The sequence below is a fragment of the Sphingopyxis sp. genome (assembly GCF_036675685.1).
Lineage (GTDB): Bacteria > Pseudomonadota > Alphaproteobacteria > Sphingomonadales > Sphingomonadaceae > Sphingopyxis.
The window spans coordinates 57,672-110,688 of sequence record NZ_JAKFEM010000016.1 but is presented as its reverse complement, the minus strand read 5'-3'; the positions used below and the strand labels follow the sequence as shown (position 1 = coordinate 110,688).

Below are 53,017 nucleotides of genomic sequence, written 5' to 3'. Positions count from 1 at the left end.
GGTGCCGAGCGCCATATAGGCGGCCGCAGGCGGATCGCCCGGTCCCTGTGGCGGCGTTTCGGCGGCGGGCACGCATCCGGCGAGCGCAAGCATCGAAACGAGGGCGGGCAGCGCGATCTTGATCATGCGGCGTCTCCTATCCCGATCGGACTGATCGCTTGATGAACGGCGCGGTGCGCTATCGGTTCCGCCGCTGGTTCAACACCTCATAGGCCATCACCGCTGCCGCGACCGCGGCGTTCAAACTGTCGGCCTTGCCCATCATCGGCATCTTCACGCGCACGTCGGCGGCGTCGGCATAGGCGGCGGGCAGCCCCTGCGATTCATTGCCGACGAGGATGAAGGTCGGCGCGTCGTAACGCACCGCCTGATAATCCTGCGTGTCGCCGCCGAGCCAGGTCGCGACGAGCTGGCCGGGGCCTTGTCGGAGCCAGGGCAGGAATTCTTCCCAACGCGCCTGGACGAGCTTCTGCGTGAAGATCGCACCCATGCTCGCGCGCACCGCTTCGACCGCATAGGGATCGGTGCTGTCGTCGAGCAGGATCAGCCCGCCCGCGCCGACCGCGTCGCCGGTACGCAGCATCGTGCCAAGATTACCCGGATCGCGGAGGCGTTCGGCAACGAGCCAGATCGGCGCGGCATCGCGGTCGAGATCGGCGAGCGTCGCCCGCGGCTCGGCATAGATGCCGACGACGGTCTGCGAATTGTCCTTGCCCGACAATTTGGAAAGGATCGCGCCCGTCGTGTCGATAACTTCACCGCCCGCAGCCAAGGTGTCGGCGGCGAGTGCTGCCGCGAGCGGATGCGCGTCGCCCTCGGGGCCGAGGAACAGCCATTGCGGCAGGACCCCGGCCTCGCGCGCCTCGGTCGCGATACGCAGCCCTTCGGCGAGGAACAGCCCTTCGGCGCGGCGATGGCGTTTTTCACGGAGCAAGCGCATCCGTTTGATCAGCGGATTCGACAGGCTCTCGATGGTGGAACGGCGCATGCCGTCAATCCTCGCCGAAGCTGTCCTTGACCAGCCCGACGAGTTTCAGGAGCGCGGCGTCGGCGCCGTCGCCTTTGGTGTGGATCGTGATCGAGTCGCCCTTCGCGGCGCCGAGCATCATCAGCCCCATGATCGATGTGCCGTTGACGCGCGATCCGTTCTTCTCGACCTCGACCGACACGGTTTCGGGCAGGCGGCTGACAAAGGTGACGAACTTGGCGCTCGCGCGCGCGTGCAGCCCACGCTGGTTGGTGATTTCGACGGTTTCGGACACTTCGCTCATGGGCCCACCCCCAGCATTTCGGATGCGACCGAGATATATTTCTGGCCGGCTTCTTTCGCGGCGATCACCGCGGCGCGAAGTTCCATCGTCTTGCGCGCGCTTTCGAGCCGGATCAGCATCGGCAAATTGACCCCGGCGATCACTTCGGTGCGGCCCGATTCGAGCAGGCTGATCGCAAGGTTCGACGGCGTGCCGCCGAACAGGTCGGTCAGCATGACGACGCCGCGCCCTTCGTCGACCTCGCGAATCGCGTCGGCGATTTCGCGGCGGCGCATTTCCATATTGTCGTTGGGGCCGATGCACACGGTCGCAATCGCGCGCTGCGGGCCGACCACATGCTCCATCGCCCGCACCATTTCCTCGGCAAGACGGCCGTGGGTGACGAGGACCATTCCCAGCAGCGGCAAGGCTTTATCGGTGGGCATCTAATGCAGGACCCTTATGGTTTTTCGCCGCCGGGCGCGGAAGGCGCGGACGGGGGCCTGCCCTCAAGCCCATCTTGCGGGGCAGAGTCAAGATTGCGGTGGGTGACCGTCGGTGCATGGCCCGCCGAGCGTAGCGTTCGGGCAACACGTTCGGCAACATGGACCGAGCGGTGACGCCCGCCGGTGCAACCAAAGGCAATGGTGACATAGCTTTTACCCTCGGCGCGGTAACGCGGCAGCAGCGCGAGCAGCAGCGCTTCGATCTGCGCCACCGTACTTTCATAGGCGGGGTCGGAGGCGACATAGGCGGCGACATCGGCGTCGAGACCCGTTCCCGGACGCAGCTTGGCGTCCCAATGCGGGTTCTGCAGATAGCGCATGTCGAACACCAGGTCAGCGTTGCGCGGCAGGCCGCGCGCGAAGCCGAAGCTCAATATATTGAGCACCGGTTCGTCGTGCCCGCGATCGCCGAAGCGCTGGCGCACTTCCTGTTGCAGGTCGTTGCTGCTGTAATTGGTCGTATCGACGACATGCTCGGCCCAGCGGCGGAGCGGCTCCATCATCTCGCGCTCGCGCGCGATGCCGTCGGCGGCGGGGCGGTCCTCGGCGAGCGGGTGGCGCCGCCGCGTTTCGGAGAAGCGGCGTTCGAGTTCGGCGCCCGCACAATCGAGGAACAATGTCTGGGCATCGCGGCCGCCGGTTTCGCGAAGCGCCTTGATCTGTTTCACCAATCGAGTGGGCTTGAAACCGCGGCTCCGGCTGTCGATGCCGACCGCAAGCGGGCGGCTCGCCTCGCTGCGCTTCGCCGGGGCGTCGATCAGGGCTTCGAGCAGCGCGAGCGGCAGATTGTCGACCACCTCCCAGCCCAGATCCTCGAGCACCTTCAGCACGGTCGACTTGCCCGCGCCCGACAGGCCCGTGACCAGCAACAGGCGCGGTTCGGCGGCCAAGGTCATCGCCGACACCTCATTCGGTGCGCGCCAGCCGGTCGAGCGCGAGCATGATCTTGATCGGGGCGGAGGCTTCGAACGCCGAAAGCGTCAGCGCGGGCAGGTCGTGGCCGGCGATCGTTTCGACCTGCCGTTCGGATGGCATGCGTTCATAGCGTTCGGCGAGGCGCACCCCGAGCGCGAGCGGCACCGGAGCGGTCCACGGCTGCTCGACGATGCCGAGGCCGCGCACTTCCATCTTGCCCGCCAGCTCTTCGGGCGGACGGCACCACAATCGCCCGCGTTCGAACCAGATGTTGCAGCGATCGTCGGCCACCAGCCGCGCGCCGCGATCGATCAGTCGCAGCGCAAGATCGGATTTACCCTGTCCCGAGAGGCCGAGCAGCAGGATGCCGCGACTGCCCGCCGCGACACAGCTGGCATGGATGTTGACGACATCGGGTCGGGTCCGGCTGGGAAGCATGGTCGCACGCTTACCGGCGACGATGCGGGGCTGCAAGGCGATAGGGTGGGGGCTTCAGCCCGTTTCCGTCCCGCCTTCGCGTGCGGGCAGGGTGATCAGCAGGCTGGCGCCCGGCTTGCCGTCATCGCGATCCTTGGCGCTGATCGTCCCGCTATGCCCCTCGACGATCGTTCGCGCGATCGCGAGGCCGAGCCCGCTGTGGCGGCCAAAGGCTTCGTCCACGGGTCGCTCGCTGTGAAAGCGGCGGAAAATAGCCTCGCGCTGCGCGGGCTCGATGCCGGGGCCGTCGTCGTCGACGCGCACATGCACCTCGTCGCCGAGCCGCGTCGCGGCGATGCAGACGAGGCCGGCGTCGGGGGAGAAGCTGATCGCATTGTCGATGATATTGTCGATCGCGCGTTCGAGCCGATGCCCGTCGCCCATCACCAGCGTCGTCCCCTTGCGCGGGCGGGCAAAGGCGATGCGCGGCCGCGGGATGCCCCCATCGGTTTCGGCCCCGGCGCGCGCGGCGCGCGCGGCGAGCATCGATTCGATCATCATCCCGACGTCGATCGGTTCGAACAAGGTGCGCGACAATTGGGCGTCGACGCGGCTCGCTTCGCTGATGTCGTTCACCAGACGGTCGAGCCGGCGCACATCCTCGTCGGCGATCGCAAGCAGTTGCGCACGCTGCTCGTCGCTCTTGACCCGTCCCAGTCCCTCGATCGCCGAGCGGACCGAGGCGATCGGATTCTTGAGCTCGTGGGTCACATCGGCGGCGAAATGCTCGCCGGCGTCGATTCGTTCGCGCAGCGCCTGCGTCATGTCGCTCAAAGCGCGCGCAAGCGTACCGATCTCGTCGCGGCGGCTTGGCAGGCGCGGGACGACAACCTCGCGCGCGCGGCCCAATCGGACGCGCACCGCGGCGCGCGCCAGCCGGCGGAGCGGGCGGACGATGGTGCGCGCGAGGAACAGCGACAGGAGGACCGAGGTGAGCAGGACCATCGCGACAACCACCGCGATGCGGAAGCGTTCGGCGCGCACCGTGCGCGTGATGTCGCGTGCGTTGAGCGTCATCAGCACCGTCTGCGGCGTTTCGAGATCGACGACGCGCGCCGCGCTCAGCAGCGGGGTGCGTTCGGGAGCATAGCGGAAGCGGCTCGCCGCCAGCCCGCTGCGCTGCGCCTCGACGACTTCGGGCCAGGCGCGGGCGGTGTCGACCTGGGGTTCGGCAAAGTCCGGGTAGCTTGGCGCGCCGACGACCCAGTCGATGCCGCGGTCCATCGCGCGCGCGGCGTCGCGCTGCCATGCCTGCAGGTTCGGGTCGCGCAGCGTATAGGTCGGCGGCCCGGTCTGGAAGCTGTCCGATATGCGCCTGCCGTCGGCGGCATAGAAACGCAGCCGCGATTCGGTCGCCGCCGCAAATTCGCCGATCAGCATCGCGCGCTGATCGGGCCGCGCCGCCTCGAGCGCGCTGTCGAGCATCGCGAGCTGGTCCTTCATCACATCGATGCGCGTGTCGACGAGGCGGCTGCGATAGGTATCGAGATAATAGAAGCCGCCCGCGAGCAGCGCGACAGCCAATATATTGACCGCCAGGATGCGCGTGGTCAGCGACCAGCGCGCCGACCAGACGAGCGGCGATTCTTCCTGTTCGGCGATGCTCCCGTCGGGCTTTCGGGCGTCAGGCATCGTCGGCAAAGCGGTAACCCGCGCCATAGAGGGTGGCGATCGCATCGAATTCGGGGTCGACCTCGCGGAACTTGCGGCGCAGCCGCTTGATGTGGCTGTCGATCGTGCGATCGTCGATATAGACATCGTCCTGATAGGCGGCGTCCATGAGTTGGTTGCGGCTGCGCACGATGCCGGGGCGCGCCGCGAGCGTTTCGAGAATCAGGAATTCGGTGACCGTCAGCGTGACGTCCTGGCCGTCCCAGCTGACCTTGTGGCGCGCGGGATCCATTTGCAGCCGCCCGCGCGTGATCGGTTCGGCGACGGGTTCGTCATCCTCGCTGAGCGCATTGCGGTTCAATTCGACGCGGCGCAGGATGGCGCGCACGCGTGCGATCACGAGGCGCTGCGAGAAAGGTTTGGCGATATAATCGTCGGCGCCCATCGCCAGCCCCAGCGCCTCGTCGATCTCGTCGTCCTTGCTGGTCAGGAAGATCACCGGAAGCTGGCTCTTCTCGCGCAGCCGGCGGAGCAGCTCGAGCCCGTCCATGCGCGGCATCTTGATGTCGAACACCGCAAGGTCGGGCGGATTGTCGATCAACGGCTTCAGCGCCGCCTCGCCATCCGAATAGACGCGCGTCACGAACCCCTCGGCCTGTAGCGCGATGGACAGGGATTGCAGGATGTTGCGGTCGTCGTCGACCAGCGCGATGGTTGCCGTCATGCTCTTTCCGTTGGCGAGGCTGAACGCAGAGCTAGCCGATCCGATCCCGACCGACAACCGCCACGGATGGTCGCTCAGAACCGCTGGAATCTTTTGACCTCACCCCGCATCCTCGCTAACGCGGCCGGGATTTACGGAATCGGCGTCGCGTCGGCACCCATGGAAATGCGGGCCTGCCCTTTTGGCCGGCAGCTTTCGCATACCTATGCAATGGATCGCGACGTCAAGGCGAAAGGCAAGGCTATGACCAATATTGTGATCGGCAACAGCAGCGTCGCAACGCAGGCGAATGTGGCGGAAAACTGGGGCACATCGGCGCTGATCGAAGATGCCATCCGTCACGGCGAAGGCCTGCTCGCCAAGGACGGCCCGCTCGTCGTCGAAACCGGCAAGCACACCGGCCGCAGCGCCAAGGACAAGTTCATCGTCCAGGACGATGAGACGGCGGGCACCATCTGGTGGGGCAAGATCAATGTGCCGATGACGCCCGCTCATTTCGCGGCGCTCAAGGCCGATTTCTTCGCGCACCTCGCCGCGCGCCCGCGGCTGTTTCGCCAGCAGCTGTTCGGCGGTTCGCAGCCCGAACATCGCGTCGCGGTGCAGGTCGTCACCGAATTTGCGTGGCACAGCCAGTTCATCCGCACGCTGCTCGTCCGCCCGACGGCTGCGGAGCTGGCGGCGTTCGCGGCCGAATATACGATCGTCGACCTGCCGAGCTTCCGCGCCGATCCCGCGAAGCATGGAACGCGCAGCGAAACCGTGGTCGCGGTGAATTTCACCGAAAAGCTCGTGCTGATCGGCGGCACCGCCTACGCCGGCGAGATGAAGAAGTCGGTGTTCGGTATCCTGAACTATCTGCTCCCCGTCGACGGCGTGATGCCGATGCACTGCTCGGCGAACATCGGTCCGGGGGGCGACACTGCGGTCTTTTTCGGTCTGTCGGGCACCGGCAAGACGACGCTGTCGGCCGATGCCTCGCGCACGCTGATCGGCGACGACGAGCATGGCTGGTCGGACACCGCGGTCTTCAATTTCGAGGGCGGCTGCTACGCTAAGATGATCCGCCTTTCGCCCGAGGCCGAGCCCGAGATTTTCGCGACGACGAAGCGCTTCGGCACCGTGCTCGAAAATGTCGTGATCGACCCGGTAACCCGCGAGCTCGATTTCGACGACGCGAGCCTCGCCGAGAACAGCCGTGGTTCGTATCCGATCGATTTCATTCCGAACGCCTCGACCGAGAATATGGGGCCGGTGCCCAAGACGGTGATCATGCTGACCGCCGACGCCTATGGCGTTTTGCCCCCGATCGCGAAGCTGACCCCCGAACAGGCGATGTATCACTTCCTCTCGGGCTATACCGCGCGCGTCGCGGGGACCGAGATCGGCGTGACCGAGCCCGAGGCAACCTTCTCGACCTGCTTCGGCGCGCCCTTCATGCCGCGCCACCCGTCGGTTTACGGCAATCTCCTGAAAGAACGCATCGCCAAGGGCGGCGTCCAGTGCTGGCTCGTCAACACCGGTTGGACCGGCGGCATGGCGACGATAGACGGCATCAAGCGCATGCCGATCAAGGCGACGCGAGCCCTTTTGAACGCAGCCCTCGACGGCAGCCTGAACGATGCCGAGTTCCGCAAGGACCCGAATTTCGGTTTCGAATATCCGGTCGCGGTGCCGGGGGTCGATAGCGCGATCCTCAATCCGCGGGGCGCCTGGGCCGACAAGGCCGCCTATGACCGCACCGCGCAAACATTGGTGCAGCAATTCATCGACAATTTCGCGCAATTTGCGGAGCATGTCGACGAAGGCGTCCGCCAGGCCGCGCCGCAGGCGGCCGTCGCAGCATAATCTCCCCCGGTTCCTCCGGGTGGCGAATCACCCGGAAGGACCGGAAAGATGACCACCGAATATAAACCGCGCCTGTTCGAGCGCGATTCCGAAATCCGCGCGCTTGGCGAAGGCTTGCTCGCCTGCGCTTTGTCGCGCGAGGCGTGGACGCACGAGGCGCATCTGGGCGCCTGCCTGTGGCTGCTCACCGAGCGTCCCGACATCGACATCGACGCCGAAATCGCGGGACTGATCTGCCGTTTCAACGAAAGCGTCGGCGGCGTAAACGACGACCATGGCGGCTATCACGACAGCATCACCCGCGCCTATGTCGCGGGCGTGCGCCTGTTTTTGCGCGAGACCGCCGGCACCGGACTTATGGAGCGCGTCAACGCGCTGCTGCTGTCCGACATGGGCCGCCGCGACTGGCCGCTGCGTTTCTACAGCCGCGATCTGCTCTTCTCGGTCGCGGCGCGGCGCGGGTTCGTCGAGCCCGATCTCGCGCCGCTGCCGGCCTAGAGCTTGATCCCCGGCGACCAGCCGCTTTCCGCGAGGAAGGCGGTGGGGTCGCGCATCTCGATGATCGCCTTGATCGCCGCCGCCTTGTCGGGCGCGCGATTGTAATGGGCTTTTGCGATGCGGTAGCCGACCCAATAGCCGAGGTCGCCCGGCCAGCCGTCCTTGCCCTGCTGGTTGTAGAGCCAGCGCGATCCGTTAGCCTTGCCATCCTTCTCGGCGACGAACGCGGTTTCGAGTTCCTTCTCGCGCCCCCTGGTCCATTGGTGGAGCAGCGGATAGGCGACCGACCCCGTCATCTGTTCGGTGACAAATTCGGCCGCGCCCTCGACGACCGCGGCATGGAGTACGGTGTCGTCCGCGCTCTCGACCTGCGCCAGCGGTTGCTGCACATGGACATATTCATGCGCGATGATGTGGACGAAGCGGTCTTCGTCATCGGCTTCGATGAACTTCGCCATGCACAATTGCTCGAGCCCGATATAGACTCCCTTGTTGTTTCCGACCCCCGCACTCGATGCGCGGCCGATGGCGATGGTGATCGGCGGGAATTGTGCGGCGGGATAAATCTCCGCGAGCCGGTCGGTTGCGGCGACGAGGCGGGTGCGGACATCGCCGAGCAGCCCTGCGCAGCGGCGCGCGTCGCGAAACACGTCGGGCTTGTCGCGCAGTGCTTTGGCGAGGCGCTCCGGCGTGATGCGGCGTAGCGCCATGAATTCGACGAGTCCCGGTGACGGCGCGGCGAGATAGCGCGCCGCCAGCGCATCGGGGGCGGCCGCGAGCGCCGGGTCGTCGGCGAGCGCGAAGAAGCGATCGACGTCCGAGGTGACGATTTCGACGCGCGGCTTGTCCGCAGGCGAAGTGTCGGAGGCGCGGCCCGGCGCGCCGGCGATGAGCGCGGCAGCCAGAATCGCAATTGCGGCCGCCCGGCGCATCAGCCCTTCTTCTCCGCGACATAAGCGTCGACATTCTTCGCCAGCACGTCGAGCGGGACGTTGCCGCCCTCGACGACGACATTGTCGAAATCGCGCAAATCATATTTTGCGCCGAGCGCGGCCTGTGCGAGCCCGCGCTGTCGGACGATCTCGCTGTGCCCGACCTTGTAGCCGCACGCCTGTCCGGCCCAGCTGCAATAGCGGTCGACTTCGCTCGCGACCTCGAGCGGGTTCGAGCCGTTTTCCTTGACGAAGAAATCGACCCCCTGCTCGCGCGTCCAGCGCTTGGCATGAAGGCCGGTGTCGACGACGAGGCGGCACGCGCGGAACGCCAGCGACTGGAGATAGCCGAGGCGCCCGACCTCGAAATCATCGTAGAGACCCAGCTCGTCGGCAAGCTGCTCGGCGTAGAGCGCCCAGCCTTCCGAATAGGCGTTGAATGCGAGCATCGTGCGGATGAGCGGCATCTGGTTCGCATATTCGCCCTGCCAGACATGCCCCGGGATCGCCTCATGCATCGCCAGATCGGGAAGCGAATATTTGCTGTGCAGCTCGGTGGTGCGCAGGTTGATCCAGAATTTGCCCGGAACGCTCCCGTCGATCGACCCCGCGCCGCCATAGGCCGCGGGCGCGCCGGGCTCTTCGGCGAGCGGCAGGCGCTTAACCTCGACATTGCCCTTCACCAGCGTGCGGAAGGCGCGCGGCAGCTGGGCGCGGATCTTGCCGAGCCACGTCTGGATATAGGAGGTGATCTCGGCGCGTCCGGCGTCATTGTCGGGGAATTTATAGCGCGGGTCCTTGGCGAGCGCGTTCATCCGGTCGCCAACCGAACCCTGCGTATAGCCCAGCTTCTTCAGGATCGGGTCCATCCGCCCGTGCAGTTCGGCGAGTTCTTCGCGGCCCATCTGGTGGACCTCGTCGGGGGTCATCCGCGTGGTCGTCGAGGCGCGGAGCGCCCAGGTGTAAAATTCGTCGCCACGCGGACGCGCCCACATGCCGGCGTCCATCGTCGCTTTCGGCCGCTGCGCCTTCAGCTCGGCGAGCTGGCGTTCGAGCGCGGGGACGACCGCGCCGCGTGTGATCGTCTCGGCGCGCGGCCCCCAATTGCCCGCGATCTTGCCCTCGCGTGTCCGCTTGGCGAGGCTTTCGACCAGCCCGCCGCCCTCGCGCGCGTCGGCGAGGCTCGCCTCCATCTGCTTCACCGCCTTGTCGATCAGGAAGGCAGGGGCGATCAGACCCTGCGCGCCCGCCGCCTTCAGCCGCTCGGTCTCGCCGTCGAGCGCGCCCGGAAAGGCGTTGAGGCGCGACAGATAGGCTTCGGCATCGGCGGCATTCTTCACCGGATGGTCGCTGTCGAGGAATTTCGGCACGTCGAGATAGGCGCCGACATTCTGGATCACCACATAAGGGGTGTTGCGCCAGCCGCCGACCGCGACGTCGCCATAGGGCAGGGCAAAGCCGTCGAGCGCGACGCCGTACGCGCTCTCGACGACCGCGAGGCTGGTGCGCGTCTTATGATCGAGGCCCGTCTTGTCGAAGGCGCGGACGCGCGCGAGATCGGCCTTCAGCGTGTCAGCGAGCGCCTTTTGCCCCGCCGCCGACCGGTCGCCGAGACGCCCACGCATCGCGGCGCGCTGGCCGGTGTCGATACCCAGCGAGGTCGCACCCTCGGGCGAATGGGCGAGGAGATTATCGGCGACCGATGAAAGCAGCGTTTCGCCGGGGGCGGGGCGTTTCCCTGTCATGACGGTTTCGGCGGCCGCAGGGCCAAACGGCAGCGCAAGGCCGGCGGCGCCCGCGCCCAGGCCGGCGAGCGTCTGGCGGCGATTCATCGGGGCGGAAAGACTGTCGTGCACGTGGGGCTCCCTTGCGACTTGTTTCTTCTGAAACCTGTCTAGGCAGACCCGCGCGGCGGTCAACGAAAAGGGGCCGGGAAAGCCTTCGCTCGCCCGGCCCCTGTCGAAATTTATCGGCTGTTTGTCAGTCGGTAAGGTCGGCGGGCACCGTGCCGCCGTTCGCGGCGAGTTCGCGCATCACCGCCTTGTGCAGCCAGATGTTCATGTCGGCGCTGCCGTTGAGCTCGCCGGTATAGCCGAGTTCCTGCGCCAGCTCCTTGCGGTTGTCGAGACTGGGGTCGATGCCCACCAGCTTCATCAGGTCGACGATCGACGTGCGCCAGTTGAGCGGCTGGCCGGCGTTGGCCGCCTGCGCGGTCAGGATCGCCTCGACATCGACGTCGCTGATCGCGGTCGGTGCCGCGGGCGCCGCCGCCATGGCGCTTGTCGCGGCATCGAGCGCGGAGCCAATGGGATTGACCGGCGCTGCCGCCGCGGGCTCCGCGGCCTGTGCCTTCTTGCCGAAAATGGCGTCCTTGATCTTGCCGAAAATGCTCATTGTGTAGCTCCCACTAGAAACGCGGCTCATCCCGGGAAGGGGTGAGTCGTATCGCCGCAGGCTAGGACTATGCTTTTGAGAATGACAGTCAAAAGACCGACTCGTCCTTCACCCGCGCGCTGCTATACTAATGCCTGTCAGCGCGGTTCGATCCGCGTGGAAGCGGGAGTATGAAAAAATGAATCTCACCGACATATTGGCGCAGGCCGGCGGCATCGAATCGATGGCAAAAGAGCTGGGCATTCCACCCGCGATGGCAAAGCAAGGCGCCGATGCGCTGCTTCCCGCGATCCTCGGCGGTTTCAAAAAACAGGCCCAATCGAGCGGCGGAGTCGAAGGCCTCGGCGGGCTGCTCGGGCAGCTCGGCGGCGGCGGCCTGCTCGATTCGGTGCTCGGATCGCAGCCGACGCCGGTCGAACAGGGCAATGACGTGCTCGGCCAGATTTTCGGATCGAAGGACGTCAGCCGCACCGTAGCCGGACAGGCAGCCGCGCAGACGGGGCTCGATTCGGGCATACTCAAGCAGATGCTGCCGATGCTCGCGATGATGGCCGCGGGCTATATGGCGAAGCAGGGCGGCCAGTCGGGCGGCGGCGGCGGACTCGGCGACCTGATCGGCGGCGCGCTCGGCGGCTCGGGCGGCGGTGGCGGCCTTGGCGGGATGCTCGGCAATGTGCTTGGCGGCGCGGTCGGCGGCGGCGGTGCCCCGGCGGCGGGCGGCGGCGGGCTGGGCGGCCTTGCCAACATGCTCGACCTCGATGGCGACGGCAATCCGCTCGACGACATCATGGGTATGGCGAACAAGATGCGCGGCTGATCCATGCTGCGAGCGCTTTCGCTGTTCGCTGCGCTGTTCGGCGCGGTCTGCATGGTGATTGCGCTCGCGCATATCGCGTTGGGACCGGTGGCGATCCCCGGATCGGTGCCGGTCAATGCGACGATGGACAGCGAGGACCGCTTCTACGCGACGCTGTTCCTGGGGTTCGGTGCCGCGATGATCTGGTGCAGCCGCGCGCTGGAGCAGCGGCGCGACCTCTTTGGCGCGCTGCTCCTTATCTTCTTTCTCGGCGGCATCGCGCGGATCGTCTCGGCGCTCGCGGTCGGCCCGCCGGACACGCTGTTCATCGTGCTGGGCGGAGTCGAGCTGCTGCTGCCCCCGATCCTGTGGATCCTGCTGCGCCGCGCCCGGGCTCAGGCCGCGAGCTGACGCAGTTCCTGACGGAAGTCTTCATCCAGTCCGATGCGGCTTCGCATGGGGGTGACGGCATCGCTGCCGTCACCTTCGCCCTCTTGGAACAGCACCGAAGCAGCCGAGGTGCCGCGCGCCGCGCTATAGCGCGGCGTGATCTTCCCCGTCGGGCGGAAGCCAAGCTTGCGCAGCACCGCGCCCGACGCCGGATTGTCGACAAAATGGCCAGCGGTCAGCTTGGGCAGGTTCATGGCGCGGGCGATGCGAATCAACTGGCGCCCGGCCTCGGTCGCGAAACCCAGGCCCCAATAGGGACGCGCGATCCAGTAACCGAGCTCGAGGTCGCCGTCGGGGCTCGGCGAAATACCGCAGCCGCCGACAAGGCGTGGCGCGCCGCCGGTGCGGCTGAAGATCAGGAAGCGGGGCTCCATCGGGTCGAGCGGCTTGCTCAGGAAGACCTGGGCGTCCTCCTCGCGATACGGCCACGGTGGCGTCGAGAGGTTGCGGACCACCGCTTCCTCGCCGATCGCATACGCGAGCGCCGGGGCATCTTCCTGCCAGCCGGGCCGCAGCAACAGTCTTTCGGTACGCGCAAACATCTTATCACTCCCAATTGCCTGTCGCCGTGGCGCCAGATGGTGACGCTTTGACGACAGTCGAGATGCGAGGGAGATGGATGGCCCGATTTTCACGCCTGCCCGCCAACGGGCGGATAACAGGCAAGAAAAAAGGGAGTCCGGGGGTGACCCGTCTCCCTCTTTTCGAACTTTGTTTCCGCCGCGGCGGAAAGGACCGTTCCGGGTCATCCCTTGATGGACGACCCGTGCAGATCGTCCTTTATTCGGCTGCTTCCGCCATGGCGTCGACCGACACAAATTTGCGGCCAAGCTTGCCATCGTGGAATCGGACGCGGCCTTCGGCGGTGGCGAAGAGCGTGTGGTCCTTGCCCATGCCGACGTTGACGCCCGGGTACACCTTGGTGCCGCGCTGGCGCACGATAATGTTGCCGCCGATCACTTCCTGACCGCCGAACTTTTTCACGCCAAGGCGACGGCCGGCTGAGTCGCGACCGTTGCGCGATGAACCGCCTGCTTTTTTATGTGCCATGACTGATGCTCCTTAATTCGTTCGAGGGGCCGAGCCGCGTTGCCGCGCTCAGGCTTCCTTCTTGGGGGCTGCCTTCTTGGCAGCGGGCTTCTTTGCGGGCGCTTCGGCGGCTTCTGCCTTCGGAGCAGCGGCCTTCTTGGGCGCGGCTTCCTTCTTGGCAGCTTCCTTGGCGGGTGCAGCCTTGGCTTCGACAGCCGGAGCGGCCTCTGCCTTGGGAGCAGCTTCCTTCTTCGGCGCGGCCTTCTTGGCTTCGCCGACGGCGAGGATGCGCAGCAGCGTCAGCGACTGACGGTGGCCGTTGCGACGACGGTAGTTGTGCCGGCGACGCTTCTTGAAGACGATGACCTTTTCGCCGCGCGTCTGGGCAATGATCTCGGCCGAAACGACGAGGCCATCGGCGCTCTTCACTTCGCCGCCGTCACCGGCCAGCAGGACGTCGCCCAGCGACACGGTGTCGCCAGCTTCGCCGTCGATCTTTTCAACGGCGATCTTGTCTCCAGCGGCGACGCGATACTGCTTGCCGCCCGTGCGCACGATTGCGAACATGGTCTTCCATCCAATCAAAAAACTAAATCACCCGCGCACCAGTCACCCACCGAAGCGGGCGATTTTTCCGGCATGCGGGAAAGTCAGCGCCACTAGCGAGCCGAGGCCGCGCTGTCAACCGCCAAATCCCGTGCTTTTCGCTCGAAAAGCGGGGTTGGTGCCGATTGGCTAGGCGATGCGCCGATTCGGCACTTGCTGCCTTGGTCCCGCGCCCATATCAGAGGCGGCAATGAAGCGCACCCTCATCCCGTCACTAGCCCTCGCCGCCTCGTTGTCGCTTGTCGCCTGCGCCGGGGCGCAGAACACGGGTGCACCCTCGCTCGCCAAACGGCCGGTCGAGGGGCGATTCGATGTTGCGCCGCCCACGGTCGTCGTCGCGCCGCCGGGGCCGCTGCCTGCCGATCTGGCCGGCCGGCTCGCGCGATGGGAGTCGGATGGTGCCGCCGGCCAGCAAGCCTTCGCCGCCGAACGCGATTCGACCGCCTCGGTCGTGTCCGCTGCCGCGGGCGCGCCTGTCGCCAGCGAGCGATGGGTCGTCGCGCAGCAGGCGATCTCGCGGCTGACCGCCGCGCGCGCGCCGCTCACCGGGGCGCTTGCCGATATTGACCGCCTCTATATCGAGCGCAGCGTCGACGAAGCGATCGACGGCCTGCCCGACATCTATGCACTGCGCGACCGGCTCGCGGATTTGGTGTCGACGCAGGATGCGGTGCTCGAAGCTTTGAACAGCCAGCTGCCGGGGCAATAGGCGGAAGGCTTTTTTACCCGTTTGTGCTGAGCTTGTCGAAGCACCGTTCTTTCTTTCAGCGGCATAGCAAAAAAGAGCAGCCCTTCGACAAGCTCAGGGCGAACGGTTTTGAAATTCAAGCGGACGCTACTGATTCAGCCCGTGCTTCTTCAGCGCGTGACGAATCTGATCGTAACTCAGCCCCAGCGCCTCGGCCGCGACCTTCTGGTTGAAGCGGCAGCGCGCCATCGTATCGGACAAGATCTGCCGCTCATAGGCGTCCACTGCGGCGCGCATGTCGCTGACCGGGCCTGAAGGCGCGGCCGCCGGCGCGTGCGCTGCGTCGTTCGCCGGTGCCGACGTATCTGCTCTTACGGGGGTCATGCGCGACACCGGCTGCCAGGGACTCGCAAAGGGATCGAAGCTCAGCGCATCGACGGGCTTTTCGGGGTCGGCCCAGCGATAGATGGCGCGCTCGATGACGTTCCTGAGTTCACGGACATTGCCGGGCCAGTCGTGCCCTTCCATCGCGGCGAGCGCGCGTGGGCCGAAGCCCGGCCATTCCTCCCAGCCGAGCACCGCGGCCATGCGCTGGCCAAAGTAAGTGGCAAGCACCTCGATGTCGCCTTCGCGTGCGCGCAAGGGGGGCAGGGTGATGACCTCGAACGACAGGCGGTCGAGCAGGTCGGCCCGAAACCGGTTGTCGTCGACCAGCGCGGGCAGATGCTCGTTGGTTGCCGCGACGATGCGCACGTCGACGCGGATCGGGCGCGACGATCCGACGCGGGTGATCTCGCCATATTCGACCGCGCGCAGCAGGCGTTCCTGCGCGCCCATCGACATCGTCGCAAGTTCGTCGAGGAACAGCGTTCCGCCGTCGGCCTCCTCGAACCGCCCCGCGCGCGTGCGCGTCGCGCCGGTAAAAGCGCCCGCCTCGTGTCCGAAGAGTTCGGACTCGATCAAAGTCTCGGGCATCGCGGCGCAATTCATGATCACATAAGGCCGGTCCCAGCGCGTCGACAGGCGGTGGAGGCGCTCGGCGATCAGTTCCTTGCCGGTGCCGCGCTCGCCGATCACCAGCACCGGGCGGTCGAGCGACGCCGCGAGGCTCGCGCGTTCGACCGCATCCTGGAAGGTCGCCGATTGGCCGATGAATTGCGTCTCGCGCTCCATTCCCAATCATTGGCAAATTTTCCCGCTGATTGGCAAGGTAAATCGATGTGAGCCGCGATTTCAATGGGAAGTTTGGCGGTTTACCGCCCGTTTGGGCAATTGGCACGGCTTCTGCATTGTTTCAGACGAACCGGTGCAAATCGTGCCGGTGCAGCGAAAACCACAGGAAGGTTGACCCATGAAGTCGATGTTTGCCCAAGCCGCCACTTTCGTGCTCAGCACGGCCGGAGCGCTGGCCATCCTCGTCGGCGTGATCGACCAGCCGCAGGCCGCTGCCAGCATCACCGGCACCCCCGCCGGCCTGCTGGTCGCCGCTGTCATGTCCCCGGCGGTCAGTCCTTTGGCCTGACCGGCACTGGTGCCGGGGCACTCTCCCCCCTTGCCCCGCCCCGGCACCAGCCTTTCTTCAAAAAGACACCCTTTAAAAAAGACACTGGGTCTCAAGATTTTCGACAGGAGTTTCAAAATGGGTATTTTTTCACGAACCCGCGACATCATCGCCGCCAACGTCACCGACCTGCTCGATCGGGCCGAAGACCCCGAAAAGATGATCCGCCAGATCATCTTCGAGATGAACGAAACGCTCGTCGAAGTTCGCGCCTCCGCCGCCCGCACCATCGCGGACCAGAAGGAAATGCGCCGCCACATCGTCAAGCTCGAAAGCCTGCAGGACAGCTGGAAGGAAAAGGCCGAACTCGCGCTGTCGAAGGACCGCGAAGACCTCGCCACCGCCGCGCTTGTCGAAAAGCAGAAGGCCGGCGACATGGCCGCGCGCCTGAAGGCCGAGATCGCCGTCCTCGACGACGCGCTCAAGGGCTATGAGGACGACATCGCCAAGCTGCAGAAGAAGCTCAGCGAAGCGCGGGCACGCCAGTCGAGCGCGGTCAATCGCCTCGAAAGCGCTGAAAACCGCTACAAGCTGCGCGAAATGACCAATGGCGACCGCGTCGAAGATGCCTTCTCGCGCTTCGAAATCCTCGAACGCCGCGTCGACGAAGCCGAAGGCCGTGCCGATGCGCTGAATCTCGGCTATAAAAAGTCGCTCGACGAAGAGATCGCCGAGCTGCAGGCCGCCGACAAGGTCGCCGACGAGCTCGCCGCACTGAAGGCCGCGCAGGCCAAGAAATAAGGAGCCGGACCGATGGAAGAAGTCATCATTGTCCCGATCGTCATCGGAACACTCTTCCTCGGTCTGCCCTGGCTGATCCTCCACTACATCACCAAGTGGAAGCAGGCCAAGACGCTGACCGGAGAAGACGAACAGCTGCTCGACGAACTCTACGATACGGCACGAAGGCTCGAAAGCCGCCTGCACACCGTCGAACGCATCATCAGCGCCGACCATCCCGACTTCCGCCCCGCGGTACGCAGCGATGAAGACCTGGCGCAACTCGAAAACACAAGCCGGAGGAACTGAGATGTCTGCCAGCCGCACCAAATTCTACCTCGACAAGCAGAACGCCAAATGGAGCGGCGTGTGCGCCGGGATCGCGGACTATAGCGGGATCGACGTCCTCTGGGTTCGCGTCGGCGCGGTCCTCCTGACCTTGATGGGGGGCTTCCCCTGGACGCTGATCGCGTACTGGATGGTCGCCTGGATGGGCACGCCCAAGCCGTTCGCGCTCTATGGATCGAACGAGGAAGCGAAGTTCTGGCAGGGCGTGCGCAGCAACCCGACCGCTTCGACCCGCGACATCAAGTCGCGCTTCCGCGACATCGACCGCCGGCTTGCCGACATCGAACAATATTACACCAGCCACAACCGCCGCCTCGCCGACGAGATCGACGCGCTCCGGTAATTCGGGCGCCGAGCGGGCTGGAAGCAACAGGGAGACGATATATGAATTTCGGTGGCACCACTTTCGTCCTTGCCATCATCGCACTGTCGATCGGCGGCTGGATGTTCACCACCTGGATCCGTGCCAAGCACGGCTACCCGGTTGAAAATGAATGGGGCGGTACAGTTCATCGAGCCGACCCCGACGCTGATCGAAAAATCGCGCTGCTGACCGACGACAATGCCAAGCTCGCCGACAAAATCAGCCGGCTGGAGGATCGGATTTCGGTACTCGAGCGCATCGCTACTGACACCAACGGTCAGGCGGCGCAGCTCGCCGACCAGATCGACCGTCTGCGCTGAGAGGGAAAAGACAATGAACGCCACCGACATCATCAGCTCGCTCTCGCCCGCGGCCGTCATCATCGCAATTCTGGCGATTGGGGCCTGGGTTTTCACCACCTGGCTGCGCGTCAAGAACGGCTATCCGCTCGACGGCGCGTGGGGCCAGGCGGTCTATCCGAAGACCAGCGACGAGGCGATGGAACGCGTCAAGCTGATCAGCCAGGAAAACGCCCAGCTGCGCGCCGAACTCGGTTCGGCGAAGGATCGCCTCGCGGTGGTCGAGCGCATCGTCACCGACGAAGCCGGCCGGCTGAGCCACGAGATCGAGGCGCTGCGGCGCCCGGCGAACTGAGGAGACAGGCGGTGAACGGCTATTTCGTGCTCGGCTTTTTCTTCATCGTTGTGGGCATCCCCGTGATCCTCGGCATCGGCGGCGACATGTATAAGCGCCACCTGAAGTTCAAGGAAAAGCAGATGACGCTGCTGTCGAACGAAACCGCCGAAAAGGCCGCACAATATGCGGCGCACACCGAACGGCTGGAGGCCCGCGTCCGTGTTCTCGAACGCATCGTGACCGACCGCGGCATCGAAGTCGCCGACGAAATCGAAAAGCTGCGCGACGCGCCGCTCAACTGAAACGCACGACTGAAGGAGATGTTCGATGGGTGACGAAATCTGGATCCTGATCCCGCTGGCTCCCTTCATCCTGGCCGCCTTCATCATCTGGTCGAAGCACCAGGAAAAGATGATCGAGAAGCAGTCGGAAATGACCGCTGAGAAAGCCGCCCAATACGCCGCACACACCGAACGACTCGAAGCTCGCGTCCGCGTTCTCGAACGGATCGCCACCGACCGCGGGGTCGATGTCGCCGACGAAATCGAAAAGCTGCGCGACGCGCCGCTCAACTAAAACAAGACATACGGAAAGGATCTTCCCCATGGGCCCGTTTGAAATGGTTGTCGGCATCGTCCTGATCGTGACGATTGGCAGCATTATCCGCGCCAAGCACGGCATCCGCCGCGATCACAAGGGCGGCGACTATTTCGTCGCGCAGGACAATGGCGAGACGAAAGCGCTGCAGGCCGAAATCCGCGCGCTGAAGGACCGCATCCAGGTGCTCGAACGCATCGCCACCGACCACAACCGTGCCGTCAGCCTCGACGAGGAAATCGAGAAGCTGCGCGACCGGTCCCTCCCTTAAGACCGTGACGAAGAAGGAGCCGAGACATGGCCACCATCACTTCTGATCTTGCCACCAACCTGGTTACCGCAGCGGTTGCGCTGACCGCGCTGACGATCATGAGCCTCGCGGCGCTCCGCGGCTGGCGCGACTGGATCCAGCTGAAGCGCGAAGAGCTGGCCGCGGGGCACATCGCGCATGATCCCGCCGTCCCGCACGCCGGGTCGCGGATCGAGATCGCCGACCTCAAGGAACGGCTCCGCAAGCTCGAAGCCATCGCCGCGGGGGTCGATCTCTGAAGCCGTCGCCCTTCGCAGGGGCGACGGTCTCCCTTCCAACGACCCGCAAAATCTGCCAGTGCCGCCGCCATGCGCAGCTTGACCGACATTTTCGACGAATATGACTTTCTCGACGGCGATGACCGTTACCGCCTGCTGATCGAGCTTGGCCGCGAACTCGAGCCGATGCCGGGTGCGCTCAAGACCGATGCGACGCTGGTGCGCGGCTGCTCGGCGAGCGTCTGGGTCTATCCGGTGCCGTGCGAAGACGGCCGGCTCCATTTCCTTGCCGACAGCAATGCCGCGATCACCAAGGGCATCGTCGCGCTGGTCCTGTCCGCGGTGCAGGACAAGCCCGCGGCCGAGGTCGCCGGCATGGACGTCGCGGCGGCGCTCGCGCCCTTCGACCTCACGCGCCAGCTGTCGTCGAACCGCACGCAGGGCGTCCCCAACATGATCGCGCTGGTCAAGGACACCGCGCGCCGCATCGCCGCGGGCTGACCCGCCGCTGTAAGCTTTCTCCTCAAGGCAAAGAAAAAGGGCGCGGGAGTTCCCTCCCGCGCCCTGTTTTCTGTCTGTCCGTTTGGCTTAGAAGCCGACGGTCAGCGTCGCGCTGATCGTGCGCGGGGCGCCGATCTGGGCATTCGGAACCGCCGACGGAGTGCCGGTGAACACGTTCGGGCCGAGCACGCCACCCTGGTTCAGACCGGCGGTGTAGTTACCGACATAGAGCGAGTCGAACAGGTTGTAGACGTTGAGCTGCAAGAAGGTCTGGTCGTTCAGACCGGCCCATTCGAGGCTGAGGCGCGCATCCAGATTGACCAGCCAATAGGCGTTGGTCTTCGCCGGATAGACAACAGTCGGCGCGGCAGGGGCGGGCAGCGTCTGGGCATAGACCGGCAGGTTGGTGTCATAGATGAAACGGCCACCCGTGCGTTTGCCGGTGATACCCAGTTCGACCGGACCCAGCGTGCCGCGGACCGTGCCGCCGAAGCTGTATTCGGGAGCGCCCGATTCGCGGTTGCCGGCGGTCGCTACGAAGATCGGCTGACCGACCGCGGTGCAACCCGCAATGCCGCCGGCGACCTGCGCCGCGGTGCATTCGCCCGACTGCACATTGTCCTTGATCTTCGACTTCATCCACGAACCAAACACATAGAGCGCAAGTTCGGGAACCGGCTGGTACGCGATGCTGCCGTCGATGCCATATTTGTCGACGCGGCCAAGGTTGCGATACAGGTTGCGATCGGTTTCGGGATCGAACGCCGACGCCAGACGGTTGTCATATTTCGTGAACCAGCCCGAAATCTGAGCCTGAATCTTGCTCGTGCGGTAACGGACGCCGAGGTCGAAGTTGTCCGACGTTTCGGGTTCCGGACGAGCCGAAGCCGTCGTCGGGGCGAAGAAGAACGCGTTGTAAAGCGCGTCGGTGCCGGGGACCTGCAGACCCTTCGAATAGTTGGCAAACACCGACATCTGGCTGTTCGGCTTGAACAGCAGCCCGACGTTCGGAAGGATGTCGTCATACTTCAGCACGCGCTGCTGCGGACCCTGGACCGTCGGGTTGAGCCCGGCGTAGATCGCATTGCGCGGATCGGTGGCGCTGCCGAAGCATTCGACGAAACCCGTGTCGCTCGACGTGAAGCAATTATTGTTCAGGTCGCGCTTGAAGAAGGGCGCGCGGATGCCCACCGTCGTGATCAGGCGGCCGTCAGCCCATTCGCCGCGATATTCGCCCGAAACCTGGGTCAGGATCGCGTAGGACAGACGGTCGCGCTTCTGCAGGACCACGCCGGTGGCATCGGCCAGCGGGTTGTCGGTGACCGGGAACACACTGAACGGCTCGCCGTTGAGCTGTACGAAGCCGACTTCGCCGGTCTGGCGGTGACGCGCGCGGTCGTAAGTGAAGCCGGCGCGGACAGTGTGGTTCTCGTTGATGTCCCAGCGCAGGTTGGCAATCACGCCGTAGCGATGGGTCTGCGTCTGGCTGGGCGCCACAACGGTGACGCGATCGAGAATGTCACCATCGCCGTTGAGGTCACGCCCGAAATAGGGCTGGCCGGCAAGATAGCCGGTCGAGTTGGTGACGCCGGCACCCGGATTGATGTCGCGGAAGCCTTCGTTGCCGGTGGTCGTGCCGCCGCCATTCGCCTTCACATATTGGTAGCTCGGGTCGATCGTCAGGACGACGCCTTCGGTCAGCGTGAACTTTGATGCACCGCGAATATTGCCCGTGTTCGACGGGTTATAACGGCGGTCGAATTCAGTACCGCAAGCGTTAGGCGCCTGTGCGCCCGGACCCGATGCGGTGTTGATCTGGCAGGGATAGGCGATGTCATATTCGCGCTCGTCCTTGGTGATCGGGAAGCGGTTGCCCGAGCCCGAACCGACCACGCGGTTCGCGTCGAGACGCAGCGGCACCGAACCGAAGAAGTTGTTGCGATTGACGTTGTAGTGGCCGGCGACCGAGACGAAGTCGCCATTGTCGCCGATCGGCTGCCAAATGCGGGCGTTGAACTGCTTTTTCCGGAGGCGGCCGTAGTTGTTGTACGGGTTGTTGTTCGACGCGGTCGAGGCCGAGAGGAAGGCGCGGGTGCCGAACGGCGTGAATTCGCCGGTGTTCACCAGGCCGAAGATACGCATGAACTCATATTCACCCGCCGAACCCGAAAGCTTGACGCCGAACTCTTCGGTCGGGACCATCGTGCGATAGTTGACGGTCGAACCCGTCGCGGCGGCGGTCGGGCTGTCGACGTCGGTCGAGCCGAGGTTGACGTTGACCTGCTCGATCAGCTCGGGGTCGAGCTGCTGGTTCGAATAAATCGCATAGTTACCCGAGTCGTTGAGCGGAACGCCGTCGAAGGTCAGGCTGATGCGGTCGGCCGAGAAGCCGCGGATCGTCAGCTGACCACCCGCCGAGCCATAGGCGTCGTTGTTGGTGAAGTTGACGCCCGGGATCAGGTTGATCGTGTCGAGGATCGTCTGGCCGGGGTTCTGGCGCGCGATCACTTCCTGACCGAGGACCGATTTCGCCTTCGACGTGTCGGGCGAGGCGATGCCGGCGACGTCGGTTGCCGAAACGCCGGTAACGACGATTTCGTCTTCAAAATCCTGCGAGCCGGTCGACTGGGCGAAGGCGGGCGTGGAAAGCAGCGCGACCGGAATCAGCGCGCAGCTGGCGGCAAGCGTGTGACGGAATTTCATTTCAGGAGTTCCCCTTGGTGGTGCGTTCGGCGGCGCGACACATCGGGGCGCGCTTGACCTGCGAGCGCCCCTGAAGCCCGCATGTGGCACGATTGTGACAGCAATTGTGACAGTGCAAGCCGCGACCGGCCCGGCGCTCAGATGGGGATTAAAAAAGCGCCAATTTCCGTAACGCGCCCGAATTTATCCACAGGTGCGGGTGCGTTTTTTCGGGCAACTGTTGCTGCAATGCAACATAAAAGGCGCCCCGAAGAGCGCCCTCATTGCGACTCAAGCCGCGTCGCCGGCCTCTTTCGCCTTGTCTGCATAGACGCGCACCGGGTCCTTGCGGCCCTCGACGACATCCTTGTCGACGACGATCTCGACCACGTCGGTGAGGTCGGGGAGGTCGAACATCGTGTCGAGCAGGATCGCCTCGACGATCGAGCGCAGCCCGCGCGCGCCGGTCTTGCGTTCGATCGCCTTTTTCGCGACCGCGACCAGCGCATCGTCGGTGAAGGTCAGCACGACCTCTTCGAGATCGAACAGTTTGCGATATTGTTTGACCAGCGCGTTCTTGGGCTCGCCCAAAATCTTGACCAGCGCGTCGATGTCGAGATCCTCGAGCGTCGCGATCACCGGCAGGCGACCGACGAATTCGGGGATCAGGCCGAATTTCAGCAGATCCTCGGGCTCGATACTTTTCAGCACTTCGCCCATGCGGCGTTCGTCGGGGCCGGCGACATGCGCGCCAAAGCCGATCGACTTGCCCTGCAGGCGGTCGCCGATGATCTTTTCGAGGCCGCTGAACGCGCCGCCCGCGATGAACAGGATGTTCGTCGTGTCGACCTGCAGGAATTCCTGCTGCGGATGCTTGCGCCCGCCCTGCGGCGGAACGCTCGCGGTCGTGCCTTCCATCAGCTTGAGCAGCGCCTGCTGCACGCCTTCGCCCGACACGTCGCGGGTGATCGACGGATTCTCGGCCTTGCGGCTGATCTTGTCGATCTCGTCAATATAGACGATGCCGCGCTGCGCCTTTTCGACATTATAGTCGCTGGCTTGCAGCAGCTTCAAAATGATGTTCTCGACATCCTCGCCGACATAGCCGGCCTCGGTCAGCGTCGTCGCGTCGGCCATGGTGAAGGGCACGTCGAGGAAGCGCGCGAGCGTCTGTGCGAGCAAGGTCTTGCCGCTGCCGGTCGGGCCGACGAGCAGGATGTTCGACTTTGCCAGTTCGACATCGTCGCCGCGGCCGCTGTTCGCGAGGCGCTTGTAGTGATTGTGCACCGCGACCGACAGCACGCGCTTGGCGGTGTTCTGGCCGATGACATAGGCGTCGAGATGCTGGCAGATTTCCAGCGGCGTCGGCACCGCACCATCCTTGCGCGCGGCGATGCCGCCCTTGATCTCTTCGCGGATGATGTCGTTGCAGAGTTCGACGCACTCGTCGCAGATGAACACGGTCGGCCCGGCAATCAGCTTGCGGACTTCGTGCTGCGACTTGCCGCAGAAGGAGCAGTAAAGGGTGCTCTTGCTGTCCGAGCCGCTCAATTTCGTCATAAAACTTCCTCTGGCAGCGCCAAAAGGGCACCGCCGTCCTTATCCTAGCCCGCGGTCACCCAATTACAATATGGCAATTGGGTGACACGGGTACAATGTCCCGCGTAGCGCCAGACGGCGAAGCGGGTGTCAAGAAACGCGGTTACCGGGGTGTGACTTCTTCGTCATGCCGGACTTGATCCGGCATCCATGATCCCGTCCGCGCAAATGGACCCCGGATCAAGTCCGGAGTGACGATGGAGGAAACACGCCGCTCGAATCAGGGCGTCGGGCCTTCGCTGATGTCCTTCGGCGCGTCGGGGTCGAGCGCGCCGGGGCGACGGTCGAACACCTGGTCGACGATGCCGAATTCCTTGGCTTCGTCGGCCTCGAGGAACGTGTCGCGATCCATCGCCTTTTCGATCTCTTTCAACGACTTGCCGGTGTATTTCACGTACAGGTCGTTCATCCGCTTGCGGATGCGCAGGATCTCGCGCGCCTGGATTTCGATGTCCGACGCCATGCCGCGCGCACCGCCCGACGGCTGGTGCACCATCACGCGCGCGTTCGACAGCGCGACGCGCATGCCGGGTTCGCCCGCGGCGAGCAGGAAGCTGCCCATCGATGCCGCCTGGCCGATGCACACCGTGCCGACGCGCGGGCGGATGTACTGCATCGTGTCGTGGATCGCCATGCCCGCCGTGACGACGCCGCCCGGCGAGTTGATGTACATGTAGATGTCCTTTTTCGGATTTTCCGATTCGAGGAACAGAAGCTGGGCGACGATCAGCGAGGCCATCTGATCCTCGACCTCGCCGGTGACGAAGACGATCCGTTCGCGCAGCAGGCGCGAGAAAATGTCAAAGCTGCGTTCGCCGCGGCTCGTCTGTTCGACGACTACGGGCACCAGTGCGCTCAGCGGATCGATCATCGGGTATTCGTCCTTCGTTATGGAGCGCCGCGCCGAGAACCGGCGGGCTGGCCCCTCCGTCATGCTACATCGGCGCCGAACGAGACGGTTTCAAGGGGGCAAAAAGAAGGGGCGGGAAAGTCCCGCCCCGTTTTGCATCAATCGCCTTGGCCCGGTTCGGGCGAGAAGAGCGTTTCGAACTTGCCCTCGACGCCCTTATATTCGTCGGCGTCGGCGGGGCTTTCCTTCTTGACCGTGATGTTCGGCCATTCGGCGCTGAACTTCGTGTTCACTTCCAGCCATTTTTCGAGGCCGCTCTCGGTGTCGGGCAGGATCGCCTCGGCGGGGCATTCGGGTTCGCACACGCCGCAGTCGATACATTCGTTCGGATTGATGACGAGCATATTCTCGCCTTCATAGAAACAGTCGACGGGGCACACCTCGACACAGTCCATATATTTGCACCGGACGCAGGCATCGGTGACGACATAGGTCATGGGTTCAGGCTCCCTCAGGTGACGGCATTCGGGCCGTCAGGTCTCATATTGGCTCGCCTCTATGCCGCCCGAAGGCAGCGCGTCAACGCTTAGCGACAGTTGCGAATCACTCTCATTGATTAGGACGATCGGAGAGATTTGGCGGCACAGCTTTTCCATCGCCGCTGATAGCCGATTTGCTTGGCGTCGGGGCGTTGGTGTCGAGCTTTCGGTAGCAGGTTTGCGCTTCGGTCGTGGGACCGCGGCGCAGGGGCAGGGCAAGCAGCCGCACCACCTCGATGCGCTCGCCGACGGGCAGGACGAGCGTTTGCCCGACATGCACCGCGCACGACGAGCGCGTGACGCGCCGTCCGTCGAGCCGGATATGCCCCGCCTCGACCATCGCCTGCGCCATGCTGCGCGAGCGCGCGAAGCGCAGGAACCAGAGAAGCTTGTCGAGTCGGATGCTTCCTGCGGCGCCGGGGCTGCTCATCAGTCTTTACGCGCGTCCGCGAGGAGGGCGGCGAGGCCGGCAAAGGGGCTGTTGGGCGATGGGCCGCGACGCGGCGACCGGTCGGGGCGATCGAGGCGCGGCGGGCGCGGGGTGTCGATGCGTGGCTTTTCCGGTTTGCCGCGCTTGCCCTTCGCCTGCAGCGCAGGCGGGCGCCTTGTTTCGCCGTTCGGCGCAGCGCGCGGCGGCGCGTCCGTGTTTTTGCGATGCGGATGGGGCTTGCGGCGCGGCCGCTTCTCGGGCTTGCGCAGCCCCGACCAGCGCCAGCGTTGCAGCGCGGGCTCGCCGACGCTGCGGAACCCGAAGCTGCCGAGCAGCGCGCGGCGCGTTTCCTCGTCGAGGCCGAGCGAGGTGGCGAGCGCCGGATCGATCACGAAGCCGGGCGGCGGCGCCGCGGCGACGCCGCTTTCCTCGGCCCCATCATGATCGTCGTCATGATGCTCGTCGCGGCCAACGAGCGGCGCGGTCGGCGGCGCCGATGCCTGCATGCGCGCGGCATGCGCCTGGCGCGCAAGCTTTTCGGCCATGTCGATGCGCAGCCATCCCGACGCGCAACGGCGAAAGCCCGCTATGATGAGCCCCGGGTGGCTCCCGGTCTTTTGCAGCACCGCGCCGTGCGGCGGCAGCGTCGGGATCGGTGTTCCCTGCTGCGCGGCGACCAGTGCCGCGCGCCAGCGCACCGCTTCGGGTTTCAAAAGCTGCGGGTGGAAGATGTCGAGCGAGCCTATGGTGAAGCCGAGCTTGCGAAGCTGCGGACGCTCCTCGGTGGTAAGGGCGTTCAGTTGATCCTCGACCACCGCGCGGCCGATCGTCCCGCTGTTATCGGTGAGCGCCGCGAGCAGCGCGCGGATGCGCGGCGGGGTGAAGAGGTCGCCGGCGGCTTCGCCCATCGCGGCGAGCGGCCCGGCGTGGCGCGCGAGCTGTTCGGCGACGAAGCGCTGCAGGCGCTCGGAAATCGCTTGTGCCTGCTGGGGGTCGAGCCGCCGGAGCGACGGATCGATCTGGATCGCCGGCTGGACCAGCGTCGGCCCCTTCGCGAGCGTCGCGATGGCGTGGCCGTGCCACGCGAGGCGCGGAGGCGCTCCCGGCTCGGCCACCAGCGACAATGCACTGCCGTCGCCTTCGGCGAGCGCGGTCGCACGGCGCGCAAGCTCGGCGCGCAGATGTTTTTCGGCGGCGGCGAGCAGCATGCGGTGGTCGCTCGCCTTGGCGACCGGGTCGACCTTGAACTGAAACCCCTTGAGCGTGCCGATCGCCTCGCCATCGACCGCGACGGTGCCGTCTGCGCCGACCGCAACCGGCAAGGCAGCGTTCCGCTGCCCCGCGTCGCGGAGCAGGAGCGCGAGTCGCCGGTCGACGAAGCGCTGCGCGAGCGCGGCATGCAGCGCGTCGGACAATCGCGATTCGAGTGCCTGCGTCTGCTCGGTCCAGCCCGCCGCGCCGGCGATCCAGTCGCCGCGCTGCGCGATGAAGCAGAGCGTGCGGACCGCGGCGATGCGGCTCGCGAGCTGCTCGATATCGCCCTCGACATCGTTCATTCGCTCAAGGCGCCGCGCGAACCAGTCGGGGTCGATCATCCCGTCGCCGCTGGTGCGCCATTGCCAGAGCTTGAAGACCGTGCGGCTGTGATGCTCGGCGCCGAGTTGCTCGAAATCGGGCAGCCCGCACACATCCCACAGGCGCTGGACCGCATCGAAATCGCCGCCGCGCGCACGCACTTCCATGTCGCCCGCCAGATGCTTGAGCACCGCGATGTCGACAGCTTCGGGCGCGGCGCGCAGCACCGGCTGCGTCGGCGGCTGCGCGAGGTCGGCGATGAGCTGGTCGAGCGAGCCGAAGCCGGGGGTCGGATTGCGCCAGAACAGGCTGGCGAGCGGCGGAAAATGATGCCCTTCGATCGCCGCGATTTCTTCGGGCGTGAAGCCGCCCTGCGGCAGGCCGACGGTGCCGAAGCTGCCGTCCTGCTGGTGCCGCCCGGCGCGGCCCGCGATCTGTGCCATTTCCGAAATCGTCAGCCGCCGCAGCCGCCGCCCGTCGAATTTCTGTAAGGAAGCGAAGGCGACATGCTGGACGTCGAGGTTCAGGCCCATGCCGATTGCGTCGGTGGCGACCAGATAATCGACCTCGCCCGCTTCGAACATCGCGACCTGCGAATTGCGCGTCCTGGGGCTGAGTGCGCCCATCACCACCGCCGCCCCGCCCGAAAAGCGGCGCAGCATTTCGGCGATGGCATAAACCTCCTCGGCCGAGAAGGCGACGATCGCCGAGCGTTTGGGCAGGCGCGACAGCTTCGACGATCCGGCATAGCTCAATGTCGAGAAGCGCGGCCGGGTGACGATCTCGGCTTCGGGCACCAGGGTTTTGACGAGGCCCCGGATACTCGCCGAACCAAGGATCATCGTTTCTTCGCGACCCCGGGCGCGAAGCAGCCGGTCGGTGAAGACATGGCCGCGCTCGGGGTCGGCGCCGAGCTGGGCTTCGTCGATCCCGACGAAGGCGACATCGCGTTCGAGCGGCAGCGCTTCCATCGTGCCGAGCAGGTAGCGCGCCTGCGCCGGCATGATCCGTTCTTCGCCGGTAACGAGCGCGACCTGCGCGGGCCCCTTGATCGCGACGACGCGGTCGTAGACTTCGCGCGCGAGCAGGCGCAGCGGAAAGCCGATCATGCCGCTGGCATGGGCGGTCAGGCGCTCGACCGCCAAATGGGTTTTGCCGGTGTTGGTGGGGCCAAGGACAGCCTTGACCGGATGGGAGGAGAATGGCGGCATTGTCTTTCTCCCACGCTGGCATGCCCGCACGCCGCGCGCAACAGACGATAGCGAAATGGGACCGCGATGCTGCCGTTTTTCGCCGCCGCGAACGGCATGCCCCAGCCCTGACACGGCCCGTCGCAACGCAAAACCGCCAGACGCCCGTTAAATTGACTTTAACGGCCTTTGTTTACAGAGGATGACACGGAAACATCATCGGCGTACCCTGACCGGGGGCGGGATTGCCGAATGGGGGTTGCACATTTGTTTCAGCGTCACGAACCCATCGCGGGGATGTCCGGCAATGCGGCCGCCCTCACGATGTCGCAGGCGATACCGCTACGACAGGCCGACGGCGATTCCGGACCTGGGCTGACCTGGCGCGACCGGCTCGCACAGCTCGATCTCGCTCCCGATCTTGGCGACAATATCGGTTCGGCCGAATGGTGGCGGGGCCTGGCGACATTGACCCTGCTGTGCGGAACCGCGATCGCGACCTTCCCGGGCATCCAGCCGATCGAGGTCGGCGGCACACCGGCGCTTGGTGGTGCCGATTTCAACGAAGCGCGCGCGCAGATGATCGTGCCGCTCGCGCTCGGCGGCGATACCGGGCGGCATATGGCGGCGACCGACGCGGTGCGCCCGCTCACTCAGACCCCCGAACGCCCGCAGATCGAACTCACCGCCACATTGGGGAGCGGCGACAGTTTCGCGCGCCTGCTCGAACGATCGGGCGTCGGCGGCAGCGAGGCGCAGGCCTTGGCGAGCCAGGTTTCGGGCGCGGTGCCGCTGGTCGACATCGCCCCGGGCACGCGCATCGACCTGATCCTCGGCCGCCGCGCCGCGCGGACGATGCCGCGCCCGGTCGAGGCGCTAGCGATGCGCGCGCGATTCGACCTGCGCATCGAAATGGAGCGCATCAATGGCCGGCTGGTGATGCGGCGTATCCCGATTGCGGTCGATGCGACGCCGCTGCGGATTCGCGGAAGGGTCGGCGACAGCCTGTACCGCTCGGCGCGCGCTGCCGGCGCGCCACCCACGGCGATCCAGTCGTACCTGCGCGTCGTCGGCAAGCAGATTTCGGTCGGCAGCGACATTCGCGCTGGCGACGAATTCGACATCATCGTCGATTACCGCCGCGCCGAAACGGGCGAGAGCGAGACGGGCAAGCTGCTCTACGCCGGGCTGATCCGCGGCGGAAAACCCAAACTCTCGATGCTCGAATGGAATGTCGACGGCCGCGTCCAGTGGTTCGAGGCGTCGGGCGCCGGCGAACAGCGCGGCGGCATGGCGCGCCCGACCAATGGCCGCGTCACCTCGACCTTCGGCATGCGGCGCCATCCGATCCTCGGCTATCGGCGCATGCACAGCGGCATGGACTTCGGCGGCGGTTATGGCGCGCCCATCTATGCGGTGACCGACGGCGTCGTGACGATCGCCGGCCGTCACGGCGGCTACGGCAATTTCGTGAAGCTCAACCACGGCAATGGCCTCGGCACCGGCTATGGCCATATGAGCCGCATCGCGGTGCGCCCCGGCCAGCGCGTGGGTCGCGGGCAGGTGATCGGCTATATCGGCTCGACCGGCCTCTCGACCGGCCCGCACCTGCATTATGAGCTGTATCGCAACGGCCGCGCGGTCAATCCGTCGTCGGTGACCTTCGTCACCCGCGCACTGCTCGAGGGCAAGGCGCTCGCCGACTTCCGCGCCCGCATCCGCGCGCTGACGTCGATCGCACCCGGCGCCGCGCTGACCCCGATCGCCGCGAAACAGGTCGAGGGGCCGAAGCTCGGCAGCCTCGCCGATGTTGCGTCGAAGCGCGCAGGCGACGGCATCTGACCCCACAGAAAAAGCGGCAATATCCATTTGCCCGGCGGCGAAGCGCCGCTATGCACGCCGCATGACCCAAGCCGCTTTCCCCGACCTGCGCCTGCGCCGCACCCGCCGCACCGGCTGGAGCCGCGCGATGGTGCGCGAAACCCAGCTTTCCCCGTCGAACCTCATCTGGCCGCTGTTCGTCTGCGACGGTTCGAACGCCGAGGAGCCGATCGCCAGCCTGCCCGGCGTGTCGCGCTGGTCGGTCGACTTGATCGTCGATCGCGCGCGCGATGCCGTCGCGGCGGGCATCCCGTGCCTCGCGCTCTTTCCTTATACGCAGCCCGACCGGCGCAGCGAAGACGGCGCCGAGGCGCTCAATCCCGACAATCTGATGTGCCGTGCGGTCGCCGCGATCAAGGATGCGCTCGGCGATGACATCGGCGTGCTCACCGATGTGGCGCTCGATCCCTATACTAGCCACGGGCAGGACGGGCTGATCGACGATAGCGGCTATGTGCTCAACGACGAAACGGTCGAGGTGCTCGTCGGGCAGGCGCTGAACCAGGCGCGCGCGGGCGCCGACATCATCGCGCCCAGCGACATGATGGACGGCCGTATCGGCGCGATCCGCGCCGCGCTCGAGGCGGAGGGTTTCGGCCATGTCCAGGTCATGAGCTACGCCGCCAAATATGCCTCGGCCTTTTACGGGCCGTTCCGCGATGCCGTCGGTTCGCGCGGGCTGCTGAAAGGCGACAAGAAGACCTATCAGATGGACCCGGCCAACGCCGAAGAGGCGCTGCGCGAGGTCGCGCAGGATCTCGCCGAGGGCGCCGACAGCGTGATGGTCAAGCCGGGGCTGCCCTATCTCGACATCGTCGCGGCGGTGAAGGCGAACTTCGCCGTGCCCGTCTATGCGTATCAGGTGTCGGGCGAATATGCGATGATCGAGGCCGCGGCGGCGGCCGGGGCGGGCGACCGCGATGCGCTCGTCCTCGAAACCCTGCTCGCCTTCCGCCGTGCCGGCGCTTCGGGGGTGCTGAGCTATCATGCGCTCCACGCGGCGCGACTGCTCGGTGCCTGACGGCGTGAACGACGAGACTTCGCCGCGCCGCTGGCTGTTCGTGCTGACGATCCTCGTCGGCAGCTTCCTGCTCTTCCAGGTCCAGCCGATGGTGGCGCGGATGGTGCTGCCCAAGCTGGGCGGCGCGCCCGCAGTGTGGAACAGCGCGATGCTCGTCTATCAGGCATTGCTGCTCGGCGGCTACGCCTATGCGCATTGGCTCGGCCGCTTTGCGGTGCGACGCCAGGCGACCATCCATGTCGCGCTATTCCTCGTCGCGGCCTTGTGGCTCCCCATCGGCATCGCGCAGATCGCGCCGCCTGGCCCCGGGCAAGAGGCGCTGTGGGTGCCCTTGCTCTTGCTCGCCTCGATCGGTCCGGTGTTCTTCGTGGTTTCGGCGCAGGCACCGTTGATGCAGCGCTGGTTCGCCGCCGATTCGCGCGCGGGCGACCCCTATTATCTCTACGCCGCGTCGAACCTCGGCAGCTTCGCGGGGCTGATCAGCTATCCCGCGCTGGTCGAACCCAGCCTGCCGCTGGCGGCGCAAAGCTGGGGCTGGACCGCGGGTTATGCGTTGCTCGTGCTGCTCGTCGCGGCCAGCGCCGCGGCGCGCTGGCACAGCCATGGTGTAACGGCGGACGGCGATGACGGCGCGGCGGAAGAGCCGCGGCCGACGTGGCGGCGCCAGGTCCACTGGCTGCTCATCGCCGCGGTGCCGTCGGGGCTGATGCTGTCGACGACCACCCATCTGACGACCGACATCGTGGCGATGCCGCTCCTCTGGGTGCTCCCGCTCGGCCTTTACCTCTTGAGCTTTGTTATCGCCTTTTCGACGGCGGCCCGGCTGACGCAGATCATCACGCTGATCGCACCGGTGGTGCTGCTCGCGGTCGGCGGGCTCGGGCTGCTGAGCGCGGGCACCGGGTCGATGATGGTCGCGATCGCCAGCCTTGCGATGCTGTTCGTCGTTGCCACGGCACTCCATGGTTATCTTTATCATCTTCGCCCCGCGGCGCAGCATCTGACGCTGTTCTATCTGGTCATGTCGGCGGGCGGCGTGCTCGGCGGACTGTTCGCGGCGCTGTTCGCGCCGCTGATCTTCGACTGGGTCTATGAGCATCCGCTGCTGATCCTCGCGGCGGCGATGCTGCTGCCGCTGCCCGCGCTCTTTCCGTGGGATAAATGGCTGAAGCTCGAACCGCGAACGGCCCGCTTGGCCGCCTTGCTGCTCGTCGCGGTCGCGGCTTTTGGCTGTTTGCGCATGGTTTTGGACTGGTCCGGCATACTCGACAGCGCGGTGGCGGCATGGGGCATCGCCATTTTCCTGATCGGCATATTGCTCATCGGCCGGCGCTGGGCCTTTGTCGCCGTGCTCGCGCTGCTGATGATCGGGGTCGGCGGCTGGGACACGATCACGGAAAGCTTCACCGGTGCGCGCGTCCGCAGCTATTTCGGCGTCTATACAGTCACCGACTATCCCGCGACGCATCAGCGCCGCCTCGCGCATGGCACGACGCTGCATGGGTTGCAGCGCACCGACGCCGCAGAGCGGCGCAATCCGACGACCTATTATGGTCACCAGTCGGGGGTGGGCCTGACGCTCGACAAGGCCGAGGCGCTCGCCGGCCCGAACGCGTCGATCGGCATCGTCGGGCTGGGGGCGGGGACGCTCGCCTGTTACCGGAGGCCCGGGCAGCACTGGACGATCTTCGAGATCGATCCGGTGATGGTCCAGATCGCGCGCGATCCCGGGAAATTCACCTTCCTGTCCGATTGCGCCGGCGACACGCCGATCGTCATCGGCGACGCACGGCTGCAGATCGCCCAGCAGCCGCCGGGGCGGTTCGACGTCCTCGTCATCGACGCCTTTTCGTCCGACGCCATTCCGCTGCACCTGCTGACGAAGGAAGCGATCGGCATTTACAGGCGCGCGCTGAAACCCGACGGCATCCTGTTGATCCATATCTCCAACCGCTTCTTCGGGCTCGAGCCGGTGCTGGCGGAGGAGGCCAAGGCGCGCGGCTGGTCGGCGGCGATCCGGATGGATCCGGGACCGGTGGGCGACGAGCTTGGGGATTTGACCGGATCGAACTGGGTCGCGCTGACCGCGACGCCGCAGCGGATGGAGCAATTGACCGGGGAACTTCGTCCGCGCAGGGACGCATCCGAGGATGGCGCGTGGGTGCCGCTGGAGGCGCGCGCGCATTTCGACCGCTGGACAGACGATTATGCCTCGACGCTGCCGGTCCTGCTGTGGAAGCATATTATCGGAGGCCGTGACGAATGACCCGAGAGCGCTCTAACGACGTCAGCATCATCAGCGTCAACGGCAAGACGCCGCAGATCGACCCCAGCGCCTTTATCGCGCCGGGGTGCCGGATCATCGGCGATGTCGTGATCGGCCCCGACGTCAGCATCTGGTATAATTGCGTGCTGCGCGCCGATGTCAGCCATATCGTCGTCGGCGCGCGGTCGAACATCCAGGACGGCAGCGTCGTCCATTGCGACGGCCCGATGCCGCACCGCCCCGAAGGCTTTCCGACGATCATCGGCGAGGATGTGCTGATCGGGCACATGGCGATGGTGCACGGCTGCACGCTTTCCGACCGCGCGTTCGTCGGCCTCAAGGCGACGGTGATGAACGGGTGCCGGATCGGCAGCGACGCGATGCTCGCCGCGGGCGCGCTGCTCACCGAGAATAAGGAAATTCCGGCGCGCGAACTCTGGGCGGGATCGCCGGCGCGGCGGGTGCGCGAGATCGACGATGCGCAGGCGGCGGGCATGCAGCTGGGCGTCGCGCACTATGTGATGAACGGGCGCATGCACAAGGCGGCGGTGGAGGGCTAATTCTCCCCTCCCGCTTGCGGGAGGGGCAGCGAGGCTTGCGAGCATGCTCGTTAGCCGCAGCGGGGTGGGCTGGTGCGAGGTCAGAAACTCGTTTCGCTCGCCCCCACCCCTAACCCCTCCCGCAAGCGGGAGGGGAACAAGAAAAAGGCGCCCCGGTTTCCCGAGGCGCCTCTTTCAAACCTTGCGGGTCCGCTTAGCTGAAGTTCACCATCGCATAGAGCATCGGGATCGACAGCAGGGTGTTGGTCCGCGAAAAGATCATCGCGGTCTTGGCGGCCTTGGCCTTCGTCGCATCGTCGGCCTCGACGATGCCGAGCGCCTTTTTCTGGTTCGGCCAGATCACGAACCACACGTTGAACGCCATGATCAGGCCCAGCCACATGCCGACGCCGATCAGCTTGTACGGGTCCTGAAGACCCAGCGCCGGGATCGCGTATTTGGCGTGAAAGGCGATCGCGAGGCCGAGCAGCACCGTTGCCGCCGCCGCCCAGCGGAACCAGAAGAGCGCGGCGGGCGCGATATGCTTCGATACGCCGCCTTTGAGTTCGGCCGGGATTTTCGGCATCGTCGGAATCTGGACGAAGTTGAAATAATAAAGCAGGCCGATCCACAGCACGCCGAAGAATGTGTGCAGCCAGCGCATGATCGCGTTGCCCGCGGCGATGCCGTCCTCGAAATTCTGGCCATTGAGGCACAGCATCAGGATGATCGCGAGCACGAGGCCCGCGCCCAGCACGGCGTGCAGGTTTCCGAAAAATTTGTCCATTGCAGTTCCCCCTTTTTGTCCGGCGTGGGAAGCGACCCCGAGCCGATGTGCCTGCTATGCCAGCGTCGGGGGCCGGACTCAACTTTTGTCGATTGCTTCTTCGGGAATGGCGAGGCCGTTCTTGAGCATCACCGGCACCTGGCTGAAGGTGAAGAGGAAGGAGAGGGCGGTGACGCCCCACACCTTGATCGTCAGCCACAGGTCGAAACTCATCTGCTTCGCCTGGATCATCTCGTACATCGCATGATTGGCGATGCCGAGCGCGGCGAAAAACAGCCCCCAATTGCGCGACAGCAGTAGCCAGCCGCGATCGGTGAGCCCCTCGAGCGCCGATTGCAGCAGATATTTGAGCATCGGCTTCTTGAACCAGTACCCGCCGAGCAGCAGCGCCGCGAAGGCGGCGTAGATGATCGTCGGCTTCATGACGATGAAGCGCTCGTCGTGGAACCAGATCGTCAGCGCGCCGAAGCCGAGGACAAGGATGCTCGACATCCACAGCATCGGCGAAATCTTGCCGAGCTTCCACTTCGACACCGCCATCGCGATGACAATCGCGACCATGAAGGCGATTGTGCCCTTGATCGCCGCGGTGGTCGCGGCGAATGCGCCTTCGCCGCCCGAGGAAAATTTATACGCGAGGAAGAAGACGAGCAGCGGCCCGAAATCGATCACGAAATTGAGCCAGCCATGCTTGGCCGGCGGCGGCGCGGGCACCGTTTCGGGGCCGGTCGGGAGGACGTCGCTCATCTGATATTACCTGCGATAATGCCCGCGATTTCATCGGCATCGAACGGGCGAAGGTCGTCGATCGTCTCGCCGATGCCGATCGCATGGATCGGAAGGCCGTGTCGCTCGGCCGCGGCAACGAGCACGCCGCCGCGCGCGGTGCCGTCGAGCTTGGTCATGACCAGCCCGGTGACCCCGGCAACCTCGCGGAACACGTCGATCTGCGACAGCGCATTCTGCCCCGTCGTCGCGTCGAGCACGAGCACGACGTCGTGCGGCGCGGCGGGGTTGAGGCGGCCGAGCACGCGCTTGATCTTGGCGAGTTCGTCCATCAGCTCGCGCTTGTTCTGGAGACGCCCGGCGGTGTCGACGATCAGCACGTCGATGCCCGTCGCGGTCGCCTGTTTGACCGCGTCGAACACGATGCCCGCCGAATCGCCGCCCTCGGGGCCCGCCATGATCGGCACGCCGAGGCGTTCGGCCCAGACCTTGAGCTGGCCGATCGCGGCGGCGCGGAAGGTATCGCCCGCGACGAGCATGACGCCATAATCCTGTTCCTGGAACAGGTGCGCGAGCTTGGCGATGGTCGTGGTCTTGCCCGACCCGTTGACCCCGATCACCAAAATGACCTGCGGGCGCGGAAAGGCGTCGATGTCGAGCGGCTCGGCGACCGGGCGCAAGACGGTCGCGATTTCGTCGGCGACAACCTTGCGCAATTCCTCGGTGCCGTTCGCGGCGACGTCGCGCCGTTCGGCCAGCCGCTCGCGGATCCGGCCCGCCATCGCGGGGCCCAGGTCGGCGGTGATCAGTGCTTCCTCGATCCTGTCGAGATCGGCCTCGTCGAGCCGCGCTTTGCCGGTCAGCCCGGCGAGATTTTCGCCCAGCCGTTCGGAGGTGCGGCGAAACCCACCGAGCAGCCGCTCGCTCCAGCTCGTCCCGCTCATGCTGCCAGCTCCATTGCGGCCAACCGGTCGCCGTCGCGCGCGCCAAGGCGCACGGGCACGATGCTTCCCGGGATGGCGGGGGCGGTCAGCGCCAGCGCCGCGAAATTTTCGGCATGGCCGGTCAAGCCGTCGCGTTCGACCAGCATGTTCGTCATCCGGCCTGCCTGTGCCTCCATCCACGCGTGCCGCCGCCGCGCATTGGCGTCGCGCAGCCGCGCCGCGCGGTCGCGCGCGATGGCGCGGCCGACCTGCGGCATGCGCGCGGCGGGGGTCCCGGCGCGCGGGCTGTACGGAAAGATATGGCCAAAGACGATGTCGCAATCGTCGATCAGGGCCAGCGAATTGGCGAACATGTCGTCATCCTCGGTCGGAAATCCGGCGATCAGGTCGGCGCCGATCGCGATGTCGGGGTGGGCGGCCTTCAATCGTGCGACCAGCGCGACGGCGTCGGCGCGGCGGTGGCGGCGCTTCATGCGCGTCAGCACCATATCGTCGCCCGCCTGCAGCGACAGGTGGACGTGCGGCATCAGGCGGCGTTCCTGTGTGATGAGTGCGAACAGATGGTCGTCGATGCGGTTCGGGTCGAGCGAGGACAGGCGGAGGCGTTCGAGGCCGGGCAACGCAATCAGCGCCTCGACGAGCGCGGCCAATGTGGTGCCGCCGTCATCGCCATAGCTGGCGAGATCGACGCCGGTCAGGATGATTTCGCGCTGGCCGCGACCCAGCGCGATGCGCGCGGTTTCGACCACGGCTTCGACGCTCGCCGAACGCGCCGCCCCGCGCGCGAGCACGGTCGCGCAAAAGGTGCAGCTGTGCGAGCAGCCGGTCTGGACGCCGAGGAAGGCGCGTGCATGGTCGGCGCCGGAGAGGGCCGGAGCGTAGAGAAAGGAAGGACGGCCCTTCGACGAGCTCAGGGCGAACGGCTTGGGATGAGAGCTTTCCTCTATTTCCGTTCGTGCTGAGCTTGTCGAAGCACCGCTCTTCTTTTCTTCGAATACATAGCTCGCGGCCAACCCCTTGGCGTCGTTGCGCACGACCCGCGCACCCACCGCGGCAAAGCGTTCGGCTTCCAGTTCCGCCGCGCACCCGGTCACCACGACCGCCGCATCGGGCCGCTCGCGCAGGGCCCGCCGTACCGCCTGCCGCGCTTGTCGCACCGCTTCGTCGGTCACCGCGCAGCTGTTGAAGACAACCGTGTCGCGCACGCCCGCCTGCCGCGCCGCGGCGCGGATCGCTTCGCCCTCGGCGATGTTCAGCCGGCATCCGAAATTGACGACCTCGGGGCCGTCCGTAACCTTTACGCTCATCCGAACTGCGCCCAGTCGGTCTCGCCCTCGTAAACGCGGGTTGCAGCGCCGCTCATCATGATCGGTTCGCCGGCGGCCCAGCGGATGATGAGATCGCCGCCGGGCAGCGACACGGTCACGGGCGATTGCACGAGTCCCGCGCGGATCGCAGCGACCGCGGTGGCGCATGCGCCCGTGCCGCACGCCTGGGTCAGCCCGACGCCGCGCTCCCACACGCGCAGCTGCAGCCGGTCGGGACCGTCGAGGCTCGCGACATTGACATTGACGCGCTCGGGGAAGAGCGGGTCGGTCTCGATCCGCGGGCCCAGCTCGTCGAGCGCGACGGCGTCGGCCTCGGGGACGAAGAAGACGATGTGCGGATTGCCGACATTGACCGCGGCGCCATGTTCGAGCTCGTCCCACGCGACGGGCATGTCGCGCGTGTCCATCGGCATCGCGAGCGGGATATGCTCCCAGTCGAAGGCGGGTTCGCCGAGCACGACCTCGGCACCACCGTCGGCCGGGGTGACGCGCAGCATGCCGCCCAGCGTCTCGATCACCGCGGGCTTGCCGATCAACGTCGCGACGCAGCGTGTCGCGTTGCCGCACGCCTCGACCTCGCCGCCGTCGGCGTTGAAGATGCGCATCTTCACATCGGCGCTGGCCGACGGTTCGAGCAGGATCAGCTGGTCGCACCCGATGCCGTGGCGGCGGTCGGCGATCGCATGCGCGCGCGCCGGCGTCATCTCGACCGCGCTTGTCCGCGCGTCGATGACGACAAAGTCGTTGCCGAGTCCGTGCATCTTGGTGAAGCGGTCCGCCATGCTCGCGCATGTAAGGGCGCAGAGCTGCGAAGTCTAGCGATGCGGGGCAGGGCATCTGGTACATTCCCCCTTGATGGGGGAAGGATACGCAGCCTTGCCGCGAAGCGGCTAGGCGGAGTTGGATGGGGGCGATGGTGCGTCCCTGCACCGTCGGTTCAGGCCGAAAGCGCACCCCCACCGCTGCGCCTAGCCAGCAAGCTGGCAAGTCTCGCTGCCTCCCCCATCAAGGGGGAGGGGATGTTTACGCCGTCTTGCGCAGCAGTTCGGTTTCGCTGGTATCGGGCCCTGCCGGCGGCATCGTCGGTACGCGGAGCAGGCCGCGGTCGGCGAGCAACCGCTCGGTATCGGCGGCCGACGCAGCGCGGCCGAAATGCCAGCCCTGGCCCTTGGCGCAGCCGAGCCGCGTCAGTTCGATTGCGGTTGCCTCATCCTCGACGCCTTCGGCGGTGATCGGCATGGAAAGGCTTTCGCCCAATCGCACGATCGCGACGACGATCGCCTGCGCATCGGCGCTGCCGCGCATCGCAGCGACGAAACTGCGGTCGATCTTGATCCGGTCGAAGGGCAGCGCGCGCAGGTGCGACAGCGAGCTGTAGCCGGTGCCGAAATCGTCGAGGCTGAGCGATACGCCCTGATTCTTCAGGCTGGTGACGATCGAGCGCACGAGCGGGAGATTCTCGAATAGCGAGCTTTCGGTGATCTCGACCTCGAGCTGGCTCGCCGGAAAGCCGACTTCGACGAGCAGCTTGGTGAGCTTCTGGCTGAACCACGGGTCTTTGAGCTGCTGCGGCGAGATGTTGACCGCGAGCATGATCGATGGGTCCCAGCGCTTGGCGACCTCCATCGCCTGGCGGATCACCTGCAGCGACAATTCGCCGATCAGGCCGCTTTCCTCGGCAACCGGGATAAAGCGTTCGGGCGGGATCATCCCATATTCGGGCGATTCCCAGCGCATCAGCATTTCAAAGCCGATCAGCCGTCCGCTGGCGATGTCGACCTGCGGTTCGAAATGGGGAACGAATTCGCCGCGCGGCATGCCTTCGCGGATGCCGGTTTCGATCTGGTTGCGGACCTGCACCGCCATTTCCATGCCGGGTTCGAACCAGCAGTAACGGTTCCGCCCCTCGTCCTTGCAATGATACATCGCGATGTCGGCCTGGCGGACCATCGTTTCCATCGTCACGCTGGCGTCCTCGGCGAGCGAGATGCCGAGCGACGCGCCGATGCGGATCTGCTGCGCGTCATGCGTCACCGAATTGTCGAGCGCCGCAACCAGTTCGGTGGCCAACGCATCGATATTGGCGCGCGCGGCGGGTTCGAAGACGAGCATCGCGACGAACTCGTCGCCGCCCAGCCGCGCCTTGGTCGCGTTCGGCGGCAGGATGGCGGAGATGCGTTCGGCGGCGACCTGCAGCACGCGGTCGCCGGCGACATGGCCGTGGATGTCATTGACGGTCTTGAAATGATCGAGGTCGAGCAGGAACAGCGCGACCTGCCGTTTGTCGGCGACGGCGTCGGCAATCTGCTGCTGCCCGGTCGCGAGCAGCGCGCGGCGGTTGAGGAAACCCGTCAGCGGATCGGTGTCGGCGAGATAGCGGGCGCGCTGTTCGGCCTCGGTGCGCTCACGGATTTCGCGGTTGAGGTCTTCGTACCGGCGCCAGCCGAACAGGATCAGCGCCACATTGAGCACAAGCGCGGCGGCGAGCGCCCGGTCGGGCCCGCCGCCAAGGCCGATGAGCGTCTTGACGACCGCCTGCATCACATTGCTGCCCGTGCCCACGAACAGCAGGATCGCGGCGACGACGATACCGCCGGCCACTATATCGCGTTTGGCGCCTTCGCTGCGGTTTGGCTGCTTCGACGTCGCTATCATATGAATTTCCCCACCATCGCGGCCATAATGCGCGCAAAGCGGTGAAATTTGCGTTAAATGGCGCGGCGCTGGGCTCGCTTGCTTTCGCGGGCATATTTGTGTAGAGGCGCCGTGTCCGGACGCATCTTGCGTGCGGGCATATCGACATCCGCGACGGAAACACTGTCCACGGATACCGCTGGTTGGCGAGGTTTCGCTCACCGGCGTGTTTTGCGTTGCGGTGTGCGAGAAGGGATTTGAAGGCGCCATGTTCGACAGTCTGTCAAACCGGCTGAGCGATGTTTTCGGGAAGCTCCGCGGCCGCGGTGCGCTGACCGAGGCCGACGTGCGCGCCGCGATGCGCGAAGTGCGAATCGCGCTGCTCGAGGCCGATGTCGCGCTGCCCGTCGTGCGCAGCTTCGTCGATCAGGTCACCGAACTCGCGATCGGCCAGAATGTCCTGCGCTCGGTCACCCCGGGGCAACAGGTCGTCAAGATCGTCAGCGATGCGCTGACCGAGATGCTCGGCTCCGAAACCGCCGAGCTCGAACTTGCCGTCACCCCGCCCGCGGTCATCATGATGGTTGGCCTCCAGGGCTCGGGTAAAACCACCACCACCGCGAAGATCGCCAAGCGCCTCAAGGAAAAAGAGCGCAAGAAGGTGCTGATGGCGTCGCTCGACGTCAATCGCCCCGCCGCGCAGGAACAGCTCGCCGTCCTCGGCACCCAGATCGACGTCGCGACGCTCCCGATCGTCGCGGGGCAAGGCCCGGTCGAAATCGCGCAGCGCGCGCTGCAGGCGGCGAAACTCCAGGGCTTCGACGTCCTCATGCTCGACACCGCGGGCCGCCTCCACGTCGACCAGCAGCTGATGGACGAAATGCAGGCGGTGTCGCGTGCCGCCAATCCGGCCGAAACCCTGCTCGTCGTCGACAGCCTGACGGGCCAGGACGCGGTGCAGGTCGCACAGCGCTTTACCGATCAGGTGCCGCTCACCGGCGTCGTGCTCACCCGTATGGATGGCGACGCGCGCGGCGGTGCCGCGCTCTCGATGCGCGCCGTCACCGGCAAGCCGATCAAGTTCGCGGGCACGGGCGAAAAGCTCGACGGGCTCGAACTCTTCCAGCCGTCGCGCATCGCGGGCCGCATCCTCGGGATGGGCGACGTCGTCAGCCTCGTCGAACGCGCCGCCGAGACGATCCAGGCCGAAGAGGCCGAGGCGATGGCGGCGAAGATGGCCAAGGGCCTCTTCGACCTCAACGACCTTCGCACGCAATTGAACCAGATGCGCCGCATGGGCGGCCTCGGCGCGCTCGCCGGGATGATCCCGGGCCTCAAAAAGGCGCAGGTCGCCGCCGCGCAGGGCGGCGCCGACGACAAGATGCTCATTCATTTCGACGCGATCATGGGATCGATGACCCCCAAGGAGCGCGCGAAGCCCGAAATCCTGACCGCGAAGCGCAAGATCCGCATCGCCAACGGCTCGGGCACGACGGTGCAGCAGGTCAACCGGGTGCTGAAAATGCACCAGGAAATGGCCACCGCGATGAAGAAAATCCGCAAGATGGGCGGGCTCAAGGGGCTCGGCGCGCTGTTCGGCAAGGGCGGCGGCATCCCCGGAATGGGCGGCATGGGCGGCGGCGGCTTGCCGGGCCTCGGTGGGGGCGGATCGATCCCGCCCGAACTCGCCAATTTGATGAATAAAAAGAAATAATCCGATCAGACTTTAAACTTTAAACCGAAGGAAAATATCATGGCTACCTCCATTCGCCTTTCGCGCGGCGGTTCGAAAAAGCGCCCCTATTACAAGATCGTCGTCGCCGATTCGCGCGCCCCGCGCGACGGCCGTTTCATCGAACGCATCGGCAGCTACAATCCGCTGCTCGCCAAGGACAATCCCGAGCGCGTCAAGCTCGACGCCGACCGCGCGAAGCATTGGCTGAGCGTCGGCGCCCAGCCGAGCGACCGCGTTGCCCGCTTCCTCGACGCCGCCGGTGTCCAGGAACGCGCCGCGCGCAACAACCCCAACAAGGCGGTCCCGGGCGAGAAGGCCAAGGAACGCGCCGAAGAAAAGGCGCAGAAGCTGATCGACGCCGAAGAAGCCGCAGCAGCCGCTGCCGCCGCTCCGGCGCCTGAGCCCGAAGTGGTTGAAGAAGCCGCTCCGGAAGTGGCCGTCGAAGAAGCGCCCGCCGCTGAGGAGGAAGCTGCCGCCGAGGAAATCGTGGCCGAAGAAGCTGCCGCTCCCGAAGCCGCTGAATCGGACGCGACCGGTTCGGTGAAGAGCGAAGAAACCGCCGAAGCGGTTGCCGAAGCCGTTGCTGACGAAGTCCCCGCCGAAGCGACCGCCGAAGACGCGGCCGCGATCGCCGAGGAAGTCGCCGAAGGCGGCCCGGTAGCCGAAGAAGCCCCGGCTGAAGAAGCTGCGACCGAAGAAGCCGCCGCTGAAGAAGCTGGCGAAGAAAAGGCCGAAGGCTAAGCCTTGGCCAACGCCGACCGCCCCGTCACCCTCGCCGCCATCGCCGGCGCGCATGGGGTGCGGGGCGAGGTGCGTCTCAAATTATTTGGCGAAGGCGCGGAGGCTCTCCGCGCCTTTTCCGTTTTCGACGCGGGCGATCGGCGGCTGACGCTGAAATCGGTGCGCCCGGCGAACCAGGGCGCGGTCGCGACCTTCGCCGAAATCACCGACCGCAGCGGCGCCGAGGCGCTGCGCGGCACCATCCTCACCGTCCCGCGTTCGGCGCTGCCGCCGCTCGGCGAGGGCGAATATTATCACCACGACCTGCTTGGCCTGCCGTGCGTTTCGACCGACGGTCAGGCGGTGGGCAAGGTCGTCGCGGTCGAGAATTTCGGCGCCGGCGATATCCTCGAAATCGCAAAGCCCGACGGCAAGCGCTTCATGGTGCCGATGAATGCCCGGGCGGTGCCGGCGTGGAGCGATGTTGGCGTGACGGTCGACGCCGCGTTCGTCGAATAAAGGCATATCTCGAAAAAACCGTTCGCCCTGAGCTTGTCGAAGGGCCGTTCTTCCTTTCTATGATGGAGGAGAAGGACGGTGCTTCGACAAGCTCGGCACGAACGGGCTTGAAGGGCGCTCTTAATCATGGGGATCGTCATGCGCTGGCAATCGGGATTGGCTTTGGCACTCATTCTCGCGGCCCCGCTTCCCGCGCTCGCGCAAGAACCTGCCAAGACTCTCGAACAACTCACCCCCGAAATCGACGCGCTCTTCGCCAGATATCAGGCCGACGCGCACATCCCCGGCATGGTCTATGGCGTCGTCAAGGACGGCAAGCTCGCCTATGTGAAGGGCCTCGGGGTCCAGGACCTCAAGGACAAGCGCCCCGTCACCGCCGACAGCCTGTTCCGCATCGCGTCGATGACCAAGGCGTTCACGGCGCTGTCGATCCTGCAATTGCGCGACGAGGGCAAGCTCCGGCTCGACGATCTCGCCGAGCAATATGTGCCCGAAATGAAGGGCTGGACCTATCCGACCAAGGATAGCCCGCGCATCCGGGTGCGCGACCTGCTCCACCATGTCGGTGGCTTCGTCACCGACGATCCGTGGGGTGACCGGCAACAGGTCTTGCCGCAGGAGGATTTCACGCGGATGATCGCGGCGGGTGTGCCGTTCAGCCGCGTCCCGCAAGCCGCCCATGAATATTCGAACTTCGGCTATGCCTTGCTCGGGCGGATCGTCGCCAACGCATCGGGCATGAAATATACCGACTATGTCCAGAAGACGATCCTGACCCCGCTCGGCATGACGAGCAGCGGTTATGACGTGACCAAGGCGCCGAAGGCGCGGCACGCGGTCGGCTATCGCTGGGAAAATGACGCATGGGCTGCGGAGCCGACGATGATCGACGGCGCGTTCAACAGCATGGGCGGGCTCCAGGTCAGCGCGAACGACTATGCCAAATGGGTCGCCTTCCTGCTCGCGGCCTGGCCCGCGCGCGACGATCCGGAGGCGGGGCCGGTCAAACGGTCGACGGTGCGCGAGGTCGCGCAGGGGCTGAATTTCGTGTCGGTAGCAAACCGGATCGGGGCGAGCGGCGCGACGGCGTGCAAACAGGCCGCCGCCTATGGCATGGGCTGGCGCGTCGCGCAGGATTGCGAGCTTGGCCTGACCCTTGCGCACGGCGGCGGCTATCCCGGCTATGGCAGCCATGTGATGCTGATGCCCGATCATGGCGTCGGCGTCTTCGCGCTCGCGAACCGCACCTATGCCGGGCCGTCGGGGGCGGCGTGGGACACGGCGGTCGCGATGGACAAGGCCGGTTTGCTGACGGACCGGGCCATCCCCGTGTCGCCTGCGGTGACGCAGGCTTTCGCGGCGGCGCAGGCGGCCTATGCCGCGGGCAACCTTGGTCCGCTCGACGGAAAGCTGGCGATGAATTTCCTGATGGATCGTTCGGCCGAAAATTGGGCCGCCGAACTGGCGCGGCTCAAGGCAGAGGTCGGCGCATGCCCGGCCGCCGAGCCGCTCGCGCCGACGGGCGCGATGTCGGCCGCCTTTCGCCTGAACTGCGAAAAGGGGAAGCTCGATGGCATGCTGCTGCTCGCGCCGACCACCCCGGCGACGATCCAGGCGCTGCGGTTCCGGGTCGTATCGCCGCGATCGAACTAGGCGGTCGTAGCCCCAAGCTGGTCGAAGGGCACCTTTCGGCGGGGACGCCCTTCGACCAGCTTGGAGCTACGGCTCGTTGCTTTGCGCTATCACCCTGCCTTGCGCCGGCGCTGCACGCGGCGGGCTGCGGCGCGCGCGAAAAAGCTGTCCTGGCCCGGAGCGCTCGGCAGCGCGATCCACTCGCCAAGCCGCCGGAACGGCGTGAGCAGCCACACGATGCCGCGATGCAAATCGTCGCTGAAGCGCGGGTGACCGTCGTTCCAGGTCCGCATCCAAAGTTCGTCCTTCATCGGTCGTCTCCTGCTGATTGGATGCCTGCAAGATGCGCCTCCCGGCCGTGCAGCGCCAACAAAAGCCGTAGACCATATCATAAGGTCAGCTTATAAGGTGGCATGGCCAAGCTGCCGCCCCTTGCCGCGATCCGGACCTTCGAAGCCGCTGGACGCCTGCAGAACTTCTCGCGCGCCGCCGAGGAGCTGGGGCTGACGCAGGCGGCGGTCAGCTATCAGGTCCGCCAATTGGAGGACCGGCTCGGCCGCGCGCTCTTCGTGCGCGAAAAGGGGCGCGTGCGGCTGTCCGAAACGGGGCAGCGGCTGCTGCCCGCGATCTCGGGCGCCTTCGCCTCGATGGGCGACGCCTTCGCCGCGCTCGGCAGCGACGAGGCCGACGTGCTGACGATCAGCACCATGACCACGTTCGGCGGCACCTGGCTCAGCGCGCGCATCGGCGGTTTCCAGCTCGCCTATCCCGACCTCGCCGTCCGCATGCTGCTGAGCAACGATCTGGTCGATTTCGATGCCACCAACGTCGACGTCGCGGTTCGGGTAGGTCGCGGATTCTGGCCTGGACTACGCGCCGATTTCCTCTACCGCAGCCATGTCACACCGATCTGTGCCCCCGCCTTTCTCGAGGTGAACCGCATCGAGACACCCGCCGACCTGCTGCGCGTCGACCGGCTGGCCCCCAATGACCCCTGGTGGGCGGGCTGGTTCGCCGCCGCGGGCGTCGGCAGCGGTCCGTTGCCGCAGCGCCGCGGCATCGAACTCGACAGCCAGCTGCAGGAGGCGAGCGCGGTGCAGGGCGGTTACGGCATCGCAATGATGACGCCTTTGCTCTGGCGTGCCGAACTCGACGCGGGGCGGCTGGTCCGTCCCTTCGAGACGCTCTTCCAGCCGGGGACGGCGCACTACCTCGTCAATCGCGAGAATCGCGTCGGGGTGCGCAAGATCGAGCGCTTCCGCGAATGGCTGCACGCCGAGATGGCGAAGGATCGCCACCTGCTCCCCGCGGTGATGTGGGAGCCGCTGCCGTCGCCGAAATCGGGCTAACGCGTCGGCCGGCGCTTCAACATCGTCGGTGCCCGGCGATAGACCTGCTGGAATGCGGCATTGAACGATCGCACGCTGCCAAAGCCCGCTGCCAGCGCGATTTCGGTCATACCAAGGTCGGTGGTATCGATCAGGCGCTTGGCGCGCTGGATGCGCGCCGTGCGCGCGGCCGCCAGCGGCGTGGTGTCGAGGTGGCGCCGGAACAGCCGCGTCAGGTGGCGGGCGCCGATGCCGAGCCGCTCGGCCAGCGCCTCGACGCCGGCTTCGTCAAGCGCGCCGTCCTCGATCAGCCGCAGCGCGCGATCGACGGTCGCGCGGGTGCCGTTCCACGCCGGCGAGCGCGGCGCCGTCTCGGGGCGGCAGCGAAGGCAGGGGCGAAAGCCCGCGCGCTCGGCCGCCGCCGCACTGCGATAATAGTCGACATTGCGTGAGAGCGGTTGGCGGACCGGGCAGACCGGGCGGCAATAGATGCCGGTCGATTTGACCGCGATGAAGATCACGCCGTCGAACGCCGGATCGCGGGCATAGCGCACCCGTTCGCAAAGCGCGAAATCGAGGTCGGGTTCGTCGAGCGGGGTCATGCGCCCCTTATAGGACGATCCGCGCCGCTTGTCCGGGGGCGGCGATGATCGCGTCCGATTCCTGCCAGCCGCGGGTCGGGCGCGGCGCTATCGTTGCGGCATGTCCACAGCAGGAGCGAACAGGATGGCTTCGATTCATCACGAAATCTTCATTGCCGCCGATCCCGGCGCGGTCTGGGACGCCGCGCGCGATGTCGGCCGGCTCCACGACCGGCTCGTCCCCGGGTTCGTTGTCGCCACCGAGATGCTCGAAGGCGAAGGCGCGCCGGTTCGCCGTGTCACCTTTGCGAACGGCGCGGTGGCCGACGAGACGATCGTCTCGGTCGACGACGACCGCCGCCGCCTCGTCTGGGCGATCAAGGCGTTCGACCATCACAATGGCGTGCTTGAGGTCACGGATGCGGAAGGCGGCGCGCAGGTTCGCTGGACCGCCGATCTCTTGCCCGAAGCGCTCGCCGAACAGGTCGCACCGATGATGGCGCACGGCCTGACCTGCATGAAGGCCCATATGGAACGCGTCTCCGTCGACAGCTGAAGCTTGCCAAGCGGGGCCGGTGGGCGGCATGGGGATATATGCCCTTCGTCGCCGTCCCGCTCACCCTCTACCCCGACATGTTCCCCGGACCCTTGGGGCACAGCATGGCGGGGCGTGCGCTCGAGAGCGGGACCTGGTCCTGTTCGCCGGTGCAGATCCGCGATTTTGCGACCGACAAACACCGCACCGTCGACGATACGCCCGCGGGCGGCGGCGCGGGCATGGTGCTGAAAGCCGATGTGCTCGGCGCCGCGATCGACCATGCGGCGGCGGCGCATCCGGACCTGCCGATCCTCGCGATGACGCCGCGCGGCGCGCCAATCACACAGGCCTATGTGCGTGACCTCGCGGCGGGTCCCGGTGCGATCATCCTCTGCGGCCGGTTCGAGGGATTCGACGAGCGTATCTTCGACGCGCGGCCGATCGAACAGGTCTCGATGGGCGACATCGTCCTGTCGGGCGGCGAGATGGGGGCGCTGTTGCTGCTAGATGCTTGCATTCGGCTGCTTCCCGGCGTAATGGGCGCGGCTTCAAGCGGTGACGACGAATCGTTCGAAAACGGTTTGCTCGAATATCCGCACTATACCCGGCCCGTAAATTGGGAAGGGCGCACGATCCCCGAAGTGCTGCGATCGGGGGATCATGCGAAGATCGCGGCCTGGCGGAAACAACAGGCGGAAGATCACACACGGTTACGCAGGCCGGACCTTTGGGAGCGTCATATCGACGCTCGGGACCGACCTGCCTCTGGCGCGCGGCGAAAAGAAAAGGACTAGAGGACATGAACCTCATCCAGACGATCGAAGCCGAAGAAATTGCCAAAGCGGCAAAGACCATTCCGACCTTCCGCCCCGGCGACACGCTGAAAGTCGGCGTGAAGGTGGTCGAAGGCGAACGCACCCGCGTCCAGAATTTCGAAGGCGTGTGCATTGCACGCTCGAACAAGGGCATGGGCTCCAACTTCACCGTGCGCAAAATGTCGTTCGGCGAAGGTGTCGAGCGCGTGTTCCCGCTCTATTCGCCCAACATCGACAGCATTACCGTCATCCGCAAGGGTGCCGTGCGTCGTGCGAAGCTTTACTATCTTCGTGGCCGCACTGGTAAATCGGCGCGTATTGCGGAGCGCCGCGATTACCGGTCGGAAGCCGGCGAAGGCTAAGGAGAGCTTCTCTCACCCAAAGCCGAAACAGCTTTCCAAAACGACCGGTTCCGCCAACAGGCAGAACCGGTCGTTTTTCATTTGGGCAACCCAAATCATGCAGCAATCAGTGCCATTCCAGCCGACCCGGCGTGCCTTCATCGGCGCGGCGCTGGCGTTCGGGCTGTCGGGCGAAGCGTTGGCCGCGACGAGCGCCCTACGGCTGGTCGCGGCGGCGCGGAAGCAGGTCGGCGTCACGCTGCGCTACGATCCCGCCTACACCCTGCTTCCCTTCCCGAACGGCGATGTCGAGCGCGCGAAGGGTGTGTGCACCGATGTCGTCATCCGTGCGTTCCGCGATGCGCTGGGCCACGACCTGCAGGCCCTTGTAAACGCCGACATGCGCGCCAATTTCGGAGCCTATCCGAAAAACTGGGGGCTGGGGCGCCCCGATCGCAACATCGATCACCGGCGCGTTCCCAATCTCGCGACCTTCTGGCGGCGGCAGGGCGCGGCGCTGCCCGTCACCGACAATCCGGCCGACTGGCGGCCGGGCGACGTCTTCACCGCGCTGGTCGGCGGGCGCTTGCCGCACACCGGCATCGTGTCGGACCGCAAGGATACGACCGGCACCCCGCTCGTCCTCCACAATATCGGTGGCGGCACGCGCGAGGAGGATGCGCTTTTCGACCACAGGCTGACCGGCCATTTCCGCTGGAAAGTCTGACGCAGTTTCAACCGAGTATTTGCACTGAGGAGTGAGGTAATGGGTTATCGTATCGTTGTCGCCGGAGCCACGGGCAATGTCGGGCGCGAAGTGCTCGCAATTCTCGCCGAGCGCGAATTCCCCATCGATGAACTGGCGGCGGTCGCATCGTCGCGCAGCCAGGGCACCGACGTCGAAATCGGCGACAGCGGCCGCACCGTCAAATGCCAGAATATCGATAATTTTGACTGGGCCGGCTGGGACATGGCGATTTTCGCGATCGGCAGCGAAGCGACCGCGATCCACGCGCCCAAGGCGGCTGCAGCAGGCTGCGTCGTGATCGACAACAGCTCGCTCTACCGGATGGACCCCGACGTGCCGCTGATCGTGCCCGAAGTGAACCCCGACGCGATCGACGGCTATAAAAAGCGCAACATCATCGCGAACCCGAATTGTTCGACCGCGCAGATGGTCGTCGCGCTGAAGCCGATCCATGATGTCGCCAAGATCACGCGCGTCGTCGTCTCGACCTATCAGTCGGTGTCGGGCGCGGGCAAGTCGGGCATGGACGAACTGTGGAACCAGACGCGCCAGATCTTCGTTGGCGACGAAAAGGACATCCAGCTCTTCACCAAGCAGATCGCCTTCAACGTCATCCCGCACATCGACAAATTCCTCGACGACGGCTCGACCAAGGAAGAGTGGAAGATGGTCGTCGAGACCAAGAAGATCCTCGATCCCAAGATCAAGGTCACCGCGACCTGCGTCCGCGTGCCGGTGTTCGTCGGCCATTCGGAAGCGATCAACATCGAGATGGAGAATGAGCTGTCGGCCGAAGATGCCCAGCGCATCCTGCGCGAAGCCCCCGGCGTCGTGCTCCACGACAAGCGCGAGGACGGCGGCTACATCACCCCGGTCGAATGCGTCGGCGACTTCGCAACCTTCGTATCGCGCGTGCGTGAAGACCCGACGATCGAAAACGGCCTCAACCTCTGGTGCGTCAGCGACAATCTGCGCAAGGGCGCGGCGCTCAACGCGGTGCAGATCGCTGAACTGCTCGGCCGCCGGCACCTGAAGAAGGGTTGAGCCACCTTAAATTCCGTTCGTGTCGAGCGAAGTCGAGACACACATCGTTGGTGCTTTCCCTCGGGGGCATCTCGACTTCGCTCGATGCGAACGGATAAGAGGGTTGGATGACCAACCCCTACGCCTTCACCCACGCCCTCTGCCGCGCCCCCGCCCCATCGGCGGTGAACGGCATCCGCGCCGATGGCGGTCCCGATCCCGACTTCGCAGGCCTCGCTGCCGAGCATGAGGCCTATGTCGCCACGCTCCGCGACCTCGGCCTTTCCGTCGAAGTCCTCCCGCCGCTCGACGATTTTCCCGACGCGCTGTTCACCGAAGATGTCGCGCTAACCTTTCCCGAGGGCGCGATCCTGCTCCGTCCCGGCGCGCCGAGCCGTGCGGGCGAGATCGACCATATCCGCGAAGCGCTCGCCGCGCGTCATCCTAACCTGCTGGAAATGACGACGGGTCATGTCGACGGCGGCGACGTACTGCGTCTCGCCGACCGCGTGATCATCGGCCTCTCGGACCGCACCGACCGCGCGGGGGCGACGGAGCTGGCCAGATTGCTGGACCGTCTCGGCTATCGCGCCGAGGTCGCGATCACCCCCGCCGGCGTGCTCCATTTCAAGACCGGCTGCAGCCTGATCGACGGAAAGACGATTCTGGCGGTGCCCGCGATGCGCGACTGCCCCGAATTCGCGGGCCTCGAAGTCGTGCTGACTCCAACCGGCGAAGACGGCGCGGCGAACATTCTGCGGGTGCGCGATACGGTGCTTGTCGGCGACCGCTGGCTCGCGACCCAGGCCATGCTTGCGGCGCGCGGCGTTCCGTTCCGCCCGATGGCGACCGAACAGATCGCGCGCATCGACGCAGGGCTCAGCTGCATGTCGCTGCGCTGGTGACGGCAGCGATGCCTATGCCGTCCGCGCAGCGCCGCCTGCTCGGCCTGCTTCTCGCGCTGCTGCTCGTCGCTCAGATCGACCAGCCTTATCCCGAGGTCGCGCTGCTCCAGCATATTCCGACGATGCTGCTGCTCATCGCTTCGCCCGCGCTGCTCCGCCGCTGGCCGTTGTCCACCCCCGCGCTCGCCTGCATCGTCGCCTTCCTCGCGCTCCATACGCTCGGCGGGCGCTATGCCTACAGCAATGTGCCCTATGACGATTGGGCGCGGGCGCTGACCGGCACCAGCCCGTCCGACCTCTTCGGCTGGAACCGCAACCATTATGACCGGCTCGCCCACTTTGCCTTTGGCGCGCTGTCGGTTGTCCCCGTCACCGAAATCGTGCGGCGCTGGGGCGGCCTCGGCGCGCGCGGTGCAGCGCTGGCGGTGCTCGGCTGGGTGCTCGCACTTTCGGCGCTCTACGAGATTTTCGAATGGCTGCTCACCATCCTCGCCGCGGGCGAGACCGCCGACCGCTACAATGGGCAGCAGGGCGATATTTGGGACGCGCAAAAGGATATGGCGCTCGCGGTGCTGGGTGCGATACTGGTGATCGCGTTTCGAGGCAGGAGATAGTCATGCGCAAGTTTACAACTCTCGCGGTGGTGGCGCTGCTCGCCGCGTGCAAACCCGCCGCCGACAAAGCCCCGGCCGACACCGATCCGGTCGCGCCCGCAGTGCCCGAGGCCAAGGCCGACGGTCCCGCCGCCGCGACCACCGCGATAAGCCTCGACGGCGAGGGTCTCCGTTTCGTCGACAAGACCAGCGGCAAGGCCAGCCTGCTCGCCTTCGGCGTGCCGCGGGCTGAGGCCGAAGAGGCGCTCGCGCGCGTCGCGGGCGAGCAGGACGACCGCAGCACGAACGAGGAATGCGGCGCGGGGACGATGGAATTCACCCGCTACGATGCGATGACGCTGAACTTCCAGGGCGGCAAGTTCGTCGGTTGGTTCCTCGGCAACGAACCCGGTGCCGCCACCTATTCGACGATGAGCGGCATCGGCGTCGGCACCACCCGCGCCAAGGCGTCCGAATCGGTGTCGATCGTCGACCTCGAGGACAGCACGCTGGGCGAGGAATTCAGCATCGGCACCGGCGACAAGGTCATCGGCGGCATGTTTGCCGCGCCC

Annotated in this window: 61 protein-coding genes and 1 pseudogene (2 of these 62 only partly in view); 33 read left to right on the top strand and 29 right to left on the bottom strand. The window is 65.8% G+C overall.

What is annotated here, in order from left to right; genetic code table 11:
• The 8 genes in view from V6M50_RS07515 to V6M50_RS07480 are tightly spaced (at most 54 nt apart) and all read right to left on the bottom strand, a layout consistent with a single transcriptional unit that may run on beyond the window.
• Window positions 1-126 carry the 5' portion of an META domain-containing protein gene (locus V6M50_RS07515; RefSeq protein WP_332817930.1) on the bottom strand. The gene continues 591 nt to the left of window position 1, outside the view, so 126 of the gene's 717 nt are visible here — the first part of the coding sequence; the start codon lies at window positions 124-126; the stop codon falls past the left edge of the window.
• A 52-nt stretch (window positions 127-178) separates the two neighbouring features.
• Window positions 179-988 (bottom strand): TrmH family RNA methyltransferase, encoded by an 810-nt coding sequence (locus V6M50_RS07510; RefSeq protein ID WP_332817929.1) that lies wholly within the window; start codon window positions 986-988, stop codon window positions 179-181.
• A gap of 4 nt (window positions 989-992) precedes the next feature.
• On the bottom strand, window positions 993-1,271 hold the full coding sequence (locus V6M50_RS07505; RefSeq protein WP_332817928.1) for an HPr family phosphocarrier protein: 279 nt from the start codon (window positions 1,269-1,271) through the stop codon (window positions 993-995).
• Window positions 1,268-1,672, bottom strand: a complete 405-nt coding sequence (locus tag V6M50_RS07500) for a PTS sugar transporter subunit IIA (RefSeq protein ID WP_332817946.1) — start codon at window positions 1,670-1,672, stop codon at window positions 1,268-1,270. The genes V6M50_RS07505 and V6M50_RS07500 overlap by 4 nt, the downstream gene beginning before the upstream one ends.
• Before the next feature lie 38 nt (window positions 1,673-1,710).
• Window positions 1,711-2,652 carry an RNase adapter RapZ gene (rapZ, locus tag V6M50_RS07495; protein WP_332817927.1) on the bottom strand — a complete coding sequence of 314 codons (942 nt, stop codon included), beginning with the start codon at window positions 2,650-2,652 and terminating at the stop codon, window positions 1,711-1,713.
• Window positions 2,653-2,662: 10 nt separating this feature from the next.
• Complete coding sequence (locus tag V6M50_RS07490) at window positions 2,663-3,109, bottom strand: HPr kinase/phosphorylase (protein WP_332817926.1); 447 nt, start codon at window positions 3,107-3,109, stop codon at window positions 2,663-2,665.
• A gap of 54 nt (window positions 3,110-3,163) precedes the next feature.
• Complete coding sequence (locus V6M50_RS07485; protein WP_332817925.1) at window positions 3,164-4,780, bottom strand: sensor histidine kinase; 1,617 nt, start codon at window positions 4,778-4,780, stop codon at window positions 3,164-3,166.
• Entirely contained in the window at window positions 4,773-5,483 is a 711-nt protein-coding gene (locus V6M50_RS07480; RefSeq protein WP_332817924.1) for a response regulator transcription factor, read from the bottom strand. The genes V6M50_RS07485 and V6M50_RS07480 overlap by 8 nt, the downstream gene beginning before the upstream one ends.
• Window positions 5,484-5,726: 243 nt before the next feature.
• Here V6M50_RS07480 and V6M50_RS07475 point away from each other — a divergent pair, with 243 nt between their 5' ends.
• Window positions 5,727-7,328 (top strand): phosphoenolpyruvate carboxykinase, encoded by a 1,602-nt coding sequence (locus V6M50_RS07475; RefSeq protein ID WP_332817923.1) that lies wholly within the window; start codon window positions 5,727-5,729, stop codon window positions 7,326-7,328.
• Between the two features lie 48 nt (window positions 7,329-7,376).
• The gene (locus tag V6M50_RS07470) at window positions 7,377-7,826 is read left to right on the top strand and encodes a hypothetical protein (RefSeq protein WP_332817922.1); all 450 of its coding nucleotides are present in this window, start codon (window positions 7,377-7,379) and stop codon (window positions 7,824-7,826) included.
• Here the strand turns inward: V6M50_RS07470 and V6M50_RS07465 are convergent.
• The 3 genes from V6M50_RS07465 to V6M50_RS07455 form a co-directional block, all read right to left on the bottom strand.
• Window positions 7,823-8,758, bottom strand: a complete 936-nt coding sequence (locus V6M50_RS07465) for a DUF2268 domain-containing putative Zn-dependent protease (RefSeq protein WP_332817921.1) — start codon at window positions 8,756-8,758, stop codon at window positions 7,823-7,825. The two genes, V6M50_RS07470 and V6M50_RS07465, sit on opposite strands and share 4 nt — an antisense overlap.
• Window positions 8,758-10,590, bottom strand: coding sequence for a DUF885 domain-containing protein (locus V6M50_RS07460; protein ID WP_443030495.1), 1,833 nt, complete (start codon window positions 10,588-10,590; stop codon window positions 8,758-8,760). The genes V6M50_RS07465 and V6M50_RS07460 overlap by 1 nt, the downstream gene beginning before the upstream one ends.
• Before the next feature lie 148 nt (window positions 10,591-10,738).
• Window positions 10,739-11,152, bottom strand: a complete 414-nt coding sequence (locus V6M50_RS07455; protein WP_332817919.1) for a DUF3597 domain-containing protein — start codon at window positions 11,150-11,152, stop codon at window positions 10,739-10,741.
• Between the two features lie 178 nt (window positions 11,153-11,330).
• Between V6M50_RS07455 and V6M50_RS07450 the strand changes: the two genes are divergently transcribed.
• Together V6M50_RS07450 and V6M50_RS07445 are read left to right on the top strand one after the other, a co-directional pair.
• A complete protein-coding gene (locus V6M50_RS07450; protein ID WP_332817918.1) occupies window positions 11,331-11,969 on the top strand; it encodes a DUF937 domain-containing protein in 639 nt (212 codons plus the stop codon).
• Between the two features lie 3 nt (window positions 11,970-11,972).
• Complete coding sequence (locus V6M50_RS07445) at window positions 11,973-12,359, top strand: DUF4345 domain-containing protein (RefSeq protein WP_332817917.1); 387 nt, start codon at window positions 11,973-11,975, stop codon at window positions 12,357-12,359.
• Here the strand turns inward: V6M50_RS07445 and V6M50_RS07440 are convergent.
• The 3 genes from V6M50_RS07440 to rplU form a co-directional block, all read right to left on the bottom strand.
• On the bottom strand, window positions 12,344-12,940 hold the full coding sequence (locus V6M50_RS07440) for a GNAT family N-acetyltransferase (protein WP_332817916.1): 597 nt from the start codon (window positions 12,938-12,940) through the stop codon (window positions 12,344-12,346). The genes V6M50_RS07445 and V6M50_RS07440 overlap by 16 nt on opposite strands.
• A 238-nt stretch (window positions 12,941-13,178) precedes the next feature.
• Window positions 13,179-13,448: a 50S ribosomal protein L27 gene (rpmA, locus tag V6M50_RS07435; RefSeq protein ID WP_332817915.1), complete on the bottom strand. Its 270-nt coding sequence runs from the start codon at window positions 13,446-13,448 to the stop codon at window positions 13,179-13,181.
• Between the two features lie 48 nt (window positions 13,449-13,496).
• A complete protein-coding gene (rplU, locus tag V6M50_RS07430; RefSeq protein WP_332817914.1) occupies window positions 13,497-13,994 on the bottom strand; it encodes a 50S ribosomal protein L21 in 498 nt (165 codons plus the stop codon).
• Between the two features lie 229 nt (window positions 13,995-14,223).
• Here rplU and V6M50_RS07425 point away from each other — a divergent pair, with 229 nt between their 5' ends.
• Complete coding sequence (locus V6M50_RS07425; RefSeq protein ID WP_332817913.1) at window positions 14,224-14,742, top strand: hypothetical protein; 519 nt, start codon at window positions 14,224-14,226, stop codon at window positions 14,740-14,742.
• A gap of 126 nt (window positions 14,743-14,868) precedes the next feature.
• On the opposite strand, the gene pspF is transcribed toward V6M50_RS07425, so the two are convergent.
• Window positions 14,869-15,894 (bottom strand): phage shock protein operon transcriptional activator, encoded by a 1,026-nt coding sequence (pspF, locus tag V6M50_RS07420; RefSeq protein WP_332817912.1) that lies wholly within the window; start codon window positions 15,892-15,894, stop codon window positions 14,869-14,871.
• A gap of 178 nt (window positions 15,895-16,072) precedes the next feature.
• Here pspF and V6M50_RS07415 point away from each other — a divergent pair, with 178 nt between their 5' ends.
• From V6M50_RS07415 to V6M50_RS07365, 11 genes are all read left to right on the top strand, one after another.
• Complete coding sequence (locus V6M50_RS07415; protein WP_332817911.1) at window positions 16,073-16,243, top strand: hypothetical protein; 171 nt, start codon at window positions 16,073-16,075, stop codon at window positions 16,241-16,243.
• Between the two features lie 117 nt (window positions 16,244-16,360).
• Complete coding sequence (gene pspA / locus V6M50_RS07410; protein WP_332817910.1) at window positions 16,361-17,023, top strand: phage shock protein PspA; 663 nt, start codon at window positions 16,361-16,363, stop codon at window positions 17,021-17,023.
• A 12-nt stretch (window positions 17,024-17,035) separates the two neighbouring features.
• Window positions 17,036-17,311 carry an envelope stress response membrane protein PspB gene (gene pspB, locus V6M50_RS07405; protein WP_332817909.1) on the top strand — a complete coding sequence of 92 codons (276 nt, stop codon included), beginning with the start codon at window positions 17,036-17,038 and terminating at the stop codon, window positions 17,309-17,311.
• Window position 17,312: 1 nt separating this feature from the next.
• Window positions 17,313-17,693: an envelope stress response membrane protein PspC gene (pspC, locus tag V6M50_RS07400; RefSeq protein ID WP_332817908.1), complete on the top strand. Its 381-nt coding sequence runs from the start codon at window positions 17,313-17,315 to the stop codon at window positions 17,691-17,693.
• Between the two features lie 41 nt (window positions 17,694-17,734).
• Window positions 17,735-18,034 (top strand): hypothetical protein, encoded by a 300-nt coding sequence (locus V6M50_RS07395; RefSeq protein WP_332817907.1) that lies wholly within the window; start codon window positions 17,735-17,737, stop codon window positions 18,032-18,034.
• A 13-nt stretch (window positions 18,035-18,047) separates the two neighbouring features.
• A complete protein-coding gene (locus tag V6M50_RS07390; protein ID WP_332817906.1) occupies window positions 18,048-18,368 on the top strand; it encodes a hypothetical protein in 321 nt (106 codons plus the stop codon).
• An 11-nt stretch (window positions 18,369-18,379) separates the two neighbouring features.
• On the top strand, window positions 18,380-18,652 hold the full coding sequence (locus tag V6M50_RS07385; RefSeq protein ID WP_443030494.1) for a hypothetical protein: 273 nt from the start codon (window positions 18,380-18,382) through the stop codon (window positions 18,650-18,652).
• A gap of 25 nt (window positions 18,653-18,677) precedes the next feature.
• A complete protein-coding gene (locus V6M50_RS07380) occupies window positions 18,678-18,926 on the top strand; it encodes a hypothetical protein (protein WP_332817905.1) in 249 nt (82 codons plus the stop codon).
• A gap of 28 nt (window positions 18,927-18,954) precedes the next feature.
• Complete coding sequence (locus V6M50_RS07375; protein ID WP_332817904.1) at window positions 18,955-19,218, top strand: hypothetical protein; 264 nt, start codon at window positions 18,955-18,957, stop codon at window positions 19,216-19,218.
• A 26-nt stretch (window positions 19,219-19,244) separates the two neighbouring features.
• Complete coding sequence (locus V6M50_RS07370; RefSeq protein ID WP_332817903.1) at window positions 19,245-19,496, top strand: hypothetical protein; 252 nt, start codon at window positions 19,245-19,247, stop codon at window positions 19,494-19,496.
• A gap of 69 nt (window positions 19,497-19,565) precedes the next feature.
• Complete coding sequence (locus tag V6M50_RS07365) at window positions 19,566-19,976, top strand: SufE family protein (RefSeq protein WP_332817902.1); 411 nt, start codon at window positions 19,566-19,568, stop codon at window positions 19,974-19,976.
• Between the two features lie 87 nt (window positions 19,977-20,063).
• Here the strand turns inward: V6M50_RS07365 and V6M50_RS07360 are convergent, their stop codons facing one another.
• The 6 genes from V6M50_RS07360 to V6M50_RS07335 all read right to left on the bottom strand — a co-directional run bounded on the left by V6M50_RS07360 (window position 20,064) and on the right by V6M50_RS07335 (window position 28,862).
• Entirely contained in the window at window positions 20,064-22,679 is a 2,616-nt protein-coding gene (locus tag V6M50_RS07360; RefSeq protein ID WP_332817901.1) for a TonB-dependent receptor, read from the bottom strand.
• Window positions 22,680-22,949: 270 nt separating this feature from the next.
• Window positions 22,950-24,218 (bottom strand): ATP-dependent Clp protease ATP-binding subunit ClpX, encoded by a 1,269-nt coding sequence (clpX, locus tag V6M50_RS07355; protein WP_332817900.1) that lies wholly within the window; start codon window positions 24,216-24,218, stop codon window positions 22,950-22,952.
• A 259-nt stretch (window positions 24,219-24,477) separates the two neighbouring features.
• Window positions 24,478-25,128 (bottom strand): ATP-dependent Clp endopeptidase proteolytic subunit ClpP, encoded by a 651-nt coding sequence (gene clpP / locus V6M50_RS07350; protein ID WP_332817899.1) that lies wholly within the window; start codon window positions 25,126-25,128, stop codon window positions 24,478-24,480.
• A 137-nt stretch (window positions 25,129-25,265) separates the two neighbouring features.
• On the bottom strand, window positions 25,266-25,604 hold the full coding sequence (gene fdxA, locus V6M50_RS07345) for a ferredoxin FdxA (protein WP_332817898.1): 339 nt from the start codon (window positions 25,602-25,604) through the stop codon (window positions 25,266-25,268).
• Window positions 25,605-25,716: 112 nt separating this feature from the next.
• A complete protein-coding gene (locus tag V6M50_RS07340; RefSeq protein WP_332817897.1) occupies window positions 25,717-26,076 on the bottom strand; it encodes an RNA-binding S4 domain-containing protein in 360 nt (119 codons plus the stop codon).
• Window positions 26,076-28,862 carry a helicase-related protein gene (locus tag V6M50_RS07335; protein ID WP_332817896.1) on the bottom strand — a complete coding sequence of 929 codons (2,787 nt, stop codon included), beginning with the start codon at window positions 28,860-28,862 and terminating at the stop codon, window positions 26,076-26,078. The genes V6M50_RS07340 and V6M50_RS07335 overlap by 1 nt, the downstream gene beginning before the upstream one ends.
• Window positions 28,863-29,165: 303 nt before the next feature.
• Between V6M50_RS07335 and V6M50_RS07330 the strand changes: the two genes are divergently transcribed.
• From V6M50_RS07330 to V6M50_RS07315, 4 genes are all read left to right on the top strand, one after another.
• The gene (locus tag V6M50_RS07330) at window positions 29,166-30,683 is read left to right on the top strand and encodes a peptidoglycan DD-metalloendopeptidase family protein (RefSeq protein WP_332817895.1); all 1,518 of its coding nucleotides are present in this window, start codon (window positions 29,166-29,168) and stop codon (window positions 30,681-30,683) included.
• A 61-nt stretch (window positions 30,684-30,744) separates the two neighbouring features.
• Complete coding sequence (gene hemB, locus V6M50_RS07325; protein WP_332817894.1) at window positions 30,745-31,743, top strand: porphobilinogen synthase; 999 nt, start codon at window positions 30,745-30,747, stop codon at window positions 31,741-31,743.
• Window positions 31,709-34,009 carry a spermidine synthase gene (locus V6M50_RS07320; RefSeq protein WP_332817893.1) on the top strand — a complete coding sequence of 767 codons (2,301 nt, stop codon included), beginning with the start codon at window positions 31,709-31,711 and terminating at the stop codon, window positions 34,007-34,009. The genes hemB and V6M50_RS07320 overlap by 35 nt, the downstream gene beginning before the upstream one ends.
• Window positions 34,006-34,569 carry a gamma carbonic anhydrase family protein gene (locus V6M50_RS07315; RefSeq protein ID WP_332817892.1) on the top strand — a complete coding sequence of 188 codons (564 nt, stop codon included), beginning with the start codon at window positions 34,006-34,008 and terminating at the stop codon, window positions 34,567-34,569. Before V6M50_RS07320 ends, V6M50_RS07315 begins: the two co-directional genes overlap by 4 nt.
• A 193-nt stretch (window positions 34,570-34,762) precedes the next feature.
• On the opposite strand, the gene V6M50_RS07310 is transcribed toward V6M50_RS07315, so the two are convergent.
• From V6M50_RS07310 to V6M50_RS07285, 6 genes are all read right to left on the bottom strand, one after another.
• The gene (locus tag V6M50_RS07310) at window positions 34,763-35,335 is read right to left on the bottom strand and encodes a urate hydroxylase PuuD (protein ID WP_332817891.1); all 573 of its coding nucleotides are present in this window, start codon (window positions 35,333-35,335) and stop codon (window positions 34,763-34,765) included.
• A 78-nt stretch (window positions 35,336-35,413) separates the two neighbouring features.
• The gene (locus V6M50_RS07305) at window positions 35,414-36,082 is read right to left on the bottom strand and encodes an inner membrane-spanning protein YciB (RefSeq protein ID WP_332817890.1); all 669 of its coding nucleotides are present in this window, start codon (window positions 36,080-36,082) and stop codon (window positions 35,414-35,416) included.
• Complete coding sequence (gene ftsY, locus V6M50_RS07300) at window positions 36,079-37,005, bottom strand: signal recognition particle-docking protein FtsY (RefSeq protein ID WP_332817889.1); 927 nt, start codon at window positions 37,003-37,005, stop codon at window positions 36,079-36,081. The genes V6M50_RS07305 and ftsY overlap by 4 nt, the downstream gene beginning before the upstream one ends.
• Entirely contained in the window at window positions 37,002-38,312 is a 1,311-nt protein-coding gene (gene mtaB / locus V6M50_RS07295; protein WP_332817888.1) for a tRNA (N(6)-L-threonylcarbamoyladenosine(37)-C(2))-methylthiotransferase MtaB, read from the bottom strand. The genes ftsY and mtaB overlap by 4 nt, the downstream gene beginning before the upstream one ends.
• A complete protein-coding gene (gene dapF, locus V6M50_RS07290; protein ID WP_332817887.1) occupies window positions 38,309-39,115 on the bottom strand; it encodes a diaminopimelate epimerase in 807 nt (268 codons plus the stop codon). The genes mtaB and dapF overlap by 4 nt, the downstream gene beginning before the upstream one ends.
• Before the next feature lie 241 nt (window positions 39,116-39,356).
• The gene (locus V6M50_RS07285) at window positions 39,357-40,988 is read right to left on the bottom strand and encodes a putative bifunctional diguanylate cyclase/phosphodiesterase (protein ID WP_332817886.1); all 1,632 of its coding nucleotides are present in this window, start codon (window positions 40,986-40,988) and stop codon (window positions 39,357-39,359) included.
• 247 nt (window positions 40,989-41,235) lie between these two features.
• Here V6M50_RS07285 and ffh point away from each other — a divergent pair, with 247 nt between their 5' ends.
• From ffh to V6M50_RS07265, 4 genes and pseudogenes are all read left to right on the top strand, one after another.
• Window positions 41,236-42,681 carry a signal recognition particle protein gene (gene ffh, locus V6M50_RS07280; protein WP_332817885.1) on the top strand — a complete coding sequence of 482 codons (1,446 nt, stop codon included), beginning with the start codon at window positions 41,236-41,238 and terminating at the stop codon, window positions 42,679-42,681.
• 39 nt (window positions 42,682-42,720) lie between these two features.
• Window positions 42,721-43,176, top strand: a pseudogene (rpsP, locus tag V6M50_RS07275) (30S ribosomal protein S16); the annotation flags it as partial.
• Window positions 43,177-43,446: 270 nt separating this feature from the next.
• Window positions 43,447-43,941, top strand: a complete 495-nt coding sequence (gene rimM / locus V6M50_RS07270) for a ribosome maturation factor RimM (RefSeq protein ID WP_332817884.1) — start codon at window positions 43,447-43,449, stop codon at window positions 43,939-43,941.
• A 126-nt stretch (window positions 43,942-44,067) separates the two neighbouring features.
• Window positions 44,068-45,594, top strand: coding sequence for a serine hydrolase domain-containing protein (locus V6M50_RS07265; protein WP_332817883.1), 1,527 nt, complete (start codon window positions 44,068-44,070; stop codon window positions 45,592-45,594).
• Window positions 45,595-45,683: 89 nt separating this feature from the next.
• On the opposite strand, the gene V6M50_RS07260 is transcribed toward V6M50_RS07265, so the two are convergent.
• On the bottom strand, window positions 45,684-45,884 hold the full coding sequence (locus tag V6M50_RS07260) for a hypothetical protein (protein ID WP_332817882.1): 201 nt from the start codon (window positions 45,882-45,884) through the stop codon (window positions 45,684-45,686).
• 102 nt (window positions 45,885-45,986) lie between these two features.
• Between V6M50_RS07260 and V6M50_RS07255 the strand changes: the two genes are divergently transcribed.
• Window positions 45,987-46,922 (top strand): LysR substrate-binding domain-containing protein, encoded by a 936-nt coding sequence (locus tag V6M50_RS07255; protein WP_332817881.1) that lies wholly within the window; start codon window positions 45,987-45,989, stop codon window positions 46,920-46,922.
• Here V6M50_RS07255 and V6M50_RS07250 read toward each other — a convergent pair.
• Window positions 46,919-47,503, bottom strand: coding sequence for a bifunctional transcriptional activator/DNA repair enzyme AdaA (locus V6M50_RS07250; protein ID WP_332817880.1), 585 nt, complete (start codon window positions 47,501-47,503; stop codon window positions 46,919-46,921). The genes V6M50_RS07255 and V6M50_RS07250 overlap by 4 nt on opposite strands.
• A 124-nt stretch (window positions 47,504-47,627) precedes the next feature.
• Between V6M50_RS07250 and V6M50_RS07245 the strand changes: the two genes are divergently transcribed.
• The 8 genes from V6M50_RS07245 to V6M50_RS07210 form a co-directional block, all read left to right on the top strand.
• Entirely contained in the window at window positions 47,628-48,038 is a 411-nt protein-coding gene (locus tag V6M50_RS07245; RefSeq protein ID WP_332817879.1) for an SRPBCC family protein, read from the top strand.
• A 38-nt stretch (window positions 48,039-48,076) separates the two neighbouring features.
• The gene (gene trmD, locus V6M50_RS07240) at window positions 48,077-48,814 is read left to right on the top strand and encodes a tRNA (guanosine(37)-N1)-methyltransferase TrmD (RefSeq protein ID WP_332817878.1); all 738 of its coding nucleotides are present in this window, start codon (window positions 48,077-48,079) and stop codon (window positions 48,812-48,814) included.
• Window positions 48,815-48,819: 5 nt separating this feature from the next.
• Window positions 48,820-49,197, top strand: coding sequence for a 50S ribosomal protein L19 (rplS, locus tag V6M50_RS07235; protein ID WP_058816170.1), 378 nt, complete (start codon window positions 48,820-48,822; stop codon window positions 49,195-49,197).
• Window positions 49,198-49,294: 97 nt separating this feature from the next.
• Window positions 49,295-49,903, top strand: coding sequence for a DUF1287 domain-containing protein (locus V6M50_RS07230; protein WP_332817877.1), 609 nt, complete (start codon window positions 49,295-49,297; stop codon window positions 49,901-49,903).
• Window positions 49,904-49,942: 39 nt separating this feature from the next.
• Entirely contained in the window at window positions 49,943-50,968 is a 1,026-nt protein-coding gene (locus tag V6M50_RS07225; protein ID WP_332817876.1) for an aspartate-semialdehyde dehydrogenase, read from the top strand.
• Between the two features lie 107 nt (window positions 50,969-51,075).
• Window positions 51,076-51,852: an arginine deiminase family protein gene (locus tag V6M50_RS07220; RefSeq protein WP_332817875.1), complete on the top strand. Its 777-nt coding sequence runs from the start codon at window positions 51,076-51,078 to the stop codon at window positions 51,850-51,852.
• 14 nt (window positions 51,853-51,866) lie between these two features.
• Complete coding sequence (locus V6M50_RS07215; RefSeq protein ID WP_332817944.1) at window positions 51,867-52,466, top strand: DUF2238 domain-containing protein; 600 nt, start codon at window positions 51,867-51,869, stop codon at window positions 52,464-52,466.
• Window positions 52,467-52,468: 2 nt separating this feature from the next.
• Window positions 52,469-53,017: the 5' portion of a hypothetical protein gene (locus tag V6M50_RS07210; protein WP_332817874.1), read on the top strand. It continues 57 nt past the right edge of the window; the window shows 549 of its 606 coding nt (coding positions 1-549); its start codon is at window positions 52,469-52,471; the stop codon falls past the right edge of the window.

Bases quoted from the DNA above. Each gene is read 5' to 3' on its own strand.
- V6M50_RS07510 (WP_332817929.1), bottom strand. From the start codon at position 988: ATGCGCCGTTCCACCATCGAGAGCCTGTCGAATCCGCTGATCAAACGG.
- V6M50_RS07505 (WP_332817928.1), bottom strand. From the start codon at position 1,271: ATGAGCGAAGTGTCCGAAACCGTCGAAATCACCAACCAGCGTGGGCTG.
- rapZ (WP_332817927.1), bottom strand. From the start codon at position 2,652: ATGACCTTGGCCGCCGAACCGCGCCTGTTGCTGGTCACGGGCCTGTCG.
- V6M50_RS07490 (WP_332817926.1), bottom strand. From the start codon at position 3,109: ATGCTTCCCAGCCGGACCCGACCCGATGTCGTCAACATCCATGCCAGC.
- V6M50_RS07485 (WP_332817925.1), bottom strand. From the start codon at position 4,780: ATGCCTGACGCCCGAAAGCCCGACGGGAGCATCGCCGAACAGGAAGAA.
- V6M50_RS07480 (WP_332817924.1), bottom strand. From the start codon at position 5,483: ATGACGGCAACCATCGCGCTGGTCGACGACGACCGCAACATCCTGCAA.
- V6M50_RS07475 (WP_332817923.1), top strand. From the start codon at position 5,727: ATGACCAATATTGTGATCGGCAACAGCAGCGTCGCAACGCAGGCGAAT.
- V6M50_RS07470 (WP_332817922.1), top strand. From the start codon at position 7,377: ATGACCACCGAATATAAACCGCGCCTGTTCGAGCGCGATTCCGAAATC.
- V6M50_RS07465 (WP_332817921.1), bottom strand. From the start codon at position 8,758: ATGCGCCGGGCGGCCGCAATTGCGATTCTGGCTGCCGCGCTCATCGCC.
- V6M50_RS07460 (WP_443030495.1), bottom strand. From the start codon at position 10,590: ATGAATCGCCGCCAGACGCTCGCCGGCCTGGGCGCGGGCGCCGCCGGC.
- V6M50_RS07455 (WP_332817919.1), bottom strand. From the start codon at position 11,152: ATGAGCATTTTCGGCAAGATCAAGGACGCCATTTTCGGCAAGAAGGCA.
- V6M50_RS07450 (WP_332817918.1), top strand. From the start codon at position 11,331: ATGAATCTCACCGACATATTGGCGCAGGCCGGCGGCATCGAATCGATG.
- V6M50_RS07445 (WP_332817917.1), top strand. From the start codon at position 11,973: ATGCTGCGAGCGCTTTCGCTGTTCGCTGCGCTGTTCGGCGCGGTCTGC.
- V6M50_RS07440 (WP_332817916.1), bottom strand. From the start codon at position 12,940: ATGTTTGCGCGTACCGAAAGACTGTTGCTGCGGCCCGGCTGGCAGGAA.
- rpmA (WP_332817915.1), bottom strand. From the start codon at position 13,448: ATGGCACATAAAAAAGCAGGCGGTTCATCGCGCAACGGTCGCGACTCA.
- rplU (WP_332817914.1), bottom strand. From the start codon at position 13,994: ATGTTCGCAATCGTGCGCACGGGCGGCAAGCAGTATCGCGTCGCCGCT.
- V6M50_RS07425 (WP_332817913.1), top strand. From the start codon at position 14,224: ATGAAGCGCACCCTCATCCCGTCACTAGCCCTCGCCGCCTCGTTGTCG.
- pspF (WP_332817912.1), bottom strand. From the start codon at position 15,894: ATGGAGCGCGAGACGCAATTCATCGGCCAATCGGCGACCTTCCAGGAT.
- V6M50_RS07415 (WP_332817911.1), top strand. From the start codon at position 16,073: ATGAAGTCGATGTTTGCCCAAGCCGCCACTTTCGTGCTCAGCACGGCC.
- pspA (WP_332817910.1), top strand. From the start codon at position 16,361: ATGGGTATTTTTTCACGAACCCGCGACATCATCGCCGCCAACGTCACC.
- pspB (WP_332817909.1), top strand. From the start codon at position 17,036: ATGGAAGAAGTCATCATTGTCCCGATCGTCATCGGAACACTCTTCCTC.
- pspC (WP_332817908.1), top strand. From the start codon at position 17,313: ATGTCTGCCAGCCGCACCAAATTCTACCTCGACAAGCAGAACGCCAAA.
- V6M50_RS07395 (WP_332817907.1), top strand. From the start codon at position 17,735: ATGAATTTCGGTGGCACCACTTTCGTCCTTGCCATCATCGCACTGTCG.
- V6M50_RS07390 (WP_332817906.1), top strand. From the start codon at position 18,048: ATGAACGCCACCGACATCATCAGCTCGCTCTCGCCCGCGGCCGTCATC.
- V6M50_RS07380 (WP_332817905.1), top strand. From the start codon at position 18,678: ATGGGTGACGAAATCTGGATCCTGATCCCGCTGGCTCCCTTCATCCTG.
- V6M50_RS07375 (WP_332817904.1), top strand. From the start codon at position 18,955: ATGGGCCCGTTTGAAATGGTTGTCGGCATCGTCCTGATCGTGACGATT.
- V6M50_RS07370 (WP_332817903.1), top strand. From the start codon at position 19,245: ATGGCCACCATCACTTCTGATCTTGCCACCAACCTGGTTACCGCAGCG.
- V6M50_RS07365 (WP_332817902.1), top strand. From the start codon at position 19,566: ATGCGCAGCTTGACCGACATTTTCGACGAATATGACTTTCTCGACGGC.
- V6M50_RS07360 (WP_332817901.1), bottom strand. From the start codon at position 22,679: ATGAAATTCCGTCACACGCTTGCCGCCAGCTGCGCGCTGATTCCGGTC.
- clpX (WP_332817900.1), bottom strand. From the start codon at position 24,218: ATGACGAAATTGAGCGGCTCGGACAGCAAGAGCACCCTTTACTGCTCC.
- clpP (WP_332817899.1), bottom strand. From the start codon at position 25,128: ATGATCGATCCGCTGAGCGCACTGGTGCCCGTAGTCGTCGAACAGACG.
- fdxA (WP_332817898.1), bottom strand. From the start codon at position 25,604: ATGACCTATGTCGTCACCGATGCCTGCGTCCGGTGCAAATATATGGAC.
- V6M50_RS07340 (WP_332817897.1), bottom strand. From the start codon at position 26,076: ATGAGCAGCCCCGGCGCCGCAGGAAGCATCCGACTCGACAAGCTTCTC.
- V6M50_RS07335 (WP_332817896.1), bottom strand. From the start codon at position 28,862: ATGCCGCCATTCTCCTCCCATCCGGTCAAGGCTGTCCTTGGCCCCACC.
- V6M50_RS07330 (WP_332817895.1), top strand. From the start codon at position 29,166: ATGTCGCAGGCGATACCGCTACGACAGGCCGACGGCGATTCCGGACCT.
- hemB (WP_332817894.1), top strand. From the start codon at position 30,745: ATGACCCAAGCCGCTTTCCCCGACCTGCGCCTGCGCCGCACCCGCCGC.
- V6M50_RS07320 (WP_332817893.1), top strand. From the start codon at position 31,709: ATGCGCTCCACGCGGCGCGACTGCTCGGTGCCTGACGGCGTGAACGAC.
- V6M50_RS07315 (WP_332817892.1), top strand. From the start codon at position 34,006: ATGACCCGAGAGCGCTCTAACGACGTCAGCATCATCAGCGTCAACGGC.
- V6M50_RS07310 (WP_332817891.1), bottom strand. From the start codon at position 35,335: ATGGACAAATTTTTCGGAAACCTGCACGCCGTGCTGGGCGCGGGCCTC.
- V6M50_RS07305 (WP_332817890.1), bottom strand. From the start codon at position 36,082: ATGAGCGACGTCCTCCCGACCGGCCCCGAAACGGTGCCCGCGCCGCCG.
- ftsY (WP_332817889.1), bottom strand. From the start codon at position 37,005: ATGAGCGGGACGAGCTGGAGCGAGCGGCTGCTCGGTGGGTTTCGCCGC.
- mtaB (WP_332817888.1), bottom strand. From the start codon at position 38,312: ATGAGCGTAAAGGTTACGGACGGCCCCGAGGTCGTCAATTTCGGATGC.
- dapF (WP_332817887.1), bottom strand. From the start codon at position 39,115: ATGGCGGACCGCTTCACCAAGATGCACGGACTCGGCAACGACTTTGTC.
- V6M50_RS07285 (WP_332817886.1), bottom strand. From the start codon at position 40,988: ATGATAGCGACGTCGAAGCAGCCAAACCGCAGCGAAGGCGCCAAACGC.
- ffh (WP_332817885.1), top strand. From the start codon at position 41,236: ATGTTCGACAGTCTGTCAAACCGGCTGAGCGATGTTTTCGGGAAGCTC.
- V6M50_RS07265 (WP_332817883.1), top strand. From the start codon at position 44,068: ATGGGGATCGTCATGCGCTGGCAATCGGGATTGGCTTTGGCACTCATT.
- V6M50_RS07260 (WP_332817882.1), bottom strand. From the start codon at position 45,884: ATGAAGGACGAACTTTGGATGCGGACCTGGAACGACGGTCACCCGCGC.
- V6M50_RS07255 (WP_332817881.1), top strand. From the start codon at position 45,987: ATGGCCAAGCTGCCGCCCCTTGCCGCGATCCGGACCTTCGAAGCCGCT.
- V6M50_RS07250 (WP_332817880.1), bottom strand. From the start codon at position 47,503: ATGACCCCGCTCGACGAACCCGACCTCGATTTCGCGCTTTGCGAACGG.
- V6M50_RS07245 (WP_332817879.1), top strand. From the start codon at position 47,628: ATGGCTTCGATTCATCACGAAATCTTCATTGCCGCCGATCCCGGCGCG.
- trmD (WP_332817878.1), top strand. From the start codon at position 48,077: ATGCCCTTCGTCGCCGTCCCGCTCACCCTCTACCCCGACATGTTCCCC.
- rplS (WP_058816170.1), top strand. From the start codon at position 48,820: ATGAACCTCATCCAGACGATCGAAGCCGAAGAAATTGCCAAAGCGGCA.
- V6M50_RS07230 (WP_332817877.1), top strand. From the start codon at position 49,295: ATGCAGCAATCAGTGCCATTCCAGCCGACCCGGCGTGCCTTCATCGGC.
- V6M50_RS07225 (WP_332817876.1), top strand. From the start codon at position 49,943: ATGGGTTATCGTATCGTTGTCGCCGGAGCCACGGGCAATGTCGGGCGC.
- V6M50_RS07220 (WP_332817875.1), top strand. From the start codon at position 51,076: ATGACCAACCCCTACGCCTTCACCCACGCCCTCTGCCGCGCCCCCGCC.
- V6M50_RS07215 (WP_332817944.1), top strand. From the start codon at position 51,867: ATGCCGTCCGCGCAGCGCCGCCTGCTCGGCCTGCTTCTCGCGCTGCTG.